Origin of the sequence: Roseateles terrae (assembly GCF_014192155.1) — a bacterium.
Lineage (GTDB): Bacteria > Pseudomonadota > Gammaproteobacteria > Burkholderiales > Burkholderiaceae_C > Roseateles > Roseateles terrae.
Genome location: NZ_JACHXO010000003.1, coordinates 342,679 through 398,859 on the forward strand (window position 1 = coordinate 342,679; position 56,181 = coordinate 398,859).

Below are 56,181 nucleotides of genomic sequence, written 5' to 3' on the forward strand. Positions count from 1 at the left end.
TTTTGGTGCCTTTGAGACGCTGGCCGACGCCCGCGTCTGGATGCAGGAACAGCTGGATCTTGTCGCCGAAACGCATTCCAGGTGAGCCAGCACCAACTTATCCTTACGATTGGGTAGAACGGACGCCACCCGTTCAAGGGGTGCACCGGCTTGGCGTCGGCGTGCCTTGTATGAAACACTTCCATCGCAGCCCGCATAGCGCGGGCGGCTTGAGCATCCGCCCTCTTCCTGGGCACGTGCAGACCAAGGCTGAGCATCATGGACCACCACAGCGACTCACAACAGCCCTCGGCCCCGGCGCCGAACGCAGGCCCCATGGTGTCGTCGCGCCGTCGCCGCTTCCTGCAGGCAGGCGTACCGGTGGGCCTGACGCTCGCCAGCCGGCCGGTCATGGCCTGGCATTGCAACACCACCTCGGCCTGGGGCTCGGCGGTGCTGCGCAATGGCGGCGCCAGCGTCCAGGCCCGTGCGGCCGCCGCGGTGCTGACCAATACCGAATGCTGGACGATCAACAACTGGGTGACCAACTCGGTGCGCTCGGCCGTGTCGACCTCGCCGCCGTGGAGCTTCGTGGCCGCGTACTGGTATGGCGGCAAGTCGCTCAGCTACTGCAAGAACAATCTGACGGTGGCCAAGGTCTTCCCGGGCGGCCTGAAGAACGTGTCGTCCACCGCCAAGGTGGCTGACCTGTTTGCCGCCAACGCCGGCAGCTACGCCACGATGATGCTGGTGGCCCGTCTGAACACGCTGTTCGCCGGTCACAACGTGGCCCAGTGCGTGGTCTCGTCCACCGGTGAGGACATGCTGGTCAAGATGGCGTCCCTGGGACCGAACAGCTTCAAGCCGAACAACGCCGGCAGCACCGCTGCCTGGACGGAAAGCGACTTCCGCAGCTACCTCTACAGCAATTACCTCGTGAGCTGATGGCGCCCGCAGCGACGTGGCGCTGCGCACATCGCGTGTCTGAGGTGCTGCGCGCCTGGGAGGGCGAGCCGCATGCGGTCTTCTTCAATCCGGCCAGCGGAGACACTCACCTGATTGCCGCCCTCGGGGCGCAACTGGCCGAATGGCTGCAGGCCACCCCGTTGACGCGCGAGCAGCTGCTGCACCGTCTGACCCACGACGTGGACTGGGACGACACCCCCTCCCCCGAGGCGCTGGCCGACCTGCTCGACCTGCATCTGCGCCGGCTGGAGGACATCGAACTGCTGGTGCAGGAGCCGCGGCCGTGAAACTCGCCGACCTGTCGCGGGACGAGGTCCGCCGCCAGCTGCGCCAGGAGGGTCTGGCCCTGCGGATGGCGCCGTTTTCGGTGAAGCTGCGCTCGGACCTGCCGCATCTGGCGGATCAGCTGCTTCCCCTTTACGACCGTTTCGAGCTGGTGCCGGCGGACGACTTCATCGACTTCCATGTGGCGGTGCTGCGCAGCCCGCACTGGCGCTCACGCCTGATGGGCCGGGCGGAGTTCTGGTTCGACGGCCAGCGGTCCTTCACGCCGCTGCCCGGCGCCCAGGCGCTGGCGATGCTGGAATGGGGCATCAACTGGTGCATCGCTGCCCACGCCCATCAATACCTGCTGATCCACGCCGCCGTCCTGGAGCGCGATGGCCGGGCCCTGGTCATGCCCGCGCCGCCGGGTTCCGGCAAGAGCACCCTGTGCGCCGGCCTGGCCCATCGCGGCTGGCGGCTGCTGTCCGATGAGCTGGGCCTGCTGGATCTGACCACCGGCCTGCTGCACGGCATGGCGCGGCCGATCAATCTCAAAAATGCCTCCATTCCCCTGCTGCAGCAGTTCGCGCCGCAGGCCCGCTTCAGCGCGTCGATGCCCAACACCACCAAAGGCACGGTGGCGCTGGTGCGGGCGCCCGAGGACGCCATCGATCGCCGCCTGCTGCCGGCCCGGCCGGCCTGGGTGGTGCTGCCGACGTGGCGGGCGGACCGCCCGGCGCGGCTGATGCCGGTGGAACGGGCGCGGGCCTTCATGACGCTGGCCGAGCAAAGCTTCAACTACGACCTGCATGGACAGGCCGGCTTCCAGGCGCTGGGCCGGCTGGTGGATCGCTGCGGTTGCTACAGCTTCGAATACAGCCATCTGGACGAGGCCATGGCCCACTTCGATTCCCTGGCGGAGGGCGCGGAATGAGCGCGCAGTTGCAGGCCGGCGCGCGGCCGGCCCCGCAGCATCCGGCGGCGCCCGACCAGCCGCTGCTGGTGCGGGTGCTGCTCTCGCCGCGGCTGGCACCCGGCCTGTCGCTGACCGACTGGGACCTGCTGCTGCGCCAGGCGCGCCGCGCCAATCTGGCCGGCAAGCTGGCCCACCTGGCCCGCGCGGGCGGCTGGCTGGAGGACCTTCCCGCACCGGTGCAGCCGCACCTGCGGTCGGCACTGCTGCTGTCGGAACGACAGGCACAGATGCTTCGGCGGGAGGCGAGATTTCTGTCGCAGGCGCTGGCGGAACTGGCCGGGCCGGTCGTGCTGCTCAAGGGCGCGGCGTATGCGCTCGGCGGTCATTCGCCGGCCCCGGGCCGGATGTTCACCGACATCGACCTGCTGCTCCCCGCTGCGCAGCTGCCACGGGCGGAGATTGCGCTGATGGTGCACGGCTGGGATTTCGACCCGCTGGACGACTACGACCAGCGCTACTACCGCGAATGGATGCACGAACTGCCGCCGCTGCATCACCGCCGGCGTGGCACCTCGCTGGACGTGCATCACAGCCTGCTGCCGCCCACCGCCCGCACGCCGCTGAACACCGCGGCGCTGTTCGACCATCCGCGGCCCCTGCCCGATCACCCGGGGCTGTTTGTGCTGCCACCCGAAGACATGCTGCTGCACAGCGCCACCCATCTGTTCCATGAGGGCGAGCTGCCCAACGGCTTGCGGGACCTGTTCGATCTGGATGCGCTGATCCGGGAATTCAGCGCGGCGGAGGGCTTCTGGCGTCGTCTGCTGGCGCGCGCCGAGCACATCGGCCTGTCCAGGCCGCTCGCACTGGCACTGCGCTACAGCCGGCAGTGGCTGAACACACCGGTGCCGGAGGACGTGACCGAAGCCCTGGCGCCGCAGTTGCGGTGGGTTTCACAGCCCCTGCTGGACGCCGCCTACCGCCGCGCGCTGCGCCCGCCGCACGACAGCTGCCGACTGCCCGGCCAGGGCCTGGCGGAGCTGGCGTTGTACGTCCGCGCCCACTGGCTGCGGATGCCGTTGCCGCTGCTGGCCCGGCATCTGGGACGCAAGGCCTGGAGCCGGCTGACGACGGCGCCTGCGCCGGTCGCGGATGGACCTGGCCCCAAAGAAGGCGCCTGACGCGGCAGGCCCGCCGGCGTCCCGCCGCCCCCGTTCAGGACTCAGAGCGCCGGGGCGCTCACCGCCGGATGACGCGCGCCCCCTGGCAGCGAAAGATCCAGCGGCGCCGCGCGGTACTGGCGCAGATCGACCTGCGGCCTTGCGAGGGCCCCACGCCCCGTCGTCTGGATCGGACACTGCCCCGTCGCGCGGTGGTTCAACGCGGCAGCCAGCAGCGCCTCGGAGCGATCCCCCAATGCATGGCCCAGGTCGTCCGGCACCTCGCATCCGGGCAGTCCGGTGGGTCCGGTGCCACCGGGTTGGAAGCCTCCGGCGTAGTCGCCAAAACCCTTTGCATTGGTGGCTTGAACATCGATGGCGAAGGTGCTGGCCCCACAGTTGGGGACGCCTTCAAAGCCATACGGCTTGCCGCAGGTGCCGCCGCCGATCTGCACCACTTCGATGTCGATGCCTCGCAGCCCGTTGATCAGCAGCTCGCTGGCGGAGCAGGTCTCGCTGCCGGTCAGCACGTACACCCGCTTCAAGCCCAGCGCAGGCAATGGCTCACCGCGCTCGCAGCGCTCGTCGCCATCGCTGCACGTCCGGGTGAGAAACGGCATGGCATCGTCCGGCTGGGAAGCCGTGCGCTCCGGGTTCATGCGGGACTGGTTGAACGTCTTTCCCTGGCTGCTGCTGCCGGCCACCATGAACGCCAGCTGGCTGGCGATGAAACCCAGCCCGCCGCCGTTGTAGCGCAGATCGATGATCAGGTCGCTCACCCGCGCAGCGGCCAGCTGTGCCAGCGCCTGCTTCAGCGCCCACTGGGCGGGTTCATTGAATGCATTGAAGAGCAGATAGCCGACCGGTTCGTTCAGCCCGCTCTCGGTGCCCAGCACCGATACCAGCGGCACGGGCTGACGCTCAAAGCTTGCCGCCACCAGACGTCGCGTCAAGGGCCCGTCTGAACGTCCGACGGTGAAGACGGAGGCACTGCCGGGCGCCGCGCCGGCAAGGTAGATGTCGATTTGCTGGCGGGCGTCCGGATCGGCGCTGGCCACCGCCACATCGTCCACCGACAGCAGTTCATCGCCCCGCCGCAGACCCGCCTGCGCAGCCGGTCCATCTGGATCGACCCAGGTCACGTACAGCCGGGCGGGGTCGGCCGACGCGGCCGCCACGCTCAGGCCCCACCCGGCTTCCTGGCCCGCCATCGAAGTTTCGGCCGCCTGCAAGCGAAGGCGATAGCTGAAGGCGTCCCGGCGGGTGTCGCCCCCGGGGCGGACATGGTCGGTGAACCACCGCTGCAAGGCGGTCTCATGATCCACCGGATCGCCCGGCCGGCCCTGGTAGCGCGGGTCCCGGGGATTCAGCACCGGCAGGTCGTCATTCCAGAGATACCGCTCCTTCAGCATCGCCCGCACCCAGGCCATTTCGGTGATCCGCGATCCGGTGCGCGCGTCGGCTTCGGCGTCAGGATTGTCCGGAGCGCAGCGGTTGGCGTAGCTGCTGCTGGGCAGCGTTGCAAAACCGGCCACGGCGGTAATCGGCAAGGACGGCCCGTTCCCACCGCCGCCGCATGCGGCCAGCAGAACCCCTGACAGCAGAGCGCCGCAGCGCGAAAAAGCCCGGATGCGCATGCGCGTCTCCTGAATGAACCACGATGCGGGCTAGTCGGCGCGGCGGCTGGACCGGTTCCGCGGAGGGCAGGATCGAGCCTTGCCGCGCAAGGCATGGACCTTCGCTTATGCTCGCAACATGAACAGACCCAAGCCTTTTTCGATGATCCGCGAGTTCCATCTCGCCGACTGGTTCACGCTGGGAAATGCCTTCTGCGGCGTTGGTGCCCTGTTCTCGGTGATGACCTACCTTCAGAACCGCGAACTGCTGCATCTGTATTACGCCTGCGCGCTGATCCCCGCGGCACTGGTGTTTGACGTGCTGGACGGACGCATCGCCCGCTGGCGCCAGAAAAGCTCGGCCATGGGCCGGGAGCTGGATTCGCTGGCGGACGTGATCTCCTTCGGCGTGGCACCGGCGGTGATCGCCTATGGCTGCGGCATGCAGGGGATGTGGGACCGCATCATCCTGGGCTTCTTCGTGGCGGCCGGTGTGTCGCGTCTGGCGCGCTACAACATCACCGCGGAGACCCTCAGCGCCGACACCGGCAAGGTGACCTACTTCGAAGGCACCCCCATTCCGACGTCGCTGCTGCTGGTGATCGTGATGTGGGTGGCAGCCGCGCAAGGCGCCATCGGCGACGCCCTCTGGTTCGGCGAATTGAAGCTGGGCGGCTTCATGCTGCACCCCCTGGTGCTGATGTTTGCGGTGTCCGGCTCCCTGATGATCAGCCGGATCCGCATCCCCAAGCTCTGATCGACAGCGGCGGCCCATGCGCCGCCCCCTCGCGCGGTCCACGGTGCGGGGCCCCAAAAGCAACGGCGCTCCCGAAGGAGCGCCGTTTTTTATGGAAGGCCCCGAAGGGCCGCCGGGCGAAGGCTTACTGACGTCCGCCCAGGATGCGGTTGCTGCGCGCCGCCAGACGCTGCAGGCTCAACGCGACGCTGTCCGACGACGAGCGCGCCGACAAGGTCTTGGCGCGACCCTCCATGCCGAAGGGCTTGGTGGGGCAGGTGCCGTTGCTGCGGTACTGCAGGGCCGCCGCGAGCATGCGCTCGGAGGCGTCGCCCAGCGGACGGGAGAAGTCGTCATCCATGGAGCAGCCCGGCACGCCGGTGGCGCCTGAACCGGCCGCCACAAAGCCGTCGGCATAGTCACCGAAGCCCTTGTTGTTGGTGCCGACGAACTCGATGGGGAAGTAGCTGTAGCCGCAGTTGTCCTTGCCGGTAAAGCCATAGGGCTTGCCGCAGGTCGTGCCGCCCACCAGCACCACCTGCACATCCACGCCGCGCAGGCCGTTGATGATGGCTTCGCTGGCCGAGCAGGTGCCTTCCTGCGCCAGCACGAACACCCGCTTGAGGTTCAGCGTCGGCAGCGGCACCGGGGTGCCGGAGCAGCGGTCGTTCACCAGGTTGCAGGAGGTGTCGTAGAACGGCGTCTTCGACGACTGGCTGTTGGTCTCGGCCGAGCGCAGGCTGTTGTAGCGCAGCTGCTCGAAGGTCTTGCCCGCAGTCGGGGTCGGGCCGGCAATCATGTAGGCCAGCTCGCTCGCGATGAACAGGTAGCCGCCGCCGTTGTAACGCAGGTCCAGCACCAGGTCGGAGACGCCCTGGGTCTTGAAGTTCTGCATGGCGGTGATCAGCTGGGACTCGGCGGTGGCAATGTGGTCATTAAAGACCATGTAGCCCACCTTCGTGTTGTCCGCAGCCGTGATGACCTGCGAGGTCAGCACCGGTGTCTTGGTGACGTTGGTGGCGGTGAGGGTGAGGTCCCGGCTGCCGCCGCCATTCGGCTGCAGCACCAGGCGGTGGCTGCCGGAACGGGTGGGGTACAGCGCCTCGTTCAATGCACTCACGCCGGTGCTGGTGGGGTCGTCGGCCGAGACACCGTCCGCGGTGACCAGGGTGTCGCCACGCTGCACGCCGGCGGCGGCAGCGGGGCTGTTCGGTTCCACGTAGGCCACGCGGATCTGGCGCGGCGGGGTGGCCTGCGCGAGATGCCATTCCACGCCGTAGCCCAGCACGACGCCAGAGCCTGACAGCGAGTTCCACTCACGGGTGGACATCACAAAACTGAACTGGTCTTTGAGCTTGCCGCTGGCCGTGACCTTGGGGGTCAACAGGTCGGTGAAATAGGCGTCCAGCGCCGCACCGACGTCACTGCCGCTGTACTTGGCACTCGAGGGATCCACGCCGGGCACTTCGTCGCGCCAGAGGTAAGCCTCGTCCATGTAGGCGCGAACCCAGTTTTTCTCGGTCGAGAGGCTGGCGGTACGCAGGTTGGCGGGCGCTTCCAGGTTGTTCGGGGCGCATTGCTGGGCGTAGGTCGCGCTGTTCACCGGGGGCGGAGGCGCCGAACCACCGCCACTGTCCGATCCGCCGCCGCCGCCACAGGCTTGCAAAACCAGGATCGTCGCCGCGCCGGCCAATGCCAGGCGGGTACGCCGCAAAGTTGCGGGCAAAGTCATCGAGCTGTCCTCCCAAGGGATATGGAACCCGTGTTTTGCGGTTTGCCCACATCCGTTAACTAACTTGAAATGATGCGAGCGCGAGTTATAGCCCCAAATCCTGATCAGCCAACAACTTAAACAATTGGTTCCAACTTTAGGGTGATATGAGGTTCGCCCACGACACCCAGGGTGCCGATCCAAAGCGCCAGGCCTTGCCGGCCAGGGTCGGGGAGGAGGGTCAGGCGCTCGCCGGGGGCGAGCCAGTGGTCCTGCGGCCAGCCCTCCCGGGTGATCCACACCGGTCCGGTGACGGCGGTCAGTTGCAGCGGACCTCGCCAGCGCAGACGCCGGCTGGCGCCGTCGGCGGGAAGGAGGACCATCCGCGGCGAGGGGCGCGTCTGCCAGCGGAGCGGCGCCCAGGCGCGGAAGCGCGCCGCCGGCGCCTGTCCAGATCCCGGTCCAGGTCCAGGTCCAGGGGGCGCAGCATGGCGGGCAGCAGCGAGCGTCGCACGCAGTCCGCTCAGCAGATGGCGGGGCCTGGCAGGAGCCAGGAGCGGCGGGTGGGGGCTGGGTTTGAGCTGCATGGGGCCACGATAAGCAGCCGCTGTGGCGCCCACCATCCACAGCGCAGGGCCAGTTCAGCGCACACAGCCACAGGTCCGGCAGGCTCTGTGCTGGCCGGCTTGGCCGCCATCTGTACTGGTCCGCTCACCAGCAAACCACACAGAATGGGTGGCATGGATGCCGCTGCCCTGCCCCTTTATCTGCAACTGGCCGATCGACTGGCCCGCTCGGTGCGCGCCGGCACCCTCAAACGCGGTGAACGGCTGCCCTCGGTCCGTACGCTGGCGAGTCAGCATGGGGTATCGCTGTCGACCGCGGTGCAGGCGTTTCGGTGGCTGGAGGATGCGCGGCTGATCGAGGCCCGTCCGCGCTCCGGCTACTTCGTCGCCGCGCGGCCGCCCCGGCTGCCCGAACCGCAGGCCTCGGTGCCGGACTCCGCCTCCCGCATGGTGCAGCTGGACCACCTGGGCTCGCAGGTCATGGCGCTGTCGCAGGATCCCGACTTCCTCTCCTTCGGCGCGGCCTGCCCGGGTGCCGAGCTGTTCGATCAGGAGCGGGTGCGGCGGGCGCTGACCCGCGCCGTCACCCGGCACCGCGACCTGCTGTGCCATTACCCGCTGGGCACCGGTATGGAAGAGACCCGCCGTGCCGTGGCCCGCCATGCGTTGGGGCTGGGTTGCGTGCTGCGCCCGGAAGCGGTGGTGATGACCAACAGCTGCATGGAAGCGATCAGCCTGGCGCTGCGCAGCGTCTGCAAGCCCGGTGATGTCGTGGCGCTCGAATCGCCCACCTACTACGGCTTTCTGGAAATCCTGCAGACCCTGCATCTGCGCGCACTGGAAATTCCGACCCATCCGCGCCATGGGCTGTCGATCGAAGCGCTGCAGCTGGCGCTGGAGACGCAGCCGGTGAAGGCGGTGCTGTCGGTGCCGACGCTGTCCAATCCGCTCGGCGCCAGCATGCCGGTGGCGGAGCGGCGCCGGCTGGCCGCGCTGGTGGCCCGGCACGACATCGCGCTGATCGAGGACGTGCTCTACAACGACCTGTGTGAGCAGGAAGACAAGCGCCGTGCAGTCAAATCCTTCGACAGCACCGGCCACGTGATCATCTGCGGCTCGTTTTCAAAGACGCTGGCACCGGGCCTTCGGCTGGGCTGGGTGGAGGCGGGGCGCTGGGGCGACGCGCTGCGGCGGACCAAGGCCGTGCAATCCGGCGCCCAGACGCCCGTGCTGGAGCTGGCACTGGCGGATCTGCTGACGCAGGCCGGCAGCGGTGCAGCGCTGCGCGCCCTGCGGGCCACGGTCGCCAGCCGGGTGGACCAGGCCAGGACCCTGATTGCGGAAAGCTTCCCGCGGGGCACCCGGGTGTCGGCGCCTGCCGGGGGGTTCACCTTGTGGGTGGAGTTGCCCGAAGGCTTTGATTCGGTGGCGCTGTATGAGCGTTGCCTGGAGGAGCGCATCGTGATTGCGCCGGGCTCGATGTTCTCCGCCAGCACTCGCTTTCGTCATTGCATCCGGCTGGGTGTGGGCGGGCATTGGCGGGCGGAGCACCCGCAGGCGCTGCGACGCATCGGCGCGTTGGCGCAGGCGCAGGTAGATGCGCGAGTGGATGCCCGAATGGACGTGAAGGCCGATGCGCTGCGGCAGGTGGCCAGCGAGCGCGCCGATGCCAGCGCCGCCCCTGGCAGTGCGACCACAAGTCTCAGTACTCGCGCACGGGACGCCGTTGACCCTGACGCTGGCGTTCGCGCGGGCGACGCCCTCAGCCCTGCGCCCAGGCGTCGCCGCTCGCCAGACCTTGCGGCGACTTGAGGCGCTGCACCGCCGCCGCATCCCCTTGCAACCAGGCCCGCCACCAGTCCGTGGTGACGGTGCGGATCACCGCCGCATGGTGGTCCGCCAGTGCCACGGGTGCCTCCGGCCGGCCGCGACCGGCCAGGCGGGCGGCGCGCCCGGCACCGACTTCTCCGCTGCCGCCGAAGGTCTGATGGTCCGCGCCTTCCAGCCAGAGCTGCGCCTTGGCGCCGGGCGGCAGATGCGCATACACCTCGCGGCGATAGTCGCCGGAACGCTCGCTGCCCAGAGGATCTCCATCCAGGCTGCCGGTCATGCACAGCATCGGCCGGGTGATGGTGCGCAGGCCGTCCGGGTTGGAGCCGGCCGCGGGACTGAAGGCGGCAAAAGCTTTGAATCGGGGTTCGGCGAGGTCCGATCCCAGGCGCGCCGGGAAGGCGCGACCGGCCACCGCCAGCGTCGTATGCGCGCCGAAGGAGTGGCCGGACATGCCCAGCGCATCCGGCTGGATGCGCACCCAGCCGGCTTCACCCGACTGCTGCAGCTGAAGCAGCCGCGCCACCGCAAAACGCACGTCGCGGCAGCGGGCCACCAGTTGCTCCACGCTGGCCGCGGCCTTGACCGCACGCAGACCGCCGGCCCAGATGGCGCGGTCGCTGCCCGCATGCTGCAAGTGCAGCGTGGCAAAGCCGGCCTCGGCCCAGGCGCGGGACCATTCGGCGCCACCGTCCAGGCTGCCGCCCAGGCCGTGGGAGAAGATGATGAGCGGCACGGAGCCTGCGCCGCCCCGGGTCTCGGGCAGGCGCAGTCGCCAGGGGATGTCGCGCTGGCGCTCATCGTCCCGCCAGACGTTCTGCAGCACGGTGCCGGGGCCAGGGTCGGCCGCTCGGCCCGAGGCGCCACCGGTCTGCGCCCAGGACGCTGCGGTCCAGCTGGAGGCCAGCAGCGGCAAGGCTGCGGTACGGAGGAAAAGTCGGCGGATCATCGGCATGACCCATTGTGCAGAGCCTGCCCGGCGCTTCACATCCCCTCGGGCCCGGATTTACACCCGCGCCACATCGCCGTTACCCGGCGTTGACAGGGCACGCCACCGGCTTCACCGTCTTCAACCGCAAGGCCCAGCACACCCCGGCCACCAGCAGCACCACCCCCGCCACCGAGACCGGTCGCGGCCACTCCCCACGCAGGCATTGCGCATAGGCCAATGCCGACAGCGTCTCGAACACGATCAGCTGTCCCACCAGCGCGGTCGGCAGCCGTTGGCTGGCCTCGTTCCAGCACAAGGTGCCCAGCCACGACGCCAGAAGCCCCACGGCGAGCATCAGCCCGACGTAAGCCCAGGGCCGCGGCCCCGCCGGCAGCGCAAAATCGGCGGGGAACAGCGCCACGCCGGCCGCCTGCAGCAGCCCGATGCCCAGGAAGGCCAGCAGCGCCATCGGCAAGGTGACCAAACCCTGCGCGGTGGCCCAGGCGCGGGGGCTGCGGTCACTGTGGGCACGCAGCCAGTCGGCATTGCGGATGGGATACCAGGTCCAGCAGGCCACTGCGATGCAGGCCAGCAGCGCGCCTTGCAGATAACGCGCCCGATCCGCCTGCGCCACCGCCGCCTGCTCCACCTGGTTCACACAGGCAATGCCCGCGGCCATCAGCAGCAGCGCGGGGGCCAGCTGCGCCCAGCGGTAATGCCCGTCGCGTGCGGCATTGCGGTGGTTGGAGCACAGCGCGATCACCACCGGCAAGGTGCCGATCAGCATGGTGGGCAGCGGCCCGCCGGCCCGCTGAATGGCGGCCGAGAGCGTCAGGTAGTAGAGGAAGTTGCCGATGGCACTGAGCCGGCAGGCGGCCCACCAGTCGGCACGGCTCAGGCGCGACAGCTCGCGTCGGTCCAGCAGGGCCAGCGGCACCGCAATCAGTCCGAAAGCCAGATACCGGCCTGCGGTCAGCCAGACCGCCGGATAGTCGGGCAGCAGCAGGGGCGCCACGAACACCAGCCCCCACATCAGGCCGGCCGTGAGCGCAAAAAGAAGTCCGATTCCCATGCCCGGCAGTGTGCGCGGGCCTCAGCGGCGCGGTCTTGTACCCAATTGCTGTTGATAACGCGCCGGCGTGACGCCGTAGCGCCCGGCGAAGCTGCGGGTGAGGTGCGCCTGATCGGTCAGCCCCACGGCGGCGGCCACATCGGCGGGGGCGTCTCCAGCGGCCAGGCGGCGTTTGGCATCGTGCAGGCGCAGGGCCATCAGCGCCTGCTGCGGCGTGGCGTGGTGGCAGGCCTTGAAACTGCGCAGGAAGTGGAAGGGGCTGAGGCCCGCGACGGCGGCGAGGGTGGCGGTGTCCAGCGTCTGGTCCAGATGGGCGCGCATGTAGTCGATCACCGGCTGGAAGCGCGGCGCGGCCCCGTCGCGCTGCTGGGGTGCGCGGCGGGCATGGCGGCTGACTTCCTGCACCAGGTCGAGCAGCGCGCTGTCGAAAGCGAGCGGCTCACGGGCCTGCCAGAGAGTGGCAATCAGACCGGCGGCGCGGGTGGCCGAGGCCGCATCCAGCGCCACGGCAGCATCAAAACGCCAGGACGGCCCGCCCCAGAGCCGGTTCAGCATCGACTCCTGCAGGTAGACCATCCGGTAACCCCAGGCCTGCGGCGTCGCGGCCTGACCGGTGTGGATGTCCTCCGGATTCATCAGCATCAGCGAGGCGCTGGGGGCCAGATGTTCGCCGCCCCGCCAGCGGAAGCGGCCGACGCCTTCGGTGATGGCGCCCAGACCGTAGGCCTCATGGGTGTGGGGCTCGAAGCTGTGCCGAAGGATGTGGGCATGGTAGAGCTCCACCCCGTCCCGATGTGCGGGGCGTCGGTAGTGGGCCTGGTCGTCAGCATGCTCGAAAACGGGCGGCATGCTGCGAAGTGTAGGACGACCCTCACACCATGCCGGGTGTCATCCCGGTCCAGCGCCGGAACGAGCGGCGGAAATTGCTCTTGTCGTGAAATCCCAGCGTCCGGGCGACGCTCTCGACCCGCTGACCGTGCAGCGTCATCAGGTAGAGCGCCGCCTGCGCCCGCACCTGGTCGAGTTGCGCCTGATAGTGGGTGCCCAGCTGGGCCAGTTGCCGTTTCAAGGTGGCCGGGCTGATGCCGAATCGGCGCGCACAGGCATCGAGCGTCGGCGGGTTCTCAATGGCGCTGAGCAGACCATCGTCCAGCGCGGCCAGCTGTCCCCGCCACAGCGCTTGCGGGTCGGCCCCCTGCGTCAACGCGTTCACCGCCACCGTCGACGGCCGAGCCGCCGACGACCACGGCACGGTCGCCTCCACCATCGGCAGCCGCATCGCATCCACCTGGCAGCCGAACTGCAGGTCGGTGCCCAGATGCGCCGCATGCTGTGACAGCTCCGCCGGGCGGGTGCGGTTGAAGCTGAAGCGCCACGGCAGCGGTCGGCCGCCGAGCCACTGCGCCATCGCGGTGACGGCCGTCATCTGCATGTCCACCAGCAAGGGCTGCATGGGCGCTGGCGCCCCGCAGGCTGGCGTCCAGACCAGTAGCAGCTCATCCCGGCTGTGCAGCAGGCGCGGCGTCAGCAGCGGGGAGAGTCGGGCCGCATAGGTGCACAGCAGATGCAAGGCCTGGCGCAGGTCGGCGGCCTGCTGCAAGGCCTGGCTCGCCAGACCATAGTGCCCGGGCAGGCTCAGCTGACCCAGCACGAAGCCCACATCGCGCGCTTCACGGTGCAGGGTCGCCAGCATCCCCAGGAGCTGGCGCGGCGACAGCAGCTGCCCCGCCGTCAGACCGAGCGGCGTGAGCCAGTCCTGCGCGCCCAGGCCCCGGCTGTGCGCGAACTCTGCCAGCAGGGCGCCCTGATAGGCCCAGGGAATGAAAGCCGTGTCAGCGCCGTAATGCAGGGGCTGCCCGGCGGGCAGGCTGCTGCGCAGCAGCGCAAGCGCTTCACTCATCGCAACTGCTCCAGCAGGCGCAGCAGTTGGGTTTCTGCATCCACCTCCGGATTCAGCGGCGCCTGCGCCATGCGGGCGGTCAGCCGCGCCCGCGTGCGGCCATCGGCGCAGGGATGCACATGCGCGCTGAGGGCGCCGAGCAGGTCCTGCGGCAGGGCGCGGTCCGTCTGCGGCAGCAGCGCGACAAAGCGGTCCGCCGCATACCGACACAGCAGGTCGCCCGGCCGCAATTGCAGCAGCAGCAGCGGCCCGGTGGCCTGCAGCAGCCGGTCCGCCTCCGCCAGCCCGTGCTGCCGCGAGAGGGACGCCAGATCCGCCCATCCCACCATCACCATCACCGCAGGCTCGCTCCGCGTCTGGCGCTGCTGCAGTTGCTGCTGGCGCAGCTGATTCAGCAGATAGGCCCCGTCTCCCAGCTGGGTCAGGCGGTCGATCTGCGCATGCTCGCGATAGCCCCGCTCCCGACCGCTGCGCAAGGCATTCAGCGCCAGCTGCTCCTGGCGCCACAGGTGCAGTCCCCAGGTCAGCCCGATCATGCCGACGAGCTGAAAGCCCGACTCCATGCCCAGCAGCAGGCTGAAGTCCCGGGGCAGTTTCCAGAATTCGTCCATCAGGTCGGCCCAGCCGCCCATCAGCATGCCCGACAGACCCAGGCACAACCAGGTGGTGACACGCCCGGCCAGGCGGCTCGCACGCAGCTGGACCAGCCACAGCGCCAGCATGCCCACGACCAGGGTCTCGCTGAGAATGTCGATCCAGCGCCAGGCCGCCATCGGCTTGGCCACCGCCCAATGGGCAAAGAGCCAGGTGATGCCGCACATCAGCAGCATCAGCGCATGACCAAAATGGCGCGAGCCGGCCACCGGAGCGAGCACCAGCGGCGGGCGCGGCAGGACAAGTTTCATGGCGCGCGATGCTAGGGAGGGTTTGTGACAGTGGATGGCGCCGCCGCCGCGGGGGGTTCAAACAGCTCACGGGCCGCCTCCCCGTGCGCTGCACGGCGGTCGGCATGGCGGGAAAGCCGCACTGTCATGCAAGCGCCACGCGGGGTTCTCACCATCCGCCCCCATTGCTGACTCCTGGACTGCCCTCATGCGCACCCCGCCCCGCCCCACCCTGCTGGCCCTGTGCCTCTCCAGCCTCTGGATCGCCCCGGTACTGGCCGGACAGGCTGCACCTGCACCTGCACCTGCTGCGAGCGCTTCGGCAGCGACAGGCGCCGCCGTCCCAGGTGCTGCAGCCAAAGATGCTGCGGCTGCAGGCACCGTTGCAGGCACCCCCACGCCGCAGAAGCTCGACACCGTCGTGACCACCGGCCAGGCCGCCGCCCTGCGCTCGGCCCTGGACAAGCAGACGGCCGCCACCGGCATCGTCAACGTGGTGCATGCCGACGGCATCGGCCAGTTGCCCGACAACAATGCCGCCGAGGCGCTGGCCCGACTGCCGGGCGTGTCGGTGGAACGGGACCAGGGGGAAGGTCGCTTCATCCGCGTGCGTGGCCTGGGGCCGGACTACAACACGGTCACCATCAACGGTGCCGTGGCACCGGCTTCGCAGTCCGACCGCCGCGCGCCCGGGCTGGACCTGATCCCGGCCGGCCTGATCCGCTCGCTGGAAGTGAACAAGACCCTGACGCCCGACCAGGACGCCAACTCCCTGGGCGGCACCGTCACCGTGCGCACCCTCAGCGCCTTCGACCAGCCGGGCCGCCTCTTCACCCTGGACGCCGGCCTGAATCACGATGCCAACGCGGGGCAGACCCGTCCGCGCGGCTCGGTCGCCTTTGCAGACCGCTTCGGCGGCGGCACGTTGGGCCTGGTGGTGGCGCTGTCCGCCGACCAGCGCCGATTCGCCAGCGACAACGTCGAGACCGGCGGTGACTGGAGCGACGGCCAGCTTGGCAGCTTCGAACTGCGCCGCTACGAGATCACCCGCGAGCGCCTGGGCGCTGCGCTGAACCTCGACTTCCGGCCCGATACCGGCCGCAGCTTCTACCTGCGCAGCTTCAGCAGCCGCTTCACCGACGAGGAGAACCGCCAGTCGATGAAGGTGGCTTTCGCCGCCCCCCTGGCGCCCGGTGCGCTCGGCAACGCCACCATCAGCCGCGGCGTGAAGCAGCGCCGGGAGATCAACAAGTCCTCCGCCGTGGTGCTGGGGACCGAGTGGACGCAGGGCGTGTGGAAGGCCTGGGCGGAAGTCGGCGCAGGCCGCGCCAGCGAGGACAAGCCGGACACGCTCAGCTCCTCCGCCTTCACTGCGGACGTCAAGGGCCTGGGCTACACCAGCACGGTGCGGCCGATGCCCACAGCGCTGGCCAGCCTGAATGACGCCGGGAACTTCAGCTTCAACAAGGCCAAGATGGAGCAAAGCCACGCCAGTGACCGCGTCCGTCATGCCAAGGTGGACCTGCAGCGTGAATTCGACGTGGCCGGCTGGGACCTGGACCTGAAAGCCGGTCTCAAGGCCACCCGGCGCGACAAGGACAACGAGCAGGAGGTCTTTGCGCCCACGGCCAAGCTGCTGAAGAAGGCGCCCTACAACCTGAGCTCGGCCCAGCTCAAGCTCGGCAACTTCCTCACCGGCGGCACGGTGGACTATCCATGGACCTCTTTCGGCCCCGCCATGGACCCCGGCACGCTGCGCAAGCTGTATGCGACGTCGCTGCCGGATTTCCGTGATGCGGTGGATTCGGAAGTGAACGACTACGCCATGCGGGAACGCACCGATGCGGGCTATCTGCAGGGCACGCTGGAACAGGGCGGCACGCAGTGGATCGCCGGGGTTCGTGGCGAGCGGGTCCGTTTCCAGGCGGACGGCATGTCCTCGGTGGATGACACCCTCAGCCCGACCACCCTCCGCAACAGCACCCATCGCTGGCTGCCGGCGCTGCTGCTGCGACAGCAACTGGCGGCCGAGACCACGCTGCGCGCCGCCATCACTCACACCCTGGTGCGGCCGTCGTTTGACCAGCTCAGCCCCGGACTGACGGTGGACGGCGATGAAGCCACGCTGGGCAATCCGCAGCTCAGGCCGCTGCGCTCGCGCAATCTGGACCTGGGCGTGGAGCGCCGGCTGGGACGTGACGGCGCGGTGTCCGCCTATGTGTTCCACAAGAAGATCCATGACTTCGCCTTCCAGACCGACATCGCGGGCACACCGGGCTGGGAAGGCTTCAGTCATGTGCAGACCTACGCCAATGGGGGCGCCGCCACGGTGCGCGGTCTGGAGCTGTCCTGGAGCCAGGCGCTGAGCACCCTGCCCGCGCCGTGGAACGGGCTGGTGCTGGGCGCCAACGGCAGCTTCGTCCGCTCGCGCGCCAGCATCGGCGCGTATGACGGCGGGGTGTATCAATCGCGCCGCATCTCGCTGCCCAGCCAGTCGGACCGCAGCATCAACCTGAGCCTGGGCTGGGAATCTGCGGCCTTTGCGGCGCGTCTGGCGTTGAATCACAAGTCCCCGTATCTGCTGGAAGTGGGCGATGTGCTCAATGCGGCGCAGGACCGGCGCGTGGACACGCAGAACCAGCTGGATGCATCGATGCGCATCCGTCTGCTCAAGGGCCTGGACCTCAACCTGGAAGCGCTCAATCTGAGCAACGAGCGCTATTACGTCTACCAAGGGGACAAGGCCCACAACGTGCAGTACGAGCGATACGGTCGGGCCTACAAGGTCAGCGTGAAGCTGGCGATGTTCTGAAGGAGCGGGCGTTGAAGATGATCACCGGAACCATGCACAGCCGCGCACACCGCGGCTGGATCGGCGCGGCGCTGCTGGCGGCGGCGCTGACGCCCTGGTCGGCCCAGGCGCAGGGCCACGGCCAGACCCAGACCCAGTCCCAGGCGCAGGCACAGACGCCAATGCAGACACCGAGCCTTGCGTTGGAACTGGCGAAGTCCGGCCTGCGCCTGCTCGACGGGCAAGGGCGTGTTCAGGCTGAACTGCCGATGCGCGCCAAGCGCTGGGACCACCGCCAGCTGCCTGACGGCCGCACCGTGGCGCTGGTGCAGGACGCCGACAGCGGCGTCCTGCGCCTGATCGAAGCGCGCCAGGGACATCTGGAGGAACGGCGCCGCTGGGACGGTCCTGCCTTCAATGTGGAGGCGCTCTGCCTCTACCTGCCGCCCGCGCAGCCGCTGCTGCAGGCCTTTGTGCTCGGGGATGACGGCATTGGGGAGCAGTGGCTGGTGGATGAGCGTTCACCCAGTGGCGCGGGGCACGCCCCGATGATGCGCCGGCTCTCCAGCGTCCCGGATGCCAGGGGCTGCGCCGTGGTGGACACCGAAAACCGGCTCTACGTGGCCGAAGCCGGCGTGGGTCTGTGGGCCCAGAGCGCGGATGCGGAGCGGCATGAGCGCCATCTGGTGGCCCCGGGGCTGGCGCCCGCCGACCTGCCGCTGTGGCTGGCCGCGCGGGGCTCGGGACGTGCAGACGCCCTCCCCGTCGTCCAGCCCAGCGGCCAGACCGTACCGGTGCGCGGCAGCGGCGATGCGGCGGACGATCCGGCCATCTGGGTCCATCCGCGCACCCCGACCGCCAGCCGGATCCTCGGCACCGACAAGAAGCTCGGGCTGGCGGTCTACGACCTGCAGGGTCGCGAGACCCAGTTCCTGCCGGTGGGTCGGGTGAACAACGTCGACCTGCGGCAGGGCCTGCGGTATGGCGGCGCCCGCTGGGATCTGGCGGTGGCCTCCCAGCGTGATCGCAAGACGGTGGTCGTCTTCCAGATCAGCGCCAACGGCCAGCTCACCACCGCCGCGGAGCTGCCGACCGGTCTGGACGACGTGTATGGGATCTGCAGCGGACGCAATCCGGCGGGCGGTCTCGACATCTTCGTCAACGACAAGGACGGCCGGGTGCAGCAGATCCGTCTGCAGCGCGACGGCAAGACCTGGACCGGCCAGCCAGTGGCGCAGTTCCGGCTGGACACCCAGCCTGAAGGCTGCGTGGTGGACGAGGTCGGCCAGCAGCTCTTTATCGGCGAGGAGAAACGAGGCCTGTGGCGCCTCGCGCTGGAGGCTGACGGCCGCATGGGCGCGGCGCAACTGGTGCTGCCAGTCGGTGACGTGCTGACGGCCGATGTGGAGGGCATGGCGGTGCACCGCAGTGCCAAGGGTGCGTGGCTGGTGGTGTCGGCGCAGGGCAGTGACAGCTTTGTGGTGCTGGCTGCGCAACCACCGTTCGCGGTGAAAGGCCGGTTCCGGGTGGGCCTCAATGCGGCGCTGGGGATTGATGCCGTCTCCGAGACCGACGGACTGGACGTGACCGCCGCAAATCTCGGCGGGGTCTACGGCGAAGGTCTGCTGGTGGTGCAGGATGGCCACAAGCGCTGGCCGCTGGGGCGTCAGAACTTCAAGCTGGTGCCGTGGGCCGAGGTGATGCGGGTGATGCCCTGACGGTCGGGGGGCGCCGTAGCGCCGTACCGACCGGTCGCCGGGTTAACGGGTCGCCGGGTCAACCGGTCAACGGGTCGGGGACGTGTTCACCCCCGCGCTCGCAGATCGTCCCGTGCCAACTGGGCGAGATCGGCCCCGCGCGAGCTGCCGTCCGGAAAGGACGAGGCGCCGATCCGCAGCCGGACATGCATCAGCTGCCCTTCCCCCACGCCATACGAGCCGCCGAGCGCATGGTGCAGCCGGTGGCGGACCAGGTCGGACTCCGGTGCCCCGGCGTCGATCAGCAGCACGGCGAAGCTGCTCTCGCCCACCTGCACCACCGCATCGGTGCCCCGCACACGGCTGCGCAGACGACGCCCCACGGCCGTCATCAGGCTGGCCCGCTGTTCCTGCGGCACCTCCTCCTGCGCGGCTTCCACCGACTCGGCTTCCAGCCACATCACGGACATCCGGGCCCCATAGCGGCGGCACTGGGTCAGCTGGCGGGTGATCATCAGGCCGAACTCGCCCAGCGATTCCACGCGCGGCACGCTCGGCGCGCCGCCGTGGCGCTGCGGCTTGGCGCGCTGGTCTTCCGCCGTGCCGTCCTCGCAGGGAATGGCCTTGGCGGCTGATTGGGACGAGTACATCTGATCGACTCCGGACCGGGACTTCCTGGCCCTTGCGCACCACTCCCCTCCACGCGGTGCACAAGGTGAGGGCACGACCCGCCTCAATAGCAGCCCGTGTCTCCGGCCTCCCTTGCCACCTCTCAAAGTCGTGCCCTCACTCTCTAAAACGCAGCGGCGGGCCCCAACCCGACATCGCGCGACACAATTCTTCTGAGGGGAAACCCTTGTTTCGGGATCCGTTCGTGCGCTTTGACATCGAACGGGACCGGTCACATGTAACAAAGTCATACAAGGCCGGTAGAGTGCGGGCCCATGACGGAGATCACCCAACTGCTGCAAGCGGCCAGCCAAGGCGACCGGGCGGCGGCCGACCGGGTCGTGTCGCAGCTGTACGGGGAACTGCAGCGGCTGGCACGGCAGCGGATGCGTTTGTCCGGCAGCGTGACCCTGCTGGACACCACCGCCCTCGTCCACGAAGCCTGGTTGCGGCTGGCGGGTGCGCAGGCGGCCGGCTTCCAGGACCGACGTCACTTCCTCGCCTATGCCTCGCGGGTGATGCGCAATGTGGTGATCGACGTGGTGCGGGCCCGGCGGGCGGAGCGGCGCGGCGGCGACCAGACGGCGCTGACGCTCAATACGGCCGTGATCGAGATGGGCCCGCAGTCGGACGACCGCATCCTGCGCATTCATGAGGCGCTGGATGAACTCGCAGACGTGGAACCCCGTCTGGCTCAGGTGGTGGAGATGCGGTACTTTGGCGGATTGCTGGAACAGGAAATCGCGGAAGCACTGGGCGTCACCGAGCGTACGGTGCAGCGGGACTGGCAGAAGGCACGGCTGTTTCTCTCCATCAGCCTGAAGGATTGATCAAGCACGCTGAGCGTGTTGGCTCCAACGACAAGAACAGAGCCCCGCGAGAGGCCACCTGCATGTGACGGCGCCTGAGGAGGCGCTTCCGACAAAAAAACAGAAGAGAAGCGAATGGACGCTCTGGACAAGGAACGTTGGCTGGCCTTGAGTCCGCTGCTGGACCAACTGCTGGACCGGGAGGAAGAAGATCGCCATCGGTGGCTGGCGCAACTGCGCGCGAACGATGCCGCAACGGCGGATGAGCTGGAAGCCCTGTTGGCGCAGCATCAGGCGCTGGATGCGCAGGGCTTCATGGACCGGCCGGCGGCGGAGCAGATCGGCGGCGTCCCGGCGCCGGTGGGTGAGTCACCGGCGAATGAGCCCGACCTGGCGGGTGAGTCCATCGGTCCCTATCAGCTGGAACGCGAAGTCGGCCAGGGCGGCATGGGTGCGGTCTGGCTGGCGCGACGGGCGGATGGCCGCTTTCAGGGCGAGGTGGCCATCAAGTTCCTGAAGGCCGGTCTGTTCGGCAAAGGCGACAACGGACGCTTTGCGCGCGAGGGACAGATCCTTGGCCGCCTGTCTCATCCGCACATTGCGCGACTGCTGGATGCAGGGGTGCACCAGGGGCGTCAGCCCTATCTCGTGCTGGAGTATGTGGATGGGTTGCCGATTGACCGGTACTGCCATGAACACGGACTGGACATCGAGTCCCGAATCCGACTGTTCCTGGATGTGCTGGCCGCGGTGGCACATGCGCATCAGCGGCTGATCCTGCACCGGGACCTCAAGCCCAGCAACATCCTGGTGACGTCGGACGGACAGGTGAAGCTGCTGGACTTCGGCATTGCCAAGCTGATGGACGACGCCACCCAGCCGGCGGCGGCCACCGAATTGACCCAGTTGGCCGGCAGCGCCTTCACGCCGCAGTACGCAGCGCCGGAGCAGATCCAGCAAGGCGATGTGACCACCGCGACCGATGTGTATGCACTGGGCGTGCTGCTCTATCAGTTGCTGGGCGGACGTCATCCCACGGCCGACGACACGCAGACGCATCTGGACCGGCTCAAGGCAGTGGTGGAGCTGGTGCCCAAGCGGCTGTCGGACGTGGCGGCGGGGCAACTGGACCCGGTGATTGCCCGGCAGGCCCGGCTGCTGAAGGGGGATCTGGATACGGTCGTGGCCAAGGCGCTGAAAAAGGCGCCGGCGGACCGGTATGCCAATGCGGAGCAGCTGTCCGCAGACTTGAATCACTGGCTGCTGCACGAGCCGATCACCGCACGGCCGGACACACGCTTTTATGTGCTGGGACGTTTCGTGCGGCGGCATCGGCTGGCCGTGGGCGCGAGCACGGCGGCGGTGCTGGCACTGGTGGGGCTGACGAGTTTCAGCGTGGTGCAGGCGCATCGCGCCGCGCAGGCGGAGCATCAGGCGCAACAGCGACGGCAACAGGCGGACGACCTGCTGAGCTTCATGCTCGGAGAGTTCGCAGACAAGCTTCGACCCATCGGGCGACTGGAATTGCTGGACAGTGTGGGGACGAAGGCGCTGTCGTATCTGGCGACGAGCGAGTCGCTGAGTCCCCAGGAGCGACTGCAGCGGGCGAAGGCGCTGACAGTGCTGGGTGAAGTCCGTGTGTCGAAGCGGGACATGGAGGGCGCACGGGAGCCGCTGATGGCGGCCCAGGCGCTGCTGGAGGGGCCACCGCCGAGCCGGGAACTCGCGGGAGCCTGGTACAAGGCGCAGGGCGCTGCGGCATTCTGGGAGGGCCACTCGTACTACACGAAACGGCAATTTGCGCAGGCGCTGGGGCCGCTGGAGCGGTACGCCCGATTCAGCCGGGCATGGCTGGATGCGGAGCCCGACAACGATGAGGCCCTGACGGAGCTGGCGTATGCGGAGAACAGCCTGGGCTCGCTCCAGCTGGAGAACACCGATTTCGAGGGGGCCGTTCGAAGCTTCCAGGCGTCGATCGAGATCAAGCAGAAAGTTCTGGCCAAAAGTCCGCCGGACAAGACGGCTGCCTTGAAGGCTGAGCTGGCGGACAGCATGAGCTGGCTGGGGACGACCTGGCTGAGAAAAGGCGAGGAACGCGAGGCGCTGCCCGCCTTTTTCAAGGCGATTCAGCTGCTTGAAGAAGTGCACAAGGAACAACCCAGGAACGGGTTCTGGACGTATCAGTTGGCGGCCATGCACCGGGCCACTGCCCAGACGGCGATGGTGCTGAATGACACCGGACTGGCCGTCCGGCATGTGGATGAAGCCGTCCGGATCATGGAGGCGCTTCACACCCAGGATCCGTCCAACATGAACTGGCGCATCAACCTGTTGATGGCGCGCTCCCTGCAGCTGGCCTACCGAACGGACGGCGTCGAGGTGGGGAAGCAACTGGACGCATGGGCCGCCATCGCCGCTGAATGGACGGAGATCGAAAAGAGCACCAAGGCCAAAGAGTCTCCCACCGTGCTCTCCGAGCGCTATCAATCCGATCTCAGCTATGCGAAGACGCTGGCGGCAGCAGGCCGACGCAACGAGTCCATGGAACTCTTCGACCGGGTCCTGGCGGGCGCCGACGCCGGGTTGAAAAGGCGCCCCGACTTCATGCTTCTGCTGATTTATGTGGATGCCTCCACGTCAGCACTGCAAGCCCTTCCAGACAGCGCGGAGTTTGCAATGAAGCGCCAGTCGCTTTGCAATGAACTGGCGGCAGAAATTCAGAAGATGCCGCAATTCATCGGCGTTCATCGAAAGATCACCCGCGCCTGGAATGCTGCCCAATCCTGCCTGGGGAGGGAGTCCTCGGCATTGAAGAACTGATCTTCCCACCACAACCACGAGAGAGAGAAAAACATGACTGCTGAATTCTTTGTGCGTGCCACTCCGAGTGACGACGGCAACTTCGCCGAGTGCAGCTACTACGCTGACAAGCAAGCCACCACGCCCATCCCGGGCTCGACCTTCAATGTCCGCAAGAACGCTGGCGAATGCATCTTCACCGAAGCGGACGGATCGTCGCTGACGCTCATCGGCGCGAGCTTCAGTACGCTGGGCGGAACGCCTGGCATGAACAGCAGCAACTTCTGCCCGGCCGACGCCGACCATTCGATTCGGGTCAACATGCCCACCACATTCATCTGCACCAAGGGCGTCGTCCTGCTGTTCTCGAGCCCCGATGTGGTGGACAACATCTACCCGAGCAGCGACCCGCAAATCATCAACGATGGTCCGCTGCCGCCGCCCCCCGCTGTGGCCGGTTGATGCTGCCACGGGCCGATCGGCCCGTTTTCATTGGGATGAGCGCCTGGCACGCCGTATTGGTAACAACCCCAATACGGGGATTGCCCAGATGCGTTGACGTGTCGATGCCGATGTCTCCATACTCATGAGCCATTGACACCCCAGCCCCGAGGGTCGCGATCTCGCGACCCTTTTCGTTTCCGGAAGCGCCCCCGGTTCTGTCGCCCCGTCCATTCCGCACAACCCAAGAGACCGCTGTTGAATCCCTTTGATTGGATGCGTGGCAGGCGAGCACTGCCGATGTTTCACCAGTCCGAAGTCGTGGAATGCGGCCTGGCCTGTGTGGCCATGATCGCCGCCTACCATGGGCATTCGGTCAACCTCAATGGGCTGCGGCAGCGCTACGCCCTGTCCCTCAAGGGCAGCACCATGCTGGACATCGTCAAGATGGCCGACAGCCTGGACTTCTCCTGCCGCTCCTTCCGCCTGGAGCCGGCGGACCTTCACCGGGTGCAGACGCCCTGCATCCTGCACTGGGACCTGAATCACTTTGTCGTGCTGCGCGAAATGCGGGGCGACGTCGCCATCATTCACGATCCGGGCGTCGGCATCCGCCACGTTCATCCGCGTGAGATGTCCCAGAGCTTCACCGGCATTGCGCTGGAGCTGCATCCGACCAGCCATTTCAAGCCGGTGGAGGTTCGCGTCAGCGCCCGCATGCGGGACCTGTGGACCCGTGTGCGCGGCTGGCGGGGGCCCCTGCTGCAGACGCTGGTGCTCTCCCTGCTGTTGCAGCTGTTCGCGATGGCCGCGCCGGCTTTCCTGCAGCTGGCCATGGATGACGCCGTCTCCCGCATGGACCAGCATTTCCTGCTGATCCTGGCCATCGGCTTCGGTGTCATGTACGGGCTGCAGGCCCTGACCGAAGCGCTGCGCAGCTTCACCGTGCTGCAGCTGGGCCAGGCGATGAGCTTTCAACTCACCGGCAATGTGCTGCGCCATCTGCTGCGCCTGCCTGCGGAGTTCTTTGAAAAGCGCATCGTCGGCGACATCCTCTCCCGCGTGGGGGCCGTCCGGCCGATCCAGGAGGCGCTCACCCAGTCGGTCGTGACCGCTTCGATTGACGGCGTGATGACCCTCGCCACCGCCGCGCTGCTGTTGATCTACAGCCCCGCCCTGGGCGGTGTGGTGCTCGGCTCGATGCTGCTTTATGCAGCGGTGGTGATGGGCCTGTACCCCTTGCGCCGTCAGCGGGAAGAAGAGCTGCTCATGGCCCAGGCCGAGGCGCAGACCTATCTGATTGAATCGATCCGCGCTTCCAAGACCGTCAAGCTGTATGGCCGCGAGGCCCAGCGCGAAATGGTGTGGCGCAATCACTTTGCGGATGTGGTGAATGCCACCCTGGGCAGTGGCAAGGTCGAGGTGGGCACGACCTTCGCCCGCAGCCTGTTGTTCAATCTTCAGCTGGTGGTCATTGTCTACCTCGGCGCCCAGCGGGTGATGGTCAATGAACTCAGCGCCGGCATGCTGTTCGCCATCCTGCTGTACCGGAATCAGTTTGGTGAGCGTGCCGAAGCGCTGATCCGGCAGGTCATCCAGTTCCGCCTGCTGCGCCTGCACCTGGAGCGACTGGCCGACATCGTCACCACGCCGCGCGAGGCGGGCCTGGAGGCTGCCGCGTCACTGCCCGACCGCGAACTGCGTGGCGCCATCAGCCTGCGCAATGTCTCCTTCCGATACGCCCAGAATGAGCCCATGCTGCTGCAGGACGTGTCGCTGGACATCGAACCCGGCGAGTACGTCGCCATCATCGGCAGCTCCGGGGGTGGCAAAACGACGCTGCTCAAGCTGATGCTGAGCCTGTTGCCGCCCACCCAGGGCGAGATCCTGGTGGACGGCATGCCCTTGCAGTCCTTCGGCATTCAGGCCTGGCGCCGCGCCATTGGCGTCGTGCAGCAGGACGACGGCCTGCTGATGGGCACCATCGCCGACAACATCGCTTTCTTCGACCCCCAGCTGGACATGGCCCGCGTGGTGGAAAGCGCCCAGGCCGCTGCGGTGCACGACGAAATCCAGGCCATGCCGATGGGCTACCTCAGCATGGTGGGCGACATGGGCAGCACCCTTTCCGGCGGTCAGCGCCAGCGGGTGTTGCTGGCGCGTGCGCTGTACCGCCGGCCGTCGGTGCTGTTCCTGGACGAGGGCACGGCCAACCTGGACCCGCAGTCGGAACGTCGCATCGCCGACCTGGTGCAGGACATGCCCATCACCCGCATCGTCGTGGCGCACCGGCCCGAGCTGGTGGACCGCGCCACCCGGGTGTTTGAACTCAGCCGGGGCCGGCTGATCGAGCGCAAGGGCCCTGGCGTCGCGGTGGCGGCGCCACCAGCCACTGCGGCGGCGACCGTCACCGCGGCAACGGTCACGGCCTCAGCCTCACAGGCCTCCCCGGGATCCCCGGAGCCTCAGGCTCCCAAGGACGAGCCGGGCGCCAGCGCGCCTCATCCCTCCAGCGAGCCCGCGTGACATGAATCCCAAAACCCTCTTCCGCAAGGAAGCGATCGAGCATCAGGGGCAGCGCCTGCTGGGCGAGGTGCTGCTGCAGGTCCCGGCCGGCGCCCGCTGGGTGACCGCCACGGTGGTGCTGGTGTTCGTATTGGTCGTGGTCTTCCTGTTCTTCGGCACCTACGCCCGCCGTGAGACCGTCACCGGCTGGTTGCGCCCCGAAGGCGGCGTGATCCGCGTCGAAGCGCAGGGCGACGGCGTGGTCGAGCAATTGCAGGCGGTGGAAGGCGACCGGGTGAGCCGGGGCGCGCCCATCGCCACCTTGCGGCTGGACGGTGAGCTGGAGCAGGGTCAGAGCCTGTCGAGCCGACTGGTCGCTGGCCTGGCGCGGGAGCGGCAGCAGCTGGAGCAGCAGCGGGACGCCATCCGCGCCCGTTACCAGCAGCGGGAGGCGCGGCTGCAGGAGGAGATCCGCAGTCTGGAGGCCGAGCTGACCCAGTACCGCCGCCAGATCGAGAACCTGGACCGACGCGCCGCGCTGGCGCAGCGACAGGTGCAGGATCAGGCCGACCTGGCCCGCCAGGGCTATCTCTCCCGTCGCGATGCCGACAAACTCGAAGACGCCGTGCTCTCCATCACCGAGAGCCTTGAATCGGTGCGGCAGGACATGCTGGCCCGCGACACCACCCTGCGCAACACCCGCCATGAGTTGAGCGGCGTGGGCTCCGAGCGGGACGCGGCGCTGGCCGAAGTCGGCGAAAAGCTGGCTGCCCTGACCCAGCGCAATGCCGAGGCCGAGCGGCGCGGTCGCGTGCAGCTGGTGGCGCCGATCGATGCGCGCGTCGGTAACGTGCGGGTGGAGCCGGGCGCGTCGGTCCGCGCCGGCACCCTGGTGGCGGATCTGCTGCCGGTGCAGGGGCCGCTGCGGGTGGAGCTGTTCGCGCCCAGCCGCGCCGTCGGCTTCGTCAAGGCCGGGGACGAGGTGCGCCTGCGCTTTGACGCCTTCCCCTATCAGAAGTTCGGCATCGGTCGGGGCCGGGTGATCAGCATCTCCCGCTCCGCCGTGGACCCGCGCGAGCTGCCGATGGGCCAGCAGGCGGCCGGTCCGGTGTACCGGGTGCTGGTCAGCCTGGACGATGGCGTGCCGGGCCTCGAAGGCCGGGCGGATGCGCTGCGTGCGGGTATGACGCTGCAGGCGGACCTGGTGCTGGAGGAGCGGCGGATCGTCGAATACCTGTTCGCCCCGGTGCTCGGCCTGGCCAAAAACGGCTGACCCGCACCTGCGGCCGGGTCTTGCCTGCCGGCGCACAATCAGCATCCACTCGAACAGCCTGAAGTACGGAGCCCTTATGAAACAGATCGGAGCCGTCCTCGGCAGCGCCCTGCTGGCGGCGGTGCTGACCGCCGGCCTGAGCGGCTGCGCCACCCCGATCAAGGACGAACGTCTGCGGCCGGGCGTGAGTACCGGCGTGGAGCTGATGCAGTACTACGGCTCACCCAGCCGGGTGTGGCCGGAAGCGGACGGTGGCCGCACGCTGGAATACGCCACCCAGCCGTTCGGTCAGACCTGTTACATGGTCCGGCTGGATGCCCAGGACCGCTTCGTCAGCGCGGTGGATGCGCTGGCCCCCTCCCAGCGGGAGCGGGTGCAGCCGGGCATGACACCGGAGGAGGTCACCCGGTTGCTCGGCCGGGAGCGCTCCCGCGTGTTTTTCCGCAACAGCGGTGAAGACGTCTGGGACTGGAATGTGCCGCCGGACATGAACGGCTACCTGCTGCGTTTCAACGTCCACTTCAAGGACGGCGTGGTGCTGCGCACCAGCTACAGCGTCGTCTATCCGGACCGGCGCTTCCTCTGGGACTGATGCCCGGGGTGCGGGCCCCGCCCCGGTGTGTGACGAAATGGTCGTCCGCGTGTCGTCCATCCCCCTCAGGCAGGAACGAATTGGCGGTTCGGTTCACTACACTTCCCCCTGAATCGAGGGGGAAGAGAGAACATGAGGAATCATTCGGCGGCACCGTCCACCCGGGCGATGGCCATGGCCATCGACGGCGTGCTGTGGGCCCTGGCCAGCGCCTTGCTGATGTGGATCGTTTACGGGAGCCCGGTCAGCCGCTGGGATGACCTGCGGCCGGGCACGCTGGCCATCAACTGGCTGTTGCCGCTGTGCATCTGCGTGCTGTTCTGGGCCTGGCAGGGCGCCACGCCCGGCAAGCTGATCGCCGGGGTGAAGGTGGTGGACGCCCAGAGCGGCCGCCGCCCCAGTCCCGCCCAGGCGGTGCTGCGCTGGTTTGGCTACCTGATCTCCGCCGCGCCGCTGTTCGCCGGTTTCTGGTGGGCCAAGCTGGATGCGGAGGGCCGCACCTGGCACGACCGCCTCTCGCGCACGGCGGTGGAACGGAGCCGCCCGCTCCCGCCCAGCGGCCGGGGCCTGCTGTGGGACTACATCGTCTCCCACTGGCGGGGTGAACACAGTCTGGCGCAGAGCTTCTGGATCAACAACGTCCTGTTGAGCTTCCCGCTGACGGCGGCACTGACCGGCGTGATGAGCTGGCTGGCGATGAAGGGCGATGCCCTGCAGGCGGGCAGCATCGCGATGCTGATCGGCTGGCCGGTGATGCTGCTGGTGGATGTCTGGTGCGTGGTGGGCTGCTGGCGCTCGGTGCGGGGATATGTGGAGTCCGGCGGCTCGCTGATGCTGGCCTTCCTGGCGCGGCTGATCATGTTCCTGGGTGCGCTGCAGATCCTGGCGTCGCTGATCATCGGCTTCGTGCCGCAGGTGCCGGAGTTCTGGAAGATGGCCCGCGGCATCGACCCGATCGGTCAGGCCGAGATGAAGATCTCCGCAGACGGCCACACGCTGCAGTTCCAGGGCCCCATCGGCATGGGTGACGCCCGCCGCATGGGCAAGCTGCTGGACACGGCGCCGGATGTGAAGTCCTTCGAGCTGGCCTCGCCGGGCGGCCGCCTGGCCGAGGCGGAAGACATGGTGGTGCTGATGCGCAAGCGTCACGCCACGACCCGTGCCGTCGGCGACTGCCAGAGCGCCTGCACGCTGCTGTTCCTGGCGGGCAGCCAGCGGCACCTGATGCCGGGCGCGCAGCTGGGCTTCCACCGCGCGTCCTCGGGCACCTACAACCCGGCCTTCGACGAGATTGCCAACCAGCATCTGGCGGAGACCTATCGCAAGATGGAGCTGCCGGAGGACTTCATTCAGCGCACGCTGAAGACGCCGTCACGCAGCATGTGGTACCCGACGCCGGACGATCTGGTGCGCCATCAGCTGATCCAGGAGCCGCCCAAGACGCTGGACGTCGCCCTGCCGGACGGCCCGCGCCCCGGGGAACCGGCGCCGCTGTCGGAGTATGTGGCGGCCTTCAAGTCCAATCCGGTCTGGTATCACCTGAATGAACGCTTCCCGGGCGCCTTGAACCGGGCAGCGACGCAGATGCGCACGGCGCGGCTGACGCTGGCCGGGACGGATCAGGAATCGGACGGTGCCCAGATGGCCGCCCAGATGGCGATCACCTCGGAGGTGCGGCAACTGGTGCTGTCGGGTTCGGCGGAGTCACGGCGTCGGTATCTGCAGGTGGTGCGCGGCCAGATGCAGGCCATGCAGGCGCTGGGCGCCGACACCTGCCAGGCCTGGCTGGCGGGCTCGCCGGCGACGCGGCGGCTGATGCCACCTGAAGTGATGGCCTGGGAGACCAACTGGCTGACCAATGCCGCCCAGGAGACTCCGCCGTCCCGCACGCGTGCGGGCGAAGCGTCACGTCTGGAGCTGGAGGTGGTGAACCGCACCCTGGGTCCGCAGGCGGCGGGGCTGCTGTCCCGGCTGTGGTCGGACGATGCCAGCGGCGACACGGCCGGGGTGGTGAGCTGCGAACGTGCGTCGCAGCTGCTGGATCAGATCCAGCGCCTGAAGGTCGCGCCGCGGGAGCTGGCCGAACGGGTGGTGTTCCAGACGCGTTGAGGGCGCGGGAGGCCAGTACCGCCGGTACTGGCTCAATGTGCTTCGTCTGCACCCGGCGCAGCATGATCGGGCGCCAGCCCGGCGGCTTCCCGGGCGCGCATGCGGGCATGCACATAGGCGCCCTGCGGGATGTGCAGCAGGTCGGCGATGCGCCACATCACGTGGCGCTCATGGTCGGACAGCCGGCCATCCGCATAGGCCACGCCCCACATCAGCTCGATCATGCGCAGCTTGCGGGGCATATCCCACGCGTCGATGCGGGAGGTGAACGCAAACAGGTCGGTGGCCTGGCGCGCCGTGCCTTCTGCGAGGTCTGCCAAGCGGTCCGCTTCGTCCGGCGTCAGCACGAATTTCTCGACCAGCGCGCGCCGCACGGCGGTGCGTTCCGCCACGGCGAGCCCTTCGTCCGCGCGCATCACCTCGACCAGAAGCACCGCGGCCGCCAGTTGGACGGCATGATCCTCACCGCAGCCCTGCGCACCGGCCATGGACTCGGGTGACATCAGGCTGTCGAAAAGGTCTTTCAGGGTTTTGAGCATGGGGGCGATGGTGGCACAAGCGGGGGTTGGGTTCCGTGCGCGGGGCATTTTTTGCGCCGGGGTGAGTCGGTCGGAGCGCCGTGTCTCTTCTCCTTCAGCGTCATAGGCGCCCCAGCGAAGCGTTTTCGAACTTGCTGAATTTGTCGTTTTTGTCGATTTATCCTAGACTGGCGGTCTTCCGGGAGAAATCGATGAGCACCCTGTCCGCCACCGCCTCGCCCTCCACGCTGGAGCGGCAATTGATTGAAGGCATTCAGTTTGCGCTTGAGGATCTGGCCCGCAGCCTGGTCGCTCGTGTCACTGAGCTGGTTCAAGAACAGCTTCATGGCACTCGCATGTCCGCCTCGAAGTCGCGCCAAGCGCTTGCAGAGGCGGTGGCCAGTCAAATGCCCACCATGCTGGAACAGGAGTTCATGGCTCGGCTGCTGGGCAATGACCCGTCCGCGCGCCAGCACCGCGCCGTGCTCTCTCACGTACTGTCTGCGGCGGAGGTTCAAGCGGTTGGAGCCGAGTTCTCTCCGTTGCGCCTGCCGCCCCCTCAGAGTCATGAACGCAACCGGCCCGACGAAGCAAGCACGCCGCCTGCGGCCGATGCAGAGCAGGCTGAGGAACTCACCAGTGAGGCCGCTGCCAAGCTGCTCCATGTGTCCCGCACCCATCTGAACACGTTGGCTGACACCGGAGCCCTCGGACGCATCCGGCGGACCGAGGGGGGCCATCGGCGCCTGTTGAAAGCTCACGTGCTGCGTTACCTTGCAGAGACCCAGGATCGGCAACTCCAGGGGCTGGACCAGATGATCGCGGCCACGGATGCACTTGGCATGTACGAAGAGGAGGCAAAGGTACTAAGGCCCCAACGATCCAGACGCCGCTGAAGCCCATGCCACAAGAACCGCCTCCTGAATCCGCCGATTGCCCTCGAGTCGCGTTAGTCGATGCCAACGTTCTCTTCGCACCTCGTCTGCGAGATCTGATGATCCACCTTCACATGGCGCGAGTGATCCATATGCATTGGACGCGCGACATTGAACGGGAGTGGACTCGCAACGTGATTGGGAAAGGAAAGGCCGATCCTGGTGCCGTCGCCCAATGTCTGGAGGGCATGCGGCTCGCTGTTCCGGGTTGGGAGGTTTCAGGCTATGAGCGGCACATCGAGCGCTTCGATGCGATCCACCCGAAGGATAGGCACGTCGCAACAGCGGCGTTTCAGTTGGCCACGGGAGACTGGTCAGGTCGAACAGTCGGCCTGATCACCAAGAACCTGCGCGATTTCCCAGCCCGCGCTTTCGCGTCCACAGGCGTACGCCGCCTGGCGCCGGGTCCCTACCTGGACCGGCTCTATGACATGGCACCAAAGGCTCTCCAGGCGGTCGACGAAACTTGCCGCCAGAAGCTGCGCCGACCTCCGGTCGATCCGCAGAGCTACGTCGACATCCTCATACATCACCAGTGCAGCGCATTGGCCAGGGCTATGGCCCGCGTCTGGAGCGTTCGTTCGCCCTGAGCGCACGCAAAAAAGCCGCGTGGCTCCAAAGGCCCACGCGGCTTCGTGTCAAGCAGCGATGTCAAGCGCTGCCTCAAAGGAACACGGTGTCCAGGTGCCTCGCTGAACCCGCTGATTTTTCGGCGCTTCCGCGCTTCACCACAGATCCGAACCCAATCGTGAACGGGAGCGGCGGCGCTCCGAGCAGTGAAAGATAAGTGTCGGGCAAATGCTGGTGGAGATTCTCGAGCACGTAGGCCACCAGTTCACATGACACTTGGGGAGGCTGAACGACGCCCTGCAAGGGCAGCGGCGTACCCACAGGGGTGTAGCCGTAGCCGACAAGACGCGCAGCGGTCAGCGCAAGCAGGGCGTCAACCAGTGCGCCTCCCTTTGGTTCCGGTTTGTAGAACCCAACCGTTCCAAGGACGTCATTCCAACCGTAGGACACCGTGTCCAGCGTGTTGAAGCACCGCACCACTCGGCCGTCGAGTGGCGTTCCCGGCCCGAAGAGCGCGGCGAAAGCCGCGTTGCCGGGCGTCATGCCAGCGAAGCTCATGACGCGAGGGAGGGGCGCTGCAGGCAGGCTGGACAGCCACAGTCCAAGTACCGGCGCCAACGTGCCGCCGAGACTGTGACCCGTGATCCAGACGTCATCTGCGCTTGCTAGCTGACTGAGGTAGTCCTCCAGCGTCTTTCCGTCGGCACCCACGATCGCCTTCAGCGACGAAAATCCTTCAAATGTGCCACCCGATACCTGTGCGCCGCTGTTTTGCGCATTCGGCCAGTCATGCATGGGTCCGAAGGGACTGTCCTGGTTTGCATCGTCCCAATAGGCCGACGAGAGCGGGTCTGGATAAGTGCCCCGGATGGCCACGACGATCGCCCCCGTCGACCGACTTGTCGCCACATAAGCAAAGTTTGGCGGGGCAGTGTCTGGGCTCGCGGCAGGCATCCAGACCACGCTCCAATCGCCAGGCTCGCCGATGCCATGCACATACCCAGGGATGTCCTCCGGCCAGCCATAGGCGATTCCTGCCAGCGTCATCAGCAGCCCTGGGGTGGGGGCGCTCATGACTTGGGCCCCAGACGGGCGTCGTCGGAGGACAGCATCACGATCGGACCGCCTTGTATGGGCAGCGCGTAAGCCGACTCGTCCACGTCCAGGAGATTGCCGTTCGAATCGTAGTTGTTGAAGACCTGTCGAACAGTCGCGTTGCAGAACAGCTGCGTCGATGCGCTGGTTGTTGGGAAGATTTGAATGGACCCTCGTGCCTGGGCAGAAGACTGCGGGGTACCTCCCACCATCTCCACTTTGCTCATGTCGCTCGGCGGTGTGAAGATGTACTGCACACCGAAGATCACTGTCTGACCTTGGCTAATAGGCACCCCCACGAAGCCGTTGTATTGCTCAATGAACTGGCTCGCAGCAACCTGATTGATGTTGCCGGACGCATCAATGTAATTCGCAAAGAGTGAAATTGATTGATCTGACGACTGAACTACAAAATTCGGCGTTGCCACGTAATAGTAGACGCTGACAGTGGTGTCGGCCCCTCCAACGTTGGTGATCTGCAGAAATGTGCCCTGCTGAACGAACGGGACATTGGGAACGCCAGGCGCAAGAGGCTGAGCAATGACCTCGAATGAACAGATGTAAGCCATGATTCACCATCCTTCCAATCCAGTTAAAGGAAATGGAAGGATTCAGCGTAATGACAGGGCTGTCATCACCAATATATTGGACAGGCAATCGAATACGGCACAGTCGATCGTTAATGGATGATTTCAATGATTCGACTGGCATTTCCTCGCATTGCATGCCCCTATTGGCAGCTGGGCGCTGGACGCGTTCCGGAATTCTGATGAAAACCGACTCAGAATTGAAAAAAGCCGCGTGGCCCCAAGGCTCACGCGGCTTCGTCTCAAGCGACCTTGCTGATGGTCAGCGCACGCGGCCTTCCTTCCAGGCGCTGATCAGCTTGTCATAAGCGATCGTTTCGCCCTTGGGCTTCTCGTTGGCCAGCTTGGCCCACGGCGCGCCCTTGTCGGACAGCCACTTCTTCGGATCTTCCTTCTTGTTCAGCTTCGGCGCGCACTTGGCCATGCCGGCACGCTCCAGACGGGCCATCACCGAATCCATTTCGTCGGCCAGCGTGTCCATCGCCGCCTGCGGCGTCTTCTCGCCCGTGACGGCCTGGGCCACGTTCTTCCACCACAGCTGCGCCAGCTTCGGATAGTCCGGCACGTTGTTGCCCGTCGGGGTCCACGCCACCCGGGCCGGGCTGCGATAGAACTCGATCAGACCGCCGTACTTCGGCGCATTCTTGGTGAAGTAGTCGCTGCGGATGTCGCTGTCGCGGATGAAGGTCAGACCCTGGATGCTCTTCTTCAGGCTCACCGTCTTGGCCGTCACGAACTGCGCATACAGCCAGGCAGCGGCTGTGCGGTTCGGGTCATGATTGGCAAAGAAGGTCCAGCTGCCCACGTCCTGATAGCCGTTCTGCATGCCCGCCTTCCAGTACGGACCATTCGGGCCGGGCGCCATGCGCCACTTCGGCGTGCCGTCCGCATTCACCACCGGCAGGCCCGGCTTGGTCATGTCGGCCGTGAAGGCGGTGTACCAGAAAATCTGCTGCGCGATCTGCCCCTGCGCCGGCACCGGACCCGACTCACCGAAGGTCATGCCCGTGGCTTCCTTCGGCGCGTACTTCTTCATCCAGTCCACATACTTGGTCAGCGCATACACCGCAGCCGGCGAATTGGTCGCGCCACCGCGGGAGACCGACGCGCCCACCGGCGTGCACTTGTCGTCCGCCACGCGGATGCCCCATTCGTCCACCGGCATGCCGTTCGGGATGCCCTTGTCCGCCGCACCGGCCATCGACAGCCAGGCATCGGTGAAACGCCAGCCCAGCGACGGATCCTTCTTGCCGTAGTCCATGTGGCCGTAGATGGGCTTGCCGTCGATGGTTTTCACATCATTGGTGAAGAACTCGGCGATGTCCTCATACGCGCTCCAGTTCAGCGGCACGCCCAGGTCATAGCCGTACTTGGCCTTGAATTTGTCCTGCAGGTCCTTGCGGGCGAACAGGTCGGCACGGAACCAGTACAGATTGGCGAACTGCTGGTCAGGCAGCTGATACAGCTTGCCGTCCGGCGCCGTCGTGAAGCTGGTGCCGATGAAGTCCTTCAGGTCCAGGTCCGGATTGGTGAATTCCTTGCCCGCACCGGCCATGTAGTCGGTGAGGTTCATGATCTTGCCGTAGCGGTAGTGGGTACCGATCAGGTCCGAATCAGAGATCCATCCGTCGTAGATGCTCTTGCCCGATTGCATCGAGGTCTGCAGCTTCTCCACCACATCACCCTCCTGGATGATGTCGTGCTTGACGGTGATGCCGGTGATCTCGGTGAAGGCCTTGGCCAGCACCTTGCTCTCATACTCGTGCGTGGTGATGGTCTCGGACACCACCGAGATTTCCTTCACCCCCTTGGCCTGCAGCTTCTTGGCCGCTTCGATGAACCACTTCATCTCGGCCAGCTGCTTGTCCTTGGCGAGCGTGGACGGCTGGAATTCGCTGTCCACCCACTTCTTGGCTTCCGCCTCACCGGCCCAGGCGCTGTGGACCCCGAGGGCCAGCAGGGCGGCCACGGCCAGCGCGGAATACTTGCTCTTGTTCACGCTTGTCTCCTTCTTCTCATTGAGCATCCCCCGATGAGGATGGATCACCGGCTCCGGGGGAGATGGAGCCGAATCCCGAATACCACTCCGACTACAGCGACCGGTGCCCGCTCACCCCTTGCGCAGGATGAGCGCCAGCACCAGCATCGACACCACCAGGCTGATCCACACGCTGGGCTCGGCCTCCAGCTGGAACCAGCCCATCATCTTCTCGCCCAGGCCCACGAAGGCCAGGTTCAGATACGCCGCCACCAGGAGGCCGATGAAGAGACGGTCGCCACGCGTCGTGCGCAGCGGCAGCCAGCCTTTGCGCAGCGTCGTCGGCGACTTGATCTCCCAGATCGTCATGCCCACCAGCATCAGCACCACGCAGCCGAAGAACACGGCCACCGGCAAGGTCCACACCATCCAGTCAAACATTGTTCATTCCCTCCTCACACCCGGCCCATGGCGAAGCCCTTGGCGATGTAATGCCGCACGAACCAGATCACGATCGCGCCCGGCACGATGGTCAGGGTGCCGGCAGCGGCCAGCGTCGCCCAGTCCATGCCCGAAGCACTGACGGTGCGGGTCATCGTCGCCACGATCGGCTTGGCATCCACGCTGGTGAGCGTACGAGCCAGCAGCAGCTCCACCCAGGAGAACATGAAGCAGAAAAAGGCGGCGACGCCCACACCCGCCTTGATCAGCGGCAGGAAGATCGTCAGGAAGAAACGGGGGAAGCTGTAGCCGTCGATATAGGCGGTCTCGTCGATCTCACGCGGAATGCCGCTCATGAAACCTTCCAGGATCCACACGGCCAGCGGCACGTTGAACAGCAGGTGCGCCAGCGCCACCGCCAGGTGGGTGTCCATCAGGCCCAGCGTGGTGTAGAGCTGGAAGAAGGGCAGCAGGAACACCGCCGGTGGCGTCATGCGGTTGGTCAGCAGCCAGAAGAACACATGCTTGTCGCCCAGGAAGCTGAAGCGGCTGAACGCATACGCGGCGGGCAGTGCCACGCTGATCGAGATGGCCGTGTTGATGGCCACATAGATCATGCTGTTGATGTAGCCGCTGTACCAGGCCGGATCGGTGAAGATTGTCCGGTAGCTGGCCAGGGTGAACTCCCGCGGCCACAGGCTGAAGCTGGACAGGATTTCCTCGTTGGTCCGGAAACTCATGTTGACCATCCAGTAGATGGGCAACAGCGCAAACAACAGATACAGGACCAGGAAGATGCTTCGCTTCTTGAAACGGCGCTCATCCATGGGCGGCCTCCGACTGCTGTGACTGCCCCAGTGACTGCATCCAGTTGTAGAGGATGAAGCACAGCAGCAGGATGATGAGGAAGTAGATCAGCGAGAACGCCGCCGCCGGGCCCAGATCGAACTGGCCGACCGCCTTCTGCGTCAGGTACTGGCTGAGGAAGGTGGTGGCATTGCCGGGGCCGCCGCCGGTGAGCACAAAGGGCTCGGTGTAGATCATGAAGCTGTCCATGAAGCGCAGCAGCACCGCGATCATCAGCACGCCCCGCATCTTGGGCAGCTGGATGAAGCGGAACACCGCGAGCTTGCTGGCGCCGTCAATGCGCGCGGCCTGGTAGTACGCATCCGGAATCGAGCGCAGACCGGCGAAGCACAGCAGCGCCACCAGCGGGGTCCAGTGCCAGACATCCATCACCAGCACGGTGAGCCAGGCATCGGTGGCATTGCCGGTGTAGCTGTAGTCGATCCCCAGCGCCTGCAGACCCGCGCCGAGCAGGCCGATGTCGGCCCGGCCGTAGATCTGCCAGATGGTGCCCACCACGTTCCAGGGAATCAGCAGCGACAGGGCCACCAGCACCAGCACCGCCGAAGCCTTCCAGCCCTGGGCCGGCATGGACAGCGCCAGGGCGATGCCCAGCGGAATCTCCACCAGCAGCACCGCCAGCGAAAAGCCGAGCTGGCGCAGCAGCGCGCCGTGCAGTTCTTCATCCCGCATCACCGCGGCAAACCATTCGGTGCCGACGAAGACACGCCGCTCCGGCGAGATGATGTCCTGCACGGAATAGTTCACCACCGTCATCAAAGGCAGGATGGCCGAGAAGGCCACGCAGATGATGACCGGCAGCACCAGGAACCAGGCTTTCTGATTGACTGGTTTCATGGGGTGGTCTCCTTGAGCACCGGCGCGGTGGACGGAATCAGCTGATCGTCCGCGCCGTAGAAGCAGGTGTGGGCATTCAGGACCTGCAGGCCGATATGGGCGCCCACCACGGGGGGCTGCGCCTGGGCAGGCAGGCGGGCCTTCATGACCTGGTCGCCCAGCGACGCCGTCAGCAGCCAGTAGGTGCCCAGGTCCTGCACCTGCGTCACGGTGGCATCCAGCACGCCTTCAGCGCCAGGTTCGGCCAGCGCGAGGTACTCGGGACGCACGCCCAGAGTGAAGTCCCGCAGCTGAGCGATCGCCGCTTGCGCCACGCCCTGCGGCAGCCGCACCGACTGACCCGCAACTTCCAGCAGCCCCTCCGGATGGAAGCGGCCGGGCAGGAAGTTCATGCCCGGGGAGCCGATGAAGTGACCGACGAAGCGATGCTGCGGACGCTCGAACAGCGCAGCAGCCCCCCCGACCTGCACCGCACGGCCACGGGTCATCACCACGATCTGGTCGGCGAAGGTGAGCGCCTCCACCTGGTCGTGGGTCACGTAGATCAGCGTGAGCTTGAGCTCATGGTGAATCTGCTTGAGCTTGCGCCGCAGCTGCCACTTCAGGTGGGGATCGATGACGGTCAACGGTTCGTCGAACAGGACCGCCGACACATCCTCACGCACCAGGCCGCGGCCCAGCGAGATCTTCTGTTTGGCATCGGCCGACAGTCCGGCCGCACGCTGGTTCAGCTGACCGCTGAGTTCCAGCATTTCGGCGATGCGACCGACGCGCGCGCGGATGCGGTCCGGCGCCACGCCGCGGTTGCGCAGCGGGAAGGCCAGGTTGTCCGCCACCGTCATCGTGTCGTAGATGACGGGGAACTGGAACACCTGCGCGATGTTGCGAGCCTGCGGCGTGAGGCCGGTGACGTCCTTGCCGTCGAAGCTGACCGTGCCCTGCGAAGGCTTGAGCAGGCCGGAGACGATGTTGAGCAGCGTCGTCTTGCCGCAGCCCGACGGGCCCAGCAGCGCATAGGCGCCGCCGTCCTCGAAGGTCATGCGCAGCGGCAGCAGCGCGTAGTCGTCATCGCTGCGCGGGTCGGCGCGATAGGCATGCGCCAGATCCAGATCGATGCGAGCCATCAGCGGCCTCCCCGACGCTCGGGCGCCCGCGTGAGCAGGCCGGCAGCGTCAAACACGTGAACCTGCGAGGCCTGCAGGTAGAGGGTCAGCGGCGTTCCCAGCTCGAAGTCATGCACGCCGGTGAGCTGGGCCACCAGGTCGCCAACTTCGCTGCGCACATGCACGAAGGTGTCGCTGCCGGAAATCTCCGCCAGCTCGACCTGACCCTTCAGCGCCACATCGCCCGGCTGGGCCTGCACCCGCAGCGCATTGGCACGCACTCCCACGGTGACGGCGCCCTGGCCGGGCAGCATCAGGTCCAGGCCCGGCTGCAGTTGCAGACGGTCCCCCCGGCCCTGCGCCAGCAGCAGATTCATCGGCGGATCACTGAAGGCCCGCGCCACCCGCAGCGATGCAGGCCGGTGGAACACGTCCGCCGTCGGGCCGTATTGCAGCAGCTCGCCGGCGTCCATCACCGCCGTGTAGCCGCCCAGCATCAGCGCTTCCGCCGGTTCGGTGGTGGCGTAGATGACGGTCGAGTCCCCCGCGGCGAAGAGCTGGGTCAGCTCGTCGCGCAGTTCTTCGCGCAGCTTGTAGTCCAGGTTCACCAGCGGCTCGTCCAGCAGCATCAGCGGTGCCTGCTTGGCCAGGGCCCGCGCCAGCGCCACCCGCTGCTGCTGGCCGCCGGAGAGCTGCGCCGGCAGCTTGTCCAGATGCATCTCGATATGCAGCTTGCGGGCCAGCTGATCCACCCGGTCACGAACGCCCGCGCGGTCCAGCTTGCCGCGCAGCTTCAGCGGCGAGGCGATGTTGTCCCGCACCGTCATCGACGGATAGTTGATGAACTGCTGGTAGACCATGGCGACGTCCCGCTGGCGGACCGGCCAGCCGGTCACATCGGTGCCATCGACTTCGATGCGCCCTTCGGTGGGCCGATCCAGGCCCGCCATCAATCGCATCAGCGTGGTCTTGCCGGCCTGCGTCGCGCCCAGCAGCACGGTGACCGCGCCGGGTGTCGGACGCAGGTCCAGCGGATAAAGGAATGGCTGAGCCCCGACACGGTGGCTGATACCGTGCAGACTCAGCTCCATGACCTGTCTCTTTGCATGTTGTTGTTGTCAGGGAGGGTGGGAAGGGATGGCTGGCGGAACCAGTCCTCCACCGCGGCGCGCTGCGCCTCGGTGAAGTGCAGGCCCAGCTTGCTGCGACGCCACAGCACATCGTCGGCCGACTGCGCCCATTCTTCTCGGACCAGATAACGCAGTTCGGCTTCGTGCAGGCCCGGAGCGATCTCCGGACCGAGGTCGTTCAGGTTCTCCGCGCCGCCCAGCACCCGGCCGACGCGGCCGCCATAGGCGCGCGCCAGACGGTGCGCCAGGGCCGGTGGGAGCCAGGCGTGGCGTTGCCCGAGGGCGGTGAGCAGGCGCTGGAAGTCGGTATCGGGGCGCTGGGGAGCGCCGATCCATTCATGCAGGTCACCGCCCGGCAGATGGGCTGATTCGGTCCAGGCCTGGCGACGGTCGCCCAGCATCTGGCCGACCATGTCGGCCGCATCTTCGGCGAGCTTGCGGAAGGTGGTGATCTTGCCGCCCCAGACGCTCAGCAGCGGCGCGCCGCCGTCCGAGTGCGGCTCCAGCAGATAGTCCCGGGTGACCGCGGACGGGTCGCCGGAGGCATCGTCCAGCAGCGGGCGCACGCCGGCATAGCTCCACACCACATCATCGGTGGTGATGGGCTTGGCGAAGTAGCGGCTGGCCTGCTCGCAGAGGTAGGCCACTTCCTTGGCCTCGATGGTGGCGCGGCCGAATCCGGCGAGTGCATCGGCAGGCAGTTCCACATCGGTGGTGCCGATCAGGGTGAACTCGTCTTCGTAGGGGATGGCGAAGATGATGCGCTTGTCGGGGTTCTGGAAGATGTAGGCGTGGTCATGCTGGTAGGCCTGGCGCACGACGATGTGGCTGCCCTTGACCAGCCGCAGGCTCTTGGTGGCCAGCGCTTCGGTTCCGGCCGACTGGGCATGCTCGCGCAGGAAGCTCTCCGCCCAGGGGCCGGCGGCATTCACCAGCGCTTTGGCTCGTACGGTGAAATCGCCCGTCGGGCCGCGCAGCGTCGCAAGCCAATGGTCCGCCTGGCGGCGGGCCGAGACCACCGTGGTGCGGGTGTGCAGGCTGGCGCCCTTGTCCCGCGCATCCAGCGCATTGAGCAGCACCAGCCGGGCGTCATCGACCCAGCCGTCGGAATAGACGAAGCCGCGGGTGTACTGCGCCTTGAGCGGCGCCCCCAGCGGCGACTGGCGCAGGTTCACGCCGGTGGAGCCAGGCAGCACTTCGCGCCGGGCCAGATGGTCGTAGAGGAACAGGCCGATGCGGATCATCCAGGCCGGGCGCATCGCTGCGTCATGCGGCATGACAAAGCGCAGCGGCCACATGATGTGCGGCGCGCTGCGCAGCAGCACCTCGCGCTCCTGCAGGGCCTTGCGCACCAGCGAGAACTCGTAATACTCGAGATAACGCAGGCCGCCGTGGATCAGCTTGGTGGAGGACGACGAGGTGTGGGCGGCGAAATCCGAGGCCTCTGCCAGCACGACCGACCAGCCGCGGCCGGCGAGGTCACGGGCGATGCCGGCGCCATTGATCCCTCCGCCCACCACCAGCACGTCACAGGACGCGGGCGGAGCGGAGCCTTCGAATGCAGCAGCAGGACTTGCGGTCACGGCGTCTCCTGGCGCCTCCAGCGGAGACGCGCTTGTGTTCTTCTTTTTTCTTTTTAGCGCGCTTTGCCGCGTTTCCGACCAGGGATAACCCGGTGTTGTGTTCGTTTTGGTTCGCTTTAGTCTGCGCGCCATGAATCCGAATCCCCGGCAGAACGATCTGCTTCAAGAGGTGCGCGCCCGCGGCTCGGTGAGCGTGGAAGCGCTGGCCGAGCGTTTTGGCGTCACCCTGCAGACGGTGCGGCGCGATGTGCAGCGCCTCGCCGAGGCGGGCCTTGTGGCGCGCTTTCATGGCGGGGTGCGGATACCCTCCTCCACCACCGAGAACATCGCCTACCGGCAGCGGCAGGCGATGCAGGCGGACGGCAAATCCCGCATTGCCCGCAGCATTGCGGCCCGTATTCCGCCGGGCTGTTCCCTCATCCTGAACCTGGGCACCACCACCGAAGCGGTGGCGCATGCACTGCTGCATCACCAGGGACTGCGCGTCATCACCAACAACCTCAACGTGGCCACCATCCTGAGCGACAACCCCGATTGCGAGCTGGTGATGGTGGGCGGCTCGGTGCGTCACCGGGACCGCGGCGTGGTGGGCGAAGCGGCGGTCGACTTCATCCGCCAGTTCAAGGTGGACATCGGCCTGATCGGCATTTCCGGCATTGAATCGGACGGCAGCCTGCGGGACTTCGACTACCGGGAAGTGATGGTGGCGCGGGCCATCGTCGAGCATTCCCGCGAGGTCTGGGTGGCTGCCGATGCGACCAAATTCAACCGCCCGGCCATGGCGGAAGTGACGCGCCTGCCGCAGATCGACGCGCTTTTCACCGATGCCCGCCCGCCCGAGCCCTTCCCCGGCCTGATGACCGACGCCGGCGTCGAGCTGGTGGTGGCAGACTGAGCTGCGGTCGCCCCTCACAGCAACATCAAGAGACAAACACCATGACCTACCTGCTGGCCCTGGACCAGGGCACCTCCAGTTCACGATCGATCGTGTTCGATGCGCAAGGCCGCATCGTGGCCATGGCCCAGCGGGAGTTCCGACAGATCTATCCGCAGCCGGGCTGGGTGGAACACGATGCCCACGAAATCTGGGACACCCAGTTGGCCACCGCACGGGAGGTGTTGGCCAAAGCCAACCTGTCGGCCAGCGACCTGAAGGGTCTTGGCATCACCAACCAGCGCGAGACCACGCTGGTGTGGAATCGCAAGACCGGTCAGCCGGTCTATCACGCCATCGTCTGGCAGGACCGCCGGGCGGAGCCGCAATGCGCAGCCCTGCGCGAGCAGGGCCACACCGCGATGGTGCAGCGCAAGACCGGGCTGGTGATCGACGCGTATTTCTCCGGCACCAAGCTGCAGTGGATCCTCGACAACGTGCCGCAGGCGCGCGAGCAGGCCGAGCGCGGCGAGCTGGCCTTCGGCACCATCGACAGCTGGCTGATCTGGCAGCTGACCCATGGTGAGGTGCATGTCACCGACGTCAGCAATGCCGCCCGCACCATGCTCTTCAACGTGCATGAGAACCGCTGGGACGACGAGCTGCTGGCACTGCTGCGCATTCCGAAGTCGGTGCTGCCGCAGGTGCATCCGTCCTCGTTTGAATTCGGTCAGGCGGCGGCGGATCACCTCGGCGCGCCGGTGCTGATCGGCGGCATCGCCGGGGACCAGCAAAGCGCCCTCTTCGGCCAGGCCTGCTTCGAAGCCGGCATGGCGAAGAACACCTACGGCACCGGCTGCTTCATGCTGATGCATACCGGCGGACGGTTCCAGACCAGCGGCAACGGCCTGATCACCACCAGCGCCGCGCAGCCCACCACCACGCCGCAGTTCGCGCTGGAAGGCAGCGTCTTCATCGGCGGTGCGGTCGTGCAGTGGCTGCGGGATGGGCTCAATGCCATCAAGGCCAGCGGCGAGGTGCAGGGCCTGGCGGAGAGCGTGCCGGATGCGGGCGGGGTGATGTTCGTGCCGGCGTTTACCGGCCTGGGCGCGCCCTACTGGGACGCGGAGGCGCGCGGCGCCATTGTCGGCCTGACGCGCGGCTCGACGGTGGCCCACATCGCGCGGGCGGCGCTGGAGAGCATCGCTTTCCAGAGCGCCGCGCTGCTGCAGGCGATGAGCCGCGATGCGGTGTCCGCCGGCGGCGCGCCGGTGAGCGAGCTGCGGGTGGACGGCGGCGCCTGTGTGAACAACCTGCTGATGCAGTTCCAGGCGGACCTGCTGGGCATTCCTGTGGTGCGCCCGAAGGTGATCGAGACCACTGCGCTGGGTGCCGCGTACCTGGCGGGCCTGACCGCCGGCGTCTATCGCGGCACGTCGGACATCGGCAAGAACTGGCAGACCGAACGCACCTTCCTGCCCACCATGTCGCGCGACCGCGCGGAGCAACTCATGACCGATTGGGAACGGGCGGTGCGTCAGGCCTGCACCCGCTGAGCCGCCGCAGCGGGCGGCTCATGAATGCGTCAGTCCTCGCCGGATCAGACGCCGAGCGACTCCCCCGCCCCCAACAGCGTCGCCACGCCCAGCACCGCGAAGATCACCGCGGCGATGCCGTGCACCAGACGGACTGGCAGCTTGTGCGCCAGCTTGTCGCCAATCAGCACCGCCGGCACGTTGGCCACCATCATGCCGAAGGTGGTGCCAGCCACGACCGGCCACAGGTCATTGAAGCGGGCGGCCAGGGCCACGGTGGCGATCTGCGTCTTGTCGCCCATCTCTGCCAGGAAAAAGGCCACGATGGTGGTGCCCAGCACGCCCAGCTTGAAGCGGCCGCCGGTCTCTTCGTCGTCGATCTTGTCGGGGATCAGCGTCCAGACAGCCATGGCGATGAACCCCACGCCCAGGACCCAGCGCAGCACCTGTGGCGAGACCTGATGGGTGATCCAGGCGCCGATGGCCCCCGCGCAGGCGTGGTTGACCAGCGTGGCGATCAGGATGCCGAAGATGATGGGAATGGGACGCCGGAAGCGGGCAGCCAGGATGAAGGCCAGCAGCTGGGTCTTGTCGCCGATTTCGGCGAGGGCCACGAGGCCGGTGGAGATGAGGAAGGCTTCCATGAACACACTCAGCGGCCGAGAGAACCCAATGACCATGCCCACCCCCGGCCGCAACCCGGGGGGCATGGTCAAAGGTCTCGCCAGGCTGGGAACCGGGAGGTTCCTGGCTACCGCACGCCATGAGCCCGAAAGCTCAAGTCTGTTGACGCGGGTCTGCTGAATGGGCCTCTGTCCGGCGCACAGGGACGTGCGGACGCAGAGGCGGGGTGCAGCGGCTACTCCCCAATGACAGCCGACATTCTAACCACAGCCAGTCCCGGCCATGCCCGCTGCAGGGGCTCGGGCCCGCCGGCCTCGCCCACCAGCAACGCCTGCGTGCGGGATTCACGCCAGCTGCTGCCCAGCAGCAGCTGCAGCACCGGGGCGCTGACGGCCTTGAGCCGCTGCGGCCATTGCAGTACGTCGTCCAGGTCGCCCTGACCGATGGCCTCGGCCAGCAACTCGTCGGGCGCGGACTGCAACCGGGACTGCCACTCGCCCAGCGCCAGCGCCTGCGCCATGGCGAGGTCTTCCGGCGTGACCGGGGCGTCGGCCAACCTGGGCAGCAGCTCTCGGGCCTGCGCCAGCAGGTCGGGGACGGCTTCGGGCGGCAAGGTCAGCGACAGGCGCCAGCACACCGGACCGCCAGGCGCTTCGATGTCGTTGCGCCAGGGCCAGGGCATGGCTTCCAGCAATCGTTGCTGGAACAGATGACGGGCCAGTTCGCGCAAGGCCGGTGGTGTGCTGCGAGGCACCGAGGTCTGCAGCACGACGCGGCAGGCCTGCGCTCGAGGCAGGGGAATCAGGCGGGCCAGGCCGGAGGGCGGCGCGGCCGCCGCGACGCCTTGATCCGCCACGCGCGCAGTCAGGACCGCGGGCGGGCTCTTGGGCGCTCGCCAGTCGTCATAGAGGTCTTGGGACAGCTGACGGGCAGTGTCCAGGGTCAGGTCGCCGCACAACAGCAGCTGCGTGCGGTCGGGCTGCCAGTAGAGCCGATGGAAGGCCTGCACCTCATCCCGCCGCAGCCGCTTGAGCGACGCCGCCGTGGGCAGCGGATAGGCCGATCCCCAGAACAGCCGGCGACCGGCCCAGGGCGCCAGTTGCTCCGCATCCGCGCGACGCAGCAGCAGGGCATCCTGGGCGCGGCCACGGACATGCTCCAGGGCCTCGAAGGTCAGGGTGGGCGCGCCCACCAGATCGGCCAGCAGGCTGACCGCATCGTCACACTGGTCCGGCAGCGCTTCCAGGGCCAACGCGGCCGTGGTGGGCGAGAGATCCAGGCGCAGCGGCCGGCCCAGCAGGTCGGCGGCGTAGGCGATGTCGGCGGAGTCCATCGCCTCCTTGCCGCGGCTGGCCCCTTGCGCCAGCATCGTCAGGGCCACTTCCGCCAGCCCTTCGCGGCCGGCCGGATCCTTGAGCCAGCCGCCAGCGCCCATCAGCCGGAGGGAGGTGCGGACCGCCCCGGGGCGTTGCAGCACCATCAGGCGCAGGCCATTGGGCAAACGCGCCTGCTGCAGGGTCAGCGACGGCACGGCAGGCGCCGGGGGCGCCTCCGGCGGTGTCTCGAATCCCCCGGAGGTGCCCGCGGGCGCCGAGGCCTGCGGTCGGGCCTGCAGCACCGACCAGGCGCTGGCCAGGCCCGCGCCCAGCATCACATCACGTCGTTTCACCGTCATACCACCACCCCGGAAGCCGGCGCCGTTGCTGGCCCGGCCACATCGGCCAGCACGGTCAGCACCGGCGTGCGGACGATCTGGCTGCGCCACAGCTGCTGCACATCCCGCGCTTCCAGGCGGGTCCAGGCCGCGGCGTCCCGGCTCGGCGCCTGCAGGTCGCCCCGCACCGCCCAGGCGGTGCCCAGGCTGCGGGCCATCGTGTCGGCGGTCCATTCGGTGGCCTGCCAGTCGCGCTTGAGCAGGGCCTTGGCCTTGTCCAGTTCTTCGTCGCTCACCGGCTCATCGGCCAGACGCACCACTTCGTTCTGCAGGGCCTGCGCCAGCGGCGCGGCGGTCTGGCCATGCGCGGCCAGCCCCTGCGCCACAAGCAGACCCGCCTGCTGATGCTGGGTCAGCCGCAGGCTCAGGTGGTGGGCGACCGCCAGTTCGTCCACCAGCGTATCGGTGAGGCGGCCGGAGCGGCCCTGCGCCAGCAGCGCATGGGCCACCTGCCAGATGGGGGTGGTGGCGTCATCGGCGCGGGGCGCCTGCCAAACGAGCGCGGCAGCAGGCAGCGGCGCCTGCGGCAGCGAGATCTTCACCGTCTGGCTTTGCGGGCGACGAGGTTCCCGGACCTCCCGCAGCTCCAGCGGCGCGGCCATCGGCGCGCGCACCGAGCCGAAGTGATGCATCACCCAGCGCGACAACGCCACCTCATCGAAGGAGCCGGTGACGATCAGCAATGCGCGGTCACAGCGGAAGGCGCTGGCGTGGAAGGCACGCACCGCCTCGATGTCCAGGTCTTTGAGTTGGTCCGGGTCGCCCAGCGCGCCGCGCTGATAGGGGTGATTCAGATAGCCGTTGCGGAGGAGGGCCGGGTCCAGCCGCCCGTAGGGACGGATCAGCGGTTGACGCACCGCCTGCTGCACCTGGGCGCGGGCCCGGTCCAGAGGGTCCGGCTCCAGTCGCGGATTGCTCATGCGCTCCGCTTCCGCCCAGAGGATGCGTTCCAGGTGATGTGCGGGCACGACCGTCTGCAGCGCGGCGAAGTCCTCATCCACCTCCAGATGGGTGCTGCCGCCGGCCTGGGCCACCATGCGGTGGAACTGGCCCGGTTCGAGATACCGGCTGGCGCCGGCCACCAGGCGCAGCGTCAGATGGGTGAGGCCGGAGCGGCCGGTCGGATCGTCCTTGGCGCCGACGCGATAGACCACCCGGACGGCGACCTGCGGCCCCGGCGCGGAGCGTGCGACCCACAGCAGCCCGTTGGGCAGGCGCTGGGGCTCGAGTGGAATACTGGACATCCGCACAGCATAGCTGCCAAAGCGTTGTCAGCATCTGGCTGTCATGATCCGCGCCACGGGTGCGCCCCACAGCCCGGGGACATGGGGGCGTAGGGGACACCGCCACACCAGGGAGAGACCATGAAATTTGCCTACACCATCATCTACACGGCGGACGTTGCAGCGTCGCTCGACTTCTTTGAACGTGCGTTCGGCTTGCCGCGGCGGTTTCTGCATGAGTCCGGCACCTATGGGGAAGTCGAGACCGGGGCCACCGCGCTGTCCTTTGCCCAGCACGAGATCGCCCGCGCCAATCTGGGCCAGGACTACCGCAGCGCGTCGGATGGCGCGCCGCTGGGGATGGAGATCGGCCTCACCACCGAGGACGTCCCCGCCGCCTACGAGAAGGCGGTGAAGGCCGGCGCATTGGGTCTGGCCGCGCCGGTCACCAAGCCCTGGGGCCAGGTCGTGTCCTATGTGCGCTGCCCCGACGGCACGCTGGTGGAGCTGTGCTCGCCGATGTGATCACGCTTCGTCCGGATCGCCCTGATGCTGCGGCTCCACCACGATCCGCGCATGACGCTGGAAGGTGAAGTACGCCCACGCCCAGTCGGCGAAGACGCGCAGCCGGTTGCGAAAGCCGATCAGGAAATAGACGTGCACAAACAGCCAGAACAGCCAGGCTGAAAAGCCGCTGAACTGGATGCTGCCCAGGTCCGCCACCGCCGCCTTGCGGCCGATGGTGGCGAGTGCGCCGTAGTCCCGGTAGCGGAATGCCGGCTCGGAGCGGCCATTCATCCGCGCCAGGATCTGCCGCGCTGCATGCCGGCCCGCCTGTTTGGCGCCCGGGCTCACACCTGGCACCGGCTTGCGGCTACCGTCCTTTTCCACACTGTGCGCGGCGGCCATGTCGCCCACCACATAGACCTCGGGATGGCCGGGAATGTTCATGTGCTCATCCACGATCACCCGTCCGGCCCGATCCAGCGGCACATCCAGCGTACGCGCCAGCGGCGACGCGGCCACGCCGGCGGCCCAGACCTTGGTGTGGGAGGCAATGCGTTCACGCTGACCGTCCGGCCTCTGCAGCTCCACCCCGGTCTCATCGATGCCGACCACCCGGCTGTTCACCAGCACCGTGACACCCAGCCGCTCCAGCTGCGCCTGCGCCTGGGCAGACTGCGCCGGCTTGAAGGCGGCAAGCACGCGGTCGGAGCCCTCCACCAGCAGCACCTTCGCGCGGCTGGGATCGATGCGCCGGAATTCGTCCTTGAGGGTGTGGCGGGCAATCTCGGCCAGCGTGCCGGCCATCTCCACGCCGGTCGGGCCGCCACCGATCACAACGAAGGTGAGCCAGCCGTCCCGCGCCGCCGGCTGGTCGGCCAGCGTCTCGGCTTTTTCGAAGGCGCTCAGCAGCCGTGCGCGCAGCTTGAAAGCATCTGCCAGGGTCTTGAGTCCCGGCGCATAGGTCTGCCATTGATCGTTGCCGAAGTAGCTGTGCGTCGCGCCGGCAGCCACGATGAGGTGGTCATAGGTGAGGGTCTGCCCGTCGTCCAGGTGCACCTGCCGCTGGGTCTTGTCGATGGCGCTGACCTCGGCCATCAGCACCGTCAGGTTGCGCTGGTGCCGCCGCATGTGCCGGATCGGCGAGGCGATCGACGGGGCCGACAGTCCGGCGGTCGCCACCTGGTAGAGCAGCGGCTGGAACAGATGATGGTTGCTGCGGTCGATGAGGGTCACCCGCACCGGCGCGCCCTCCAGCACCTTGGTGGCTTCCAGGCCACCGAAGCCGCACCCAACGATCACGACATGAGGCAATTCGGCATTCATGCCACAGATAGTAATGGGATGACGACCTTCCTCTGTCAACCCATTCGCTGACAATGCCGCTATGCGCCGCGCCGACCGCCTGTTTCAGATCGTCCAACTCATCCGCGGACGCCGACTGACCACCGCTGAATTCCTGGCCCAACGTCTGGAGGTGTCCATCCGTACCGTCTACCGGGACGTGGCCGCCTTGCAGCAGCAAGGGGTGCCGATCGACGGGGAAGCGGGCGTGGGTTACCGGATGAGGGTCGGGTTTGAACTGCCGCCGCTGATGTTCAGTGCGGAGGAAGCGCAGTCCTTGGTGGCCGCGGTGCGACTGGCCCAGCCGCAGCTCGATGCGGTGCTGGAGCAGCGGGCCGAAGAAGCGCTGAGCAAGATCCTGGCGGTGCTGCCCGGCACGGCCCGCGCGGCGGCGGAAAGCCTGACGGTGTATGCGCTGCAGCGAGGACTGGATGAGGCCACGCGGGCGCGGCTGACGCAGTTGCGCCAGGCGACGGAGTCGCGCAACAAGCTGCGGCTGTCGTATCTGGATCTGAATGAGCAGACGACGCAGCGCGTGGTGCGGCCGCTGGCCTGCTTCTTCTGGGGACCGGTGTGGACCTTCTCCGCCTGGTGTGAACTGCGGGAGGATTTCCGCAGCTTCCGGGTCGACCGGGTGCAGGCGCTGGAGGTGCTGGAAGAGCGCTTCCGCGATGAACCCGGCAAGACGCTGGCGGATCTGCAGCGGCTGGATAACGCGCGGGAAGACTGGGCATGAGCGGGGCATGAGTGGGGCCTGAAGCGCTCAGGCGCTCAGGCGCTCAGGTGGTCAGGCGCCCAGGGGGTCACGCGGTCAACGACCCGCCGACCCCGATGCAGATCTCAGCGCGCGGTGACGCCGCCTCGAGGCAGCGTGGCCGCCCGAGGACGCCAGCGCAGCAGCGGTGCTTCCACCCAGTGATAGAACGGCAGCGCCGCGATATTGCTCAAGCCCCAGGCGGCCAGCAGCGCCAGCGGTGCGAGTGCGTCCAGCATCGGAGCGGGACTCTCGGCACGGTGCTCGTACAGCGCGTTGACGAGCAGGCAGATCGGGAAGTGGATCAGGAACAGCGCGTAGGCATGGCGCGCGAAGCCTTGCACCCGGTCCTGCAGCCAGGCCGGCCCTTGACCGCGCCGCCACAGTGCGACGACCACGGCGGTCAGGCCCGCGACCACCAGGCGCTCGCGGAATTGCAGCATCAGGGAGGACACCATCAGCGCCGCCATGCCCGCCAGCGCAGCGCGCCGCCAGGGCTGCGGCCACGACTGGCACCAGAACAGCAGGGCGCCCAGGCCATAGGCACCGAAGAAGTAGATCGCATAGGCATCCAGCGACGCCATGCGGTTGAACTGCAGCAGCGACGCCGCACACAGGGCACCCACGAGGACCGGCAGCACCCACTGACGGGTGGCACGGCGCAGCGGCAGGCGGCGCAGGCTCCACATCACCAGCAGCAACAGGGCAAACAGCTGGAAGTCGATGGCCACATACCAGGCGCCGACGGTGAGCGCATCCACACCCAGCAGGTCATGCACCAGCAGCGCATGGGCCAGCAGCTGGAAGGCCTCCACCTGGGCCGGCACCAGCTCCGGCAGCAGCGGCTCCACCAGCCAGGAGGCCAGCAGCGTCAGCACGACGGCGGCCATGAACGGCGGCACGAGGCGCCAGTAGCGCTGGGCCAGCAGCGCGGGTGCGGCGTGATGCAGATGGGGTTCCTGCGCCGACAGCGCGCGGGCGCTCAGGTAGCCGCCCAGCACGAGGAACACCTGCACGGCCATGCGGCCGTAGTCGTAGAGCCAGCCCGTCAGCAGCGGAAAAAGGCTGTGCATTGCTTCGGCGATCGGGCCGTAGACGGACAGATGGTGCAAGACGATCAGCTGCGCTGCGACGGCCCGGAGGGCGTCCAACGGAAAAAGACGGGCGGCGGCCATGGCAAAGAACGATCAGGAAAAACGGCGGCCACCGCAGGGTGGCCGTCAGATGGGGCGTGATTCTAAAGGGGGTGGGGGGAAACACCCGCTCCGGCTGACGCAGTTCGCCCACGCCAAGCCGACGGGCGGTACGGCCCGGTCGGCAAACGGCGAGCCCATGATTACTTGGCGGGTGGGTCGCGACGCGGTTTGGGCTTGGGCGCCGGATACAGCGTGCCGTTGAAGATGCCCGCAAACCAGCCCAGGTACCAGTCGAGCAGACGCTGCGGCCACGGCTTGCGCACCGGGGGCATGGGCACCGGCAGATGGCTGGCGTGACGCGCCCGGATCACCGCCTCCAGCGACTGAAGCTGTTTTTTCAGCGCGGTGATGCTGCGCAGCTTCAGTCCGCCGGGTTGCTGCTCGGTCTGCAGCACGACTGACCAATGGAGCAGCGTGCGCTCATCGCCCAGCAGTTCGAGACGGCACTGCACTTGCCCTTGCACCGCGCCGGTGGTGTCACCCTGGCCTTCGAAGCTGAAGCGCAGGCGGCTGGGCCGCTCGACGTCCCGCAGCTGCACCTGACCTTCAAAGCCGGGCAGCGTCAGGCGATAGCTGGCGCCATCGGGCTGCGCGGTCAGCGACGCCTGCGGGCCGTGAAAGGTCGCCAGGGCCTCGGCGAGCAGCGGCAGGTCGTGCAGCGACGACCAGGCGGTGGCGCGGGGCACCGGCACAGTCAGGTCGTCGTGAAGGGTCAGGGTGGGCATGGGCGGATTGTCGCCGCTGGTCATCCCGATGGGTTTCAAGCGGTACGCCGCGTTATTGGATATGTTCCGGATATGGACAACATGGATTTGCAAGTGCTGCGCCAGGTGCAGCAATGGCTGGATGCGGATCAGCGGGTGGTGCTGGGCACGATCACGCGGACCTGGGGCTCGGCGCCACGGCCGGTCGGTGCGGTGGTGGCGGTGCGCCAGGACGGGACGATTGCCGGCTCGGTCTCGGGCGGTTGCATTGAGGACGACCTGATTGCACGGATCCGGGAAGGTGCGCTGCGGCTGGAGCGGCCGGAGCTGGTCCGCTATGGCGTGGGGGCGGAAGCGGCGCAGCGCTTCGGGCTGCCGTGTGGCGGCACGCTGGAGCTGATGCTGGAGCCGCTCGGCCCGCAGTCCGCGCTGCATGCGCTGCTGGAGCGGCTGGGGCGCGGCGAGCGGGTCGTGCGCCGACTGGATCTGGCCACGGGTGCGGTGACCCTGTCAGCGCCCGGCGAGCAGGGCGGTGACAGCGCCGACCGGCTGGTGCTGACCGACGAGGCGCTGGTGACGCATCATGGGCCGCAATGGCGGCTGTTGATCATTGGCGCCGGGCAACTGAGCGACTATCTGGCGCGCATGGCCCTGGCGCTGGACTACCAGGTGAAGGTCTGCGATCCGCGGGATGACTACCCGTGGACGCTGGCGGGGGTGCCGCTGACGCGCGACATGCCGGACGATGTGGTGTTGGCGCTGAAGCCGGATGGGCACACGGCGGTGGTCGCGCTGACGCATGACCCGAAGCTGGATGACTTGGCGCTGATGGAAGCCCTGCGCAGCCCGGCGTTTTATGTGGGCGCGATCGGCTCCCGTGTGAATCAGGCCAAACGCCGCGCGCGGCTGAAGGAGCACTTTGACCTCGACGACGCTGCACTGGCCCGTCTGCACGGCCCGGTGGGCCTGCACATCGGCGCCCGCACGCCGCCGGAGATCGCGCTCTCCATCCTGGCGCACATGACTGCGGAGCGCTACGGCGTGCAGATCAGCGCCACGCCGACGGCGCCTGCCGGCATCGACGCCGGCTGCAGCCTCTGATCGTGGTCAAGCGCGCAGCGGCGCGCTTCACTTCATCGAGTAGCCACGGCCATCCATGCAGGCCTCGACGGCGCGATTGAAGATGTTGGCGTCATTCATCGCCGCCGGCTGCGTCGTCGCCCACCGGTTGCATTCCTGCCGGTCCGCTTCCGTCTGCTGCGCGCTCTGCCCATTGCGCGGATAGATGATCGGATCGGGCCTTGGCGGCGGCGTCATCGCCACCTGCGCCTGCGGCACCACCTCCGCCCCCGGGGGCGGCGCCACCACCACATACCCGGCCGGTGCCGCGCTGTAGTAGATGCCATTGGCGTAGTAATACGGCAGCCCCCCGATGCGCAGCGTCACATACGCTGACGGCAGCACCGGCACCACCAGTCCCACCGGCGGCACGATCACCCGGTAACGCGGCCCCCAGGGCTCATACCAGACCCCACCGCCATACCAGTAGCGCCCGCCGACATAAGCGGCGCCCGGCGGCAGCCCATGCGCCACATAGCCCGGTGCGGGGTAGTAGTGGTCATGGTGATAGCGGGAATCGAAGTTCAGCCCGATGCTCACACTGGTCCGGGGCCCGCCGCCGCCGTGGCCATGCCAGCGGTCCTGCGCCGCTGCCAGGCCTGAGGCCAGGACCAGGGCGACGGGAATCAGCCAGCGGAGGGCCTCACCGGAACGCGAAAGCACGCGCGGGTCGGAGCGAGAACGCGAGCCCGATTCGAAGCCCGGTTCGAAGCCCGATTGGGAGCCCGAATGGGAGATCGAGCGGGAGCTGCTTGAAAAACTGCGCATGATGGAGATGCCAGATCGGCCCAACAAGTTCAGGTGAATATTCAACGCCAGCCGGGGGTGCCGCGTCTACGGGGCGCCGTATCCGCGCGGTAAAGATCCATTGCTCGCCGAAGCGGGAAGCCTGCGCCCGCTGCCCCGGGATGCGCTCTCGGTCAATGCGATGATGCACCTCCCGCCCCCGCGGCGCCCCAACGTGCCTGCCCATGATCGAACTGCACTACTTCCCCAGCAATGCCAGCATGGCGCCCCACATCCTGCTGCAGGAACTGGGGGTGGATTTCCAACTGCGTCTGGTGGACCGCAACCGCAATGAGCACAAGTCGCCCGAGTTCCTGAAACTCAACCCCAACGGCCTGCTGCCGGTGTTGTGCGACGGCGACCTGGTGCTGCACGAGACCGCCGCCATCCTGCTGCATCTGGCCGACACCCATCCGGACGTCAGCCTGGTGCCGCCGCTGGGTTCCAAGGAGCGCGCACTCACCTACAAGTGGCTGATGTGGCTGACCAATACGCTGCAGCCGGCCTTGATCGCCTACTACTACCCCGAACGCTGGGTGGCCGAGGGCAACACCGCCGGCGCCGCCGAGGTGAAAGCAGCCGCCGAAGCCCGCATCGGCGGGCAGCTGGACCTGCTGGCCGCTGAATTCGAACGCCACGGCGGCCCCTGGCTGCTGGGTGAGCGCTACAGCCTGCTGGATCCGTTGGTCTTCATGCTGTGTCGCTGGACGCGCGGCTTTGCCCACCCGGCCCGAGCCCGCCCGGTGCTGGGGGCCTATCTGGACCGGATGGCCCAGCGACCTGCGGTCGTGCGGGCGCTGGAAACCGAGGCGCTGCCCAAGCCCTGGTACTGATCGAGGGCTCGCCCGCTCAGGGCTTGAGCACCAGACGACCTTCGCTGTGCGCCGCCACATCGGCCGGCGCCGTCCATTCACGGCGGTACTGGCCATTGGCCAGCAACTCCGCCTGATCGGCGTAGTGCGGATCCGGCCAGACACCGCTCTGACCGACCGGATTCACTCCCAGCGCTTCCTGCGGCCGGGCGAAGTCGATCAACCGGCGGGTCGAGGGCCCATAGACCACGGACCACGGCGCATCGCCACCCCGCTGGGCGAAGTTGTTGGGCACCTCATGGCCGCCGGGCACCTGCATCGGGCCGACGTTGAAGATCAGGTCCAGCGGTTTTTGACGGCCCAGCGGATGCTCATGCGTCAGCGTGTGGACCGCCCCCCAGCGCCAGGACTCCGGCTGCGGTCCCATCGTTTGACGCAGATGCGCCAGCGCCGCCTTCCAGGCCTGGCGGACGATGTCCGCCTGCGTTTCCTTCTGCGGCGTGGCGCGGTTGTCCCACCAGGGGGACGTGGCGTCCTGCACCAGGCGCGGCAGCGCATGGTCCAGGGCGCGTGTGCGGCGCAGGTTGTCGAACTGGACGTCACCCAGTTCGTCCTTCATCGTGGCCTTGAGCAGCTCCTGCATGAACTGCGCAAAGAGCACCGGGGCCAGACCGTCAGTCCGGTAGGCGCCATTCCATCGGGCCAGCGCCTCCACCAGCGGCTGCTCTTCGCCGGAGGCGGCCGCGCGCAGCAGCGGAATCAGGGGCCGCAACACCTTGGGACCGTAATCGGTCTGCACATCCAGCTGCAGGGCCTGGCTGTTGGCCAGGTCCCATCGCTTGCCCTGGCTCAGCAGTCCGTCCAGGCGACGGCCCCGCTCTTCCAGGTTGTAGTAACCCGGCACCGGCCGCACGGCGTCCGGCTGGAAATTCGCCGACACGATGTAGCCCCGCGCCGGATTCTCCTCATGCGGGTTGTCCTCGAACGGATAGAAGCCGAGCTTGTCGGCTTCGTTGGTGGCGCCGTCCAGGATGAACGTGGGATTCACGCCGTCCGGGCGGATCGGCAGCTTGCCGGCGGCCCACCAGGCGATGTCGCCGGTCGCATTGGCCCACACCACGTTCAGGCCCGG

Annotated in this window: 51 protein-coding genes and 1 riboswitch (2 of these 52 cut by a window edge); of the genes, 24 read left to right on the top strand and 27 right to left on the bottom strand. The window is 67.5% G+C overall.

From position 1 onward, the window contains the following. The 5 genes from FHS28_RS10760 to FHS28_RS10780 form a co-directional block, all read left to right on the top strand. Positions 1 to 85, top strand: the 3' portion of a protein-coding gene (locus FHS28_RS10760) for a hypothetical protein (RefSeq protein ID WP_184294562.1). 398 nt of this gene lie to the left of the window's left edge; the window shows 85 of its 483 coding nt (coding positions 399-483); its start codon lies beyond the left edge, outside the window; the stop codon is at positions 83 to 85. Positions 86 to 315: 230 nt separating this feature from the next. Then, the gene (locus FHS28_RS10765) at positions 316 to 924 is read left to right on the top strand and encodes a hypothetical protein (protein WP_088452801.1); all 609 of its coding nucleotides are present in this window, start codon (positions 316 to 318) and stop codon (positions 922 to 924) included. 35 nt (positions 925 to 959) lie between these two features. Then, the gene (locus tag FHS28_RS10770) at positions 960 to 1,232 is read left to right on the top strand and encodes an HPr-rel-A system PqqD family peptide chaperone (protein WP_184294565.1); all 273 of its coding nucleotides are present in this window, start codon (positions 960 to 962) and stop codon (positions 1,230 to 1,232) included. Beyond that, entirely contained in the window at positions 1,229 to 2,143 is a 915-nt protein-coding gene (locus tag FHS28_RS10775) for an HprK-related kinase A (protein ID WP_088452797.1), read from the top strand. Before FHS28_RS10770 ends, FHS28_RS10775 begins: the two co-directional genes overlap by 4 nt. Next, positions 2,140 to 3,306: a nucleotidyltransferase domain-containing protein gene (locus tag FHS28_RS10780; RefSeq protein WP_088452795.1), complete on the top strand. Its 1,167-nt coding sequence runs from the start codon at positions 2,140 to 2,142 to the stop codon at positions 3,304 to 3,306. The genes FHS28_RS10775 and FHS28_RS10780 overlap by 4 nt, the downstream gene beginning before the upstream one ends. Before the next feature lie 41 nt (positions 3,307 to 3,347). On the opposite strand, the gene FHS28_RS10785 is transcribed toward FHS28_RS10780, so the two are convergent. Next, positions 3,348 to 4,922, bottom strand: coding sequence for a S41 family peptidase (locus FHS28_RS10785; RefSeq protein ID WP_088452793.1), 1,575 nt, complete (start codon positions 4,920 to 4,922; stop codon positions 3,348 to 3,350). A gap of 118 nt (positions 4,923 to 5,040) precedes the next feature. Here FHS28_RS10785 and pssA point away from each other — a divergent pair, with 118 nt between their 5' ends. Continuing rightward, positions 5,041 to 5,658, top strand: a complete 618-nt coding sequence (gene pssA, locus FHS28_RS10790) for a CDP-diacylglycerol--serine O-phosphatidyltransferase (protein ID WP_088453139.1) — start codon at positions 5,041 to 5,043, stop codon at positions 5,656 to 5,658. Positions 5,659 to 5,782: 124 nt separating this feature from the next. Here the strand turns inward: pssA and FHS28_RS10795 are convergent, their stop codons facing one another. Together FHS28_RS10795 and FHS28_RS24750 are read right to left on the bottom strand one after the other, a co-directional pair. Continuing rightward, positions 5,783 to 7,369 carry a S41 family peptidase gene (locus FHS28_RS10795; protein ID WP_088452791.1) on the bottom strand — a complete coding sequence of 529 codons (1,587 nt, stop codon included), beginning with the start codon at positions 7,367 to 7,369 and terminating at the stop codon, positions 5,783 to 5,785. Between the two features lie 116 nt (positions 7,370 to 7,485). Beyond that, the gene (locus FHS28_RS24750; protein WP_088452789.1) at positions 7,486 to 7,971 is read right to left on the bottom strand and encodes a DUF2917 domain-containing protein; all 486 of its coding nucleotides are present in this window, start codon (positions 7,969 to 7,971) and stop codon (positions 7,486 to 7,488) included. 117 nt (positions 7,972 to 8,088) lie between these two features. Here FHS28_RS24750 and FHS28_RS10805 point away from each other — a divergent pair, with 117 nt between their 5' ends. Further along, a complete protein-coding gene (locus FHS28_RS10805) occupies positions 8,089 to 9,726 on the top strand; it encodes an aminotransferase-like domain-containing protein (RefSeq protein ID WP_088453137.1) in 1,638 nt (545 codons plus the stop codon). Here FHS28_RS10805 and FHS28_RS10810 read toward each other — a convergent pair. The 5 genes from FHS28_RS10810 to FHS28_RS10830 form a co-directional block, all read right to left on the bottom strand. Further along, positions 9,677 to 10,693, bottom strand: coding sequence for an alpha/beta hydrolase family protein (locus FHS28_RS10810; RefSeq protein ID WP_184294569.1), 1,017 nt, complete (start codon positions 10,691 to 10,693; stop codon positions 9,677 to 9,679). The two genes, FHS28_RS10805 and FHS28_RS10810, sit on opposite strands and share 50 nt — an antisense overlap. 79 nt (positions 10,694 to 10,772) lie before the next feature. Then, positions 10,773 to 11,747, bottom strand: coding sequence for a DMT family transporter (locus tag FHS28_RS10815; protein ID WP_088452785.1), 975 nt, complete (start codon positions 11,745 to 11,747; stop codon positions 10,773 to 10,775). Positions 11,748 to 11,768: 21 nt separating this feature from the next. Further along, entirely contained in the window at positions 11,769 to 12,596 is an 828-nt protein-coding gene (locus FHS28_RS10820) for an AraC family transcriptional regulator (protein ID WP_088452783.1), read from the bottom strand. Positions 12,597 to 12,618: 22 nt separating this feature from the next. Continuing rightward, a complete protein-coding gene (locus FHS28_RS10825) occupies positions 12,619 to 13,647 on the bottom strand; it encodes a helix-turn-helix transcriptional regulator (RefSeq protein ID WP_088452781.1) in 1,029 nt (342 codons plus the stop codon). After that, positions 13,644 to 14,552: a GGDEF domain-containing protein gene (locus FHS28_RS10830; RefSeq protein ID WP_088452779.1), complete on the bottom strand. Its 909-nt coding sequence runs from the start codon at positions 14,550 to 14,552 to the stop codon at positions 13,644 to 13,646. The genes FHS28_RS10825 and FHS28_RS10830 overlap by 4 nt, the downstream gene beginning before the upstream one ends. A gap of 187 nt (positions 14,553 to 14,739) precedes the next feature. Between FHS28_RS10830 and FHS28_RS10835 the strand changes: the two genes are divergently transcribed. After that, entirely contained in the window at positions 14,740 to 17,343 is a 2,604-nt protein-coding gene (locus tag FHS28_RS10835) for a TonB-dependent receptor (RefSeq protein ID WP_184294571.1), read from the top strand. 17 nt (positions 17,344 to 17,360) lie between these two features. Further along, positions 17,361 to 19,040 carry a phytase gene (locus FHS28_RS10840; protein WP_088452775.1) on the top strand — a complete coding sequence of 560 codons (1,680 nt, stop codon included), beginning with the start codon at positions 17,361 to 17,363 and terminating at the stop codon, positions 19,038 to 19,040. 86 nt (positions 19,041 to 19,126) lie between these two features. Here FHS28_RS10840 and FHS28_RS10845 read toward each other — a convergent pair whose 3' ends face one another. Then, positions 19,127 to 19,669 (bottom strand): diguanylate cyclase domain-containing protein, encoded by a 543-nt coding sequence (locus FHS28_RS10845; RefSeq protein ID WP_088452773.1) that lies wholly within the window; start codon positions 19,667 to 19,669, stop codon positions 19,127 to 19,129. 294 nt (positions 19,670 to 19,963) lie between these two features. Here FHS28_RS10845 and FHS28_RS10850 point away from each other — a divergent pair, with 294 nt between their 5' ends. The 7 genes from FHS28_RS10850 to FHS28_RS10880 all read left to right on the top strand — a co-directional run bounded on the left by FHS28_RS10850 (position 19,964) and on the right by FHS28_RS10880 (position 30,216). Next, positions 19,964 to 20,518: an ECF-type sigma factor gene (locus FHS28_RS10850; protein WP_088452771.1), complete on the top strand. Its 555-nt coding sequence runs from the start codon at positions 19,964 to 19,966 to the stop codon at positions 20,516 to 20,518. A gap of 114 nt (positions 20,519 to 20,632) precedes the next feature. Next, positions 20,633 to 23,317 (top strand): serine/threonine-protein kinase, encoded by a 2,685-nt coding sequence (locus FHS28_RS10855; RefSeq protein ID WP_088452769.1) that lies wholly within the window; start codon positions 20,633 to 20,635, stop codon positions 23,315 to 23,317. A gap of 33 nt (positions 23,318 to 23,350) precedes the next feature. Further along, positions 23,351 to 23,758 carry a hypothetical protein gene (locus FHS28_RS10860; RefSeq protein ID WP_088452767.1) on the top strand — a complete coding sequence of 136 codons (408 nt, stop codon included), beginning with the start codon at positions 23,351 to 23,353 and terminating at the stop codon, positions 23,756 to 23,758. Positions 23,759 to 24,037: 279 nt separating this feature from the next. Beyond that, positions 24,038 to 26,263, top strand: a complete 2,226-nt coding sequence (locus FHS28_RS10865; protein WP_221193888.1) for a peptidase domain-containing ABC transporter — start codon at positions 24,038 to 24,040, stop codon at positions 26,261 to 26,263. Between the two features lies 1 nt (position 26,264). Next, entirely contained in the window at positions 26,265 to 27,515 is a 1,251-nt protein-coding gene (locus tag FHS28_RS10870) for an HlyD family secretion protein (RefSeq protein WP_088452763.1), read from the top strand. Between the two features lie 76 nt (positions 27,516 to 27,591). Continuing rightward, complete coding sequence (locus tag FHS28_RS10875) at positions 27,592 to 28,107, top strand: hypothetical protein (RefSeq protein WP_088452760.1); 516 nt, start codon at positions 27,592 to 27,594, stop codon at positions 28,105 to 28,107. 132 nt (positions 28,108 to 28,239) lie between these two features. Beyond that, positions 28,240 to 30,216 (top strand): RDD family protein, encoded by a 1,977-nt coding sequence (locus tag FHS28_RS10880; RefSeq protein ID WP_088452758.1) that lies wholly within the window; start codon positions 28,240 to 28,242, stop codon positions 30,214 to 30,216. 32 nt (positions 30,217 to 30,248) lie between these two features. On the opposite strand, the gene FHS28_RS10885 is transcribed toward FHS28_RS10880, so the two are convergent. After that, entirely contained in the window at positions 30,249 to 30,755 is a 507-nt protein-coding gene (locus tag FHS28_RS10885) for a tellurite resistance TerB family protein (protein WP_088452756.1), read from the bottom strand. A 191-nt stretch (positions 30,756 to 30,946) separates the two neighbouring features. Between FHS28_RS10885 and FHS28_RS10890 the strand changes: the two genes are divergently transcribed. Beyond that, positions 30,947 to 31,630 carry a helix-turn-helix domain-containing protein gene (locus FHS28_RS10890; protein ID WP_184294573.1) on the top strand — a complete coding sequence of 228 codons (684 nt, stop codon included), beginning with the start codon at positions 30,947 to 30,949 and terminating at the stop codon, positions 31,628 to 31,630. A gap of 98 nt (positions 31,631 to 31,728) precedes the next feature. Next, entirely contained in the window at positions 31,729 to 32,259 is a 531-nt protein-coding gene (locus tag FHS28_RS10895; protein WP_184294575.1) for a hypothetical protein, read from the top strand. Positions 32,260 to 32,332: 73 nt separating this feature from the next. Here FHS28_RS10895 and FHS28_RS10900 read toward each other — a convergent pair whose 3' ends face one another. The 9 genes from FHS28_RS10900 to glpD form a co-directional block, all read right to left on the bottom strand. After that, entirely contained in the window at positions 32,333 to 33,313 is a 981-nt protein-coding gene (locus tag FHS28_RS10900) for a lipase family protein (RefSeq protein WP_088452750.1), read from the bottom strand. Further along, complete coding sequence (locus FHS28_RS10905) at positions 33,310 to 33,903, bottom strand: hypothetical protein (protein ID WP_088452748.1); 594 nt, start codon at positions 33,901 to 33,903, stop codon at positions 33,310 to 33,312. Before FHS28_RS10905 ends, FHS28_RS10900 begins: the two co-directional genes overlap by 4 nt. 280 nt (positions 33,904 to 34,183) lie before the next feature. After that, entirely contained in the window at positions 34,184 to 35,896 is a 1,713-nt protein-coding gene (locus FHS28_RS10910) for an ABC transporter substrate-binding protein (RefSeq protein WP_375140734.1), read from the bottom strand. Positions 35,897 to 36,031: 135 nt separating this feature from the next. Further along, positions 36,032 to 36,340 carry a DUF2160 domain-containing protein gene (locus tag FHS28_RS10915; protein WP_088452744.1) on the bottom strand — a complete coding sequence of 103 codons (309 nt, stop codon included), beginning with the start codon at positions 36,338 to 36,340 and terminating at the stop codon, positions 36,032 to 36,034. A 14-nt stretch (positions 36,341 to 36,354) separates the two neighbouring features. Then, complete coding sequence (locus tag FHS28_RS10920) at positions 36,355 to 37,167, bottom strand: carbohydrate ABC transporter permease (protein WP_088452742.1); 813 nt, start codon at positions 37,165 to 37,167, stop codon at positions 36,355 to 36,357. Next, complete coding sequence (locus FHS28_RS10925; protein ID WP_088452740.1) at positions 37,160 to 38,044, bottom strand: carbohydrate ABC transporter permease; 885 nt, start codon at positions 38,042 to 38,044, stop codon at positions 37,160 to 37,162. The genes FHS28_RS10920 and FHS28_RS10925 overlap by 8 nt, the downstream gene beginning before the upstream one ends. Beyond that, a complete protein-coding gene (locus FHS28_RS10930) occupies positions 38,041 to 39,168 on the bottom strand; it encodes an ABC transporter ATP-binding protein (RefSeq protein WP_088452738.1) in 1,128 nt (375 codons plus the stop codon). The genes FHS28_RS10925 and FHS28_RS10930 overlap by 4 nt, the downstream gene beginning before the upstream one ends. Then, entirely contained in the window at positions 39,168 to 40,238 is a 1,071-nt protein-coding gene (locus FHS28_RS10935) for an ABC transporter ATP-binding protein (RefSeq protein WP_088452736.1), read from the bottom strand. The genes FHS28_RS10930 and FHS28_RS10935 overlap by 1 nt, the downstream gene beginning before the upstream one ends. Next, positions 40,229 to 41,860 carry a glycerol-3-phosphate dehydrogenase gene (glpD, locus tag FHS28_RS10940; protein WP_310736771.1) on the bottom strand — a complete coding sequence of 544 codons (1,632 nt, stop codon included), beginning with the start codon at positions 41,858 to 41,860 and terminating at the stop codon, positions 40,229 to 40,231. Before glpD ends, FHS28_RS10935 begins: the two co-directional genes overlap by 10 nt. A gap of 130 nt (positions 41,861 to 41,990) precedes the next feature. Here glpD and FHS28_RS10945 point away from each other — a divergent pair, with 130 nt between their 5' ends. Both FHS28_RS10945 and glpK read left to right on the top strand, forming a co-directional pair. Continuing rightward, entirely contained in the window at positions 41,991 to 42,755 is a 765-nt protein-coding gene (locus FHS28_RS10945) for a DeoR/GlpR family DNA-binding transcription regulator (protein ID WP_088452732.1), read from the top strand. Positions 42,756 to 42,796: 41 nt separating this feature from the next. After that, a complete protein-coding gene (gene glpK, locus FHS28_RS10950; protein WP_088452730.1) occupies positions 42,797 to 44,290 on the top strand; it encodes a glycerol kinase GlpK in 1,494 nt (497 codons plus the stop codon). A 44-nt stretch (positions 44,291 to 44,334) separates the two neighbouring features. On the opposite strand, the gene FHS28_RS10955 is transcribed toward glpK, so the two are convergent. The 3 genes from FHS28_RS10955 to FHS28_RS10965 all read right to left on the bottom strand — a co-directional run bounded on the left by FHS28_RS10955 (position 44,335) and on the right by FHS28_RS10965 (position 47,851). Next, on the bottom strand, positions 44,335 to 44,913 hold the full coding sequence (locus FHS28_RS10955; RefSeq protein WP_088453135.1) for a TMEM165/GDT1 family protein: 579 nt from the start codon (positions 44,911 to 44,913) through the stop codon (positions 44,335 to 44,337). 10 nt (positions 44,914 to 44,923) lie between these two features. Beyond that, a riboswitch (yybP-ykoY riboswitch) is annotated at positions 44,924 to 45,149 on the bottom strand. Further along, positions 45,129 to 46,568: a M16 family metallopeptidase gene (locus tag FHS28_RS10960; RefSeq protein WP_088452728.1), complete on the bottom strand. Its 1,440-nt coding sequence runs from the start codon at positions 46,566 to 46,568 to the stop codon at positions 45,129 to 45,131. It overlaps the preceding riboswitch by 21 nt. Continuing rightward, a complete protein-coding gene (locus tag FHS28_RS10965) occupies positions 46,565 to 47,851 on the bottom strand; it encodes a M16 family metallopeptidase (RefSeq protein ID WP_088452726.1) in 1,287 nt (428 codons plus the stop codon). The genes FHS28_RS10960 and FHS28_RS10965 overlap by 4 nt, the downstream gene beginning before the upstream one ends. Positions 47,852 to 47,971: 120 nt before the next feature. Here FHS28_RS10965 and FHS28_RS10970 point away from each other — a divergent pair, with 120 nt between their 5' ends. Then, complete coding sequence (locus FHS28_RS10970) at positions 47,972 to 48,355, top strand: VOC family protein (protein WP_088452724.1); 384 nt, start codon at positions 47,972 to 47,974, stop codon at positions 48,353 to 48,355. On the opposite strand, the gene FHS28_RS10975 is transcribed toward FHS28_RS10970, so the two are convergent. Then, positions 48,356 to 49,660 carry an NAD(P)/FAD-dependent oxidoreductase gene (locus FHS28_RS10975; protein ID WP_246409905.1) on the bottom strand — a complete coding sequence of 435 codons (1,305 nt, stop codon included), beginning with the start codon at positions 49,658 to 49,660 and terminating at the stop codon, positions 48,356 to 48,358. A 61-nt stretch (positions 49,661 to 49,721) separates the two neighbouring features. Here FHS28_RS10975 and FHS28_RS10980 point away from each other — a divergent pair, with 61 nt between their 5' ends. Further along, a complete protein-coding gene (locus FHS28_RS10980) occupies positions 49,722 to 50,414 on the top strand; it encodes a helix-turn-helix transcriptional regulator (protein WP_088452722.1) in 693 nt (230 codons plus the stop codon). Between the two features lie 104 nt (positions 50,415 to 50,518). Here the strand turns inward: FHS28_RS10980 and FHS28_RS10985 are convergent, their stop codons facing one another. Then, a complete protein-coding gene (locus FHS28_RS10985) occupies positions 50,519 to 51,607 on the bottom strand; it encodes an acyltransferase family protein (RefSeq protein ID WP_088452720.1) in 1,089 nt (362 codons plus the stop codon). Between the two features lie 161 nt (positions 51,608 to 51,768). Then, a complete protein-coding gene (locus FHS28_RS10990; RefSeq protein ID WP_184294577.1) occupies positions 51,769 to 52,353 on the bottom strand; it encodes an SRPBCC family protein in 585 nt (194 codons plus the stop codon). A 72-nt stretch (positions 52,354 to 52,425) separates the two neighbouring features. Here FHS28_RS10990 and FHS28_RS10995 point away from each other — a divergent pair, with 72 nt between their 5' ends. Then, positions 52,426 to 53,433 (top strand): XdhC family protein, encoded by a 1,008-nt coding sequence (locus FHS28_RS10995; RefSeq protein WP_088452716.1) that lies wholly within the window; start codon positions 52,426 to 52,428, stop codon positions 53,431 to 53,433. Positions 53,434 to 53,460: 27 nt separating this feature from the next. On the opposite strand, the gene FHS28_RS11000 is transcribed toward FHS28_RS10995, so the two are convergent. Continuing rightward, on the bottom strand, positions 53,461 to 54,114 hold the full coding sequence (locus tag FHS28_RS11000) for a DUF6515 family protein (RefSeq protein WP_184294579.1): 654 nt from the start codon (positions 54,112 to 54,114) through the stop codon (positions 53,461 to 53,463). 308 nt (positions 54,115 to 54,422) lie between these two features. On the opposite strand from FHS28_RS11000, the gene FHS28_RS11005 reads away from it, so the two are divergent. After that, on the top strand, positions 54,423 to 55,070 hold the full coding sequence (locus FHS28_RS11005; RefSeq protein WP_088452712.1) for a glutathione S-transferase family protein: 648 nt from the start codon (positions 54,423 to 54,425) through the stop codon (positions 55,068 to 55,070). 16 nt (positions 55,071 to 55,086) lie between these two features. On the opposite strand, the gene FHS28_RS11010 is transcribed toward FHS28_RS11005, so the two are convergent. Continuing rightward, positions 55,087 to 56,181: the 3' portion of a penicillin acylase family protein gene (locus tag FHS28_RS11010; RefSeq protein ID WP_088452710.1), read on the bottom strand. Its footprint extends 1,320 nt past the window's final position; only the last 1,095 of its 2,415 coding nucleotides appear in the window; its start codon lies beyond the right edge, outside the window; the stop codon is at positions 55,087 to 55,089.

What these genes read in the sequence shown, in the direction of transcription:
- FHS28_RS10810 (WP_184294569.1), bottom strand. Translation starts at nt 10,693, where the DNA reads ATGATCCGCCGACTTTTCCTCCGTACCGCAGCCTTGCCGCTGCTGGCC.
- FHS28_RS10845 (WP_088452773.1), bottom strand. Translation starts at nt 19,669, where the DNA reads ATGTACTCGTCCCAATCAGCCGCCAAGGCCATTCCCTGCGAGGACGGC.
- FHS28_RS10890 (WP_184294573.1), top strand. Translation starts at nt 30,947, where the DNA reads ATGAGCACCCTGTCCGCCACCGCCTCGCCCTCCACGCTGGAGCGGCAA.
- FHS28_RS10915 (WP_088452744.1), bottom strand. Translation starts at nt 36,340, where the DNA reads ATGTTTGACTGGATGGTGTGGACCTTGCCGGTGGCCGTGTTCTTCGGC.
- FHS28_RS10895 (WP_184294575.1), top strand. Translation starts at nt 31,729, where the DNA reads ATGATCCACCTTCACATGGCGCGAGTGATCCATATGCATTGGACGCGC.
- pssA (WP_088453139.1), top strand. Translation starts at nt 5,041, where the DNA reads ATGAACAGACCCAAGCCTTTTTCGATGATCCGCGAGTTCCATCTCGCC.
- FHS28_RS10855 (WP_088452769.1), top strand. Translation starts at nt 20,633, where the DNA reads ATGGACGCTCTGGACAAGGAACGTTGGCTGGCCTTGAGTCCGCTGCTG.
- FHS28_RS10975 (WP_246409905.1), bottom strand. Translation starts at nt 49,660, where the DNA reads ATGAATGCCGAATTGCCTCATGTCGTGATCGTTGGGTGCGGCTTCGGT.
- FHS28_RS10805 (WP_088453137.1), top strand. Translation starts at nt 8,089, where the DNA reads ATGGATGCCGCTGCCCTGCCCCTTTATCTGCAACTGGCCGATCGACTG.
- FHS28_RS10785 (WP_088452793.1), bottom strand. Translation starts at nt 4,922, where the DNA reads ATGCGCATCCGGGCTTTTTCGCGCTGCGGCGCTCTGCTGTCAGGGGTT.
- glpK (WP_088452730.1), top strand. Translation starts at nt 42,797, where the DNA reads ATGACCTACCTGCTGGCCCTGGACCAGGGCACCTCCAGTTCACGATCG.
- FHS28_RS10930 (WP_088452738.1), bottom strand. Translation starts at nt 39,168, where the DNA reads ATGGCTCGCATCGATCTGGATCTGGCGCATGCCTATCGCGCCGACCCG.
- FHS28_RS10970 (WP_088452724.1), top strand. Translation starts at nt 47,972, where the DNA reads ATGAAATTTGCCTACACCATCATCTACACGGCGGACGTTGCAGCGTCG.
- FHS28_RS11005 (WP_088452712.1), top strand. Translation starts at nt 54,423, where the DNA reads ATGATCGAACTGCACTACTTCCCCAGCAATGCCAGCATGGCGCCCCAC.
- FHS28_RS10985 (WP_088452720.1), bottom strand. Translation starts at nt 51,607, where the DNA reads ATGGCCGCCGCCCGTCTTTTTCCGTTGGACGCCCTCCGGGCCGTCGCA.
- FHS28_RS10960 (WP_088452728.1), bottom strand. Translation starts at nt 46,568, where the DNA reads ATGACGGTGAAACGACGTGATGTGATGCTGGGCGCGGGCCTGGCCAGC.
- FHS28_RS10980 (WP_088452722.1), top strand. Translation starts at nt 49,722, where the DNA reads ATGCGCCGCGCCGACCGCCTGTTTCAGATCGTCCAACTCATCCGCGGA.
- FHS28_RS10780 (WP_088452795.1), top strand. Translation starts at nt 2,140, where the DNA reads ATGAGCGCGCAGTTGCAGGCCGGCGCGCGGCCGGCCCCGCAGCATCCG.
- FHS28_RS10900 (WP_088452750.1), bottom strand. Translation starts at nt 33,313, where the DNA reads ATGAGCGCCCCCACCCCAGGGCTGCTGATGACGCTGGCAGGAATCGCC.
- FHS28_RS10945 (WP_088452732.1), top strand. Translation starts at nt 41,991, where the DNA reads ATGAATCCGAATCCCCGGCAGAACGATCTGCTTCAAGAGGTGCGCGCC.
- FHS28_RS10870 (WP_088452763.1), top strand. Translation starts at nt 26,265, where the DNA reads ATGAATCCCAAAACCCTCTTCCGCAAGGAAGCGATCGAGCATCAGGGG.
- FHS28_RS10880 (WP_088452758.1), top strand. Translation starts at nt 28,240, where the DNA reads ATGAGGAATCATTCGGCGGCACCGTCCACCCGGGCGATGGCCATGGCC.
- FHS28_RS10875 (WP_088452760.1), top strand. Translation starts at nt 27,592, where the DNA reads ATGAAACAGATCGGAGCCGTCCTCGGCAGCGCCCTGCTGGCGGCGGTG.
- FHS28_RS10850 (WP_088452771.1), top strand. Translation starts at nt 19,964, where the DNA reads ATGACGGAGATCACCCAACTGCTGCAAGCGGCCAGCCAAGGCGACCGG.
- FHS28_RS10905 (WP_088452748.1), bottom strand. Translation starts at nt 33,903, where the DNA reads ATGGCTTACATCTGTTCATTCGAGGTCATTGCTCAGCCTCTTGCGCCT.
- FHS28_RS10815 (WP_088452785.1), bottom strand. Translation starts at nt 11,747, where the DNA reads ATGGGAATCGGACTTCTTTTTGCGCTCACGGCCGGCCTGATGTGGGGG.
- FHS28_RS10955 (WP_088453135.1), bottom strand. Translation starts at nt 44,913, where the DNA reads ATGGAAGCCTTCCTCATCTCCACCGGCCTCGTGGCCCTCGCCGAAATC.
- FHS28_RS10990 (WP_184294577.1), bottom strand. Translation starts at nt 52,353, where the DNA reads ATGCCCACCCTGACCCTTCACGACGACCTGACTGTGCCGGTGCCCCGC.
- FHS28_RS10820 (WP_088452783.1), bottom strand. Translation starts at nt 12,596, where the DNA reads ATGCCGCCCGTTTTCGAGCATGCTGACGACCAGGCCCACTACCGACGC.
- FHS28_RS10965 (WP_088452726.1), bottom strand. Translation starts at nt 47,851, where the DNA reads ATGTCCAGTATTCCACTCGAGCCCCAGCGCCTGCCCAACGGGCTGCTG.
- FHS28_RS10835 (WP_184294571.1), top strand. Translation starts at nt 14,740, where the DNA reads ATGCGCACCCCGCCCCGCCCCACCCTGCTGGCCCTGTGCCTCTCCAGC.
- FHS28_RS10830 (WP_088452779.1), bottom strand. Translation starts at nt 14,552, where the DNA reads ATGAAACTTGTCCTGCCGCGCCCGCCGCTGGTGCTCGCTCCGGTGGCC.
- FHS28_RS10840 (WP_088452775.1), top strand. Translation starts at nt 17,361, where the DNA reads ATGATCACCGGAACCATGCACAGCCGCGCACACCGCGGCTGGATCGGC.
- FHS28_RS10825 (WP_088452781.1), bottom strand. Translation starts at nt 13,647, where the DNA reads ATGAGTGAAGCGCTTGCGCTGCTGCGCAGCAGCCTGCCCGCCGGGCAG.
- FHS28_RS10795 (WP_088452791.1), bottom strand. Translation starts at nt 7,369, where the DNA reads ATGACTTTGCCCGCAACTTTGCGGCGTACCCGCCTGGCATTGGCCGGC.
- FHS28_RS24750 (WP_088452789.1), bottom strand. Translation starts at nt 7,971, where the DNA reads ATGGTGGGCGCCACAGCGGCTGCTTATCGTGGCCCCATGCAGCTCAAA.
- FHS28_RS10860 (WP_088452767.1), top strand. Translation starts at nt 23,351, where the DNA reads ATGACTGCTGAATTCTTTGTGCGTGCCACTCCGAGTGACGACGGCAAC.
- FHS28_RS10920 (WP_088452742.1), bottom strand. Translation starts at nt 37,167, where the DNA reads ATGGATGAGCGCCGTTTCAAGAAGCGAAGCATCTTCCTGGTCCTGTAT.
- FHS28_RS10765 (WP_088452801.1), top strand. Translation starts at nt 316, where the DNA reads ATGGTGTCGTCGCGCCGTCGCCGCTTCCTGCAGGCAGGCGTACCGGTG.
- FHS28_RS10865 (WP_221193888.1), top strand. Translation starts at nt 24,038, where the DNA reads ATGTTTCACCAGTCCGAAGTCGTGGAATGCGGCCTGGCCTGTGTGGCC.
- FHS28_RS10935 (WP_088452736.1), bottom strand. Translation starts at nt 40,238, where the DNA reads ATGGAGCTGAGTCTGCACGGTATCAGCCACCGTGTCGGGGCTCAGCCA.
- FHS28_RS10925 (WP_088452740.1), bottom strand. Translation starts at nt 38,044, where the DNA reads ATGAAACCAGTCAATCAGAAAGCCTGGTTCCTGGTGCTGCCGGTCATC.
- FHS28_RS10885 (WP_088452756.1), bottom strand. Translation starts at nt 30,755, where the DNA reads ATGCTCAAAACCCTGAAAGACCTTTTCGACAGCCTGATGTCACCCGAG.
- FHS28_RS10995 (WP_088452716.1), top strand. Translation starts at nt 52,426, where the DNA reads ATGGACAACATGGATTTGCAAGTGCTGCGCCAGGTGCAGCAATGGCTG.